The organism is Galbitalea sp. SE-J8 (genome assembly GCF_030345695.1).
In the GTDB taxonomy this organism is placed as follows: Bacteria; Actinomycetota; Actinomycetes; order Actinomycetales; family Microbacteriaceae; genus JAUASV01.
In genome coordinates this window covers 1-56,804 of sequence record NZ_JAUASV010000008.1, presented here as the reverse complement: position 1 = coordinate 56,804, position 56,804 = coordinate 1, and the positions used below count along the sequence as shown (strand labels likewise).

Here is a 56,804-nt window from a genome sequence, read left to right as displayed (position 1 = left end):
CGGACGTGAGGTCCGCGAGCACGTTGTGCACCGACTGGATCGAGGTCGTCGGCAGCTGCTCGCAGACCGACCGATAGACGTCGTTCGCGGTCACGTGGGACACGGATGCCAGGGTCTCCAGCACCGCGACCCGACCGGCCGTCGCACGCAGCCCGGCACCGCGCACCGCGCTGCTCGGGTCGACCACCATGCTCGCGACGCTAGCACTGTTTTGAGTCATTCAAAAAACCGCGGGGCCCGCCTCGGTTTGACTCGGGCACCGGATGGTCCCTAGCGTGGTTGCTCGAAAGGCGGCACCCGGTGCCGTCGATCTTCACCAATGACGATGGAGCACCGACCCGTCGGCATCCACTCTCCCGTCATTGGATCGGTGTTCTTCCTGATGCAGAGGAACATCCCGTATGCCCCATTCCGGCAGGCCACTTCCCGGCGGATCACCGACCGACCCGACGAGCGATGCGGGTGACAGGCGGCGGTTCGTGCGGGGGGTCGCGGTCGTCGCCGGGATCGGCGGGATGCTGTTCGGCTACGACACCGGCGTGATCTCCGGCGCGCTGCTGTTCATGTCGCCGGAGCTCGGACTCGACTCCGTCTCCGAGGGGATCGTGACGAGCGCCCTGCTCGCGGGGGCGGCGCTCGGCGCACTCACCGGCGGACGCGTCGCCGACCGGCTCGGCCGCCGCCGCACGCTCATCCTCGCCGGCCTCACCTTCGCGATCGCGACCGCCGGATGCGCGCTCGCGACGACCCTCCCGGTGATGATCACGGCCCGCGTGGTGCTCGGCGTCGGCGTGGGCGCCGCATCCATCACGGTGCCGCTCTACATCAGCGAGATCGCTCCCGCGGCGGCGCGCGGGCGGCTCGTGTCGCTCAACACGCTCATGATCGTGGCCGGGCAGCTCTCGGCCTACGTCGTCAACGCGCTTCTCGCTCCCGCGGAGGCGTGGCGCTGGATGGTCGGGGTCGCCGCGGTGCCCGCGGTGCTGCTCGCGATCGGCATGGCCTTCATGCCCGACACCCCGACCTGGTACGACAGCGTCGGACGCCGAGGGGACGCCGCGCGCGTGCTGCTCCGCTGCTTCCCCGCCGACGAGGCGACCGTGCAGCTCGCGGCGATCGAGGAGAGCCGGCGACGTCGCGCCGTGGAGGAGCTCCGGCCGCGGGACGCGCTGCGCATCGGCTGGATCCGCGCCTCGCTGCTCATCCTGATCGCGCTCGGGATGCTGCAGCAGCTGACCGGGGTGAACGTCGTCATCTACTTCGCACCGACCCTGCTGCAGGACGCCGGCCTGCCGGCCGGCGTCGCGATCGTCGCATCCATCGCGATCGGGGTCGTCAGCGTCGGGGCGACCTGGGTCGGTCTGCGCATCGTCGACCGGGTGCAGCGCCGCACGCTGCTCACCGTCGGCCTCGCCGGCTCGGCCGCCTTCCTCATCGCCCTCGGCCTGCTGTTCCCGTACACGCCGGGCGACGAGACGCTCACGTTCGTCGCGCTCGGCCTCATGGTCGGGTTCCTGGCCTTCGTGCAGTCCTCGGTGGCGACGACGACCTACCTGCTGATCTCCGAGCTCGCGCCCGCCCACTTCCGTGGCGTCGCGATGGGGCTCGCGGGCGTCGCGATCTGGGTGACCAACGCCGTCGTCGCGCTCGCCTTCCTGCCGGTCGTCGACGTCGTCGGTGCGGGGGCGACGTTCCTCGGGTTCGCCCTGCTCGTGCTCGCGAGCATCGTCTTCGTGCGCCTCTTCGTTCCCGAGACGAGCGGGGCGACGCTCGAGGAGATCGAGGAGGACATGCGCACGGGCGCGATCCCGATCCTCAACCGACTCGTGGAGGAATGACGACCCGTGGAGGAACGACGGCAGGCGAGCCCCGATCGGGCCGCGGCCGGGCGCGATCAGTAGAACGCGATCAGTAGAACGCGATCAGTCGAAGTCGACGCTGAGCTTGCGCAGCAGCCCGGCCAGGCGCTCCTGCTCTGCGGGGGACAGGGCGTCGAGCAGCGCCGACTCGTCGCGCAGCAGCAGGGTGATGGCGTGGTCGACGCGGTCGCGCCCGGCATCCGTCATGACGACGAGCACGCCGCGGCCGTCCCGCGGGTCGGACCGCCGCTCGACGAGCGCGCGCTCGACGAGGCGGTCGATGCGGTTCGTCATCGTGCCGCTCGAGACGAGGGTCTGCGTGAGCAGCGCCTTCGGGCTCAGCTGGTAGGGCGCGCCGGCCCGGCGCAGCGCGGAGAGCACGTCGAACTCCCACGACTCGAGGTGCGCCGTCTCGAACGCGGAGCGCCGCGCGCGGTCGAGGTGGCGGGCCAGCCGCGACACCCGGGAGAGCACCTGCAGCGGCGCCGGGTCGACGTCGGGTCGCTCGCGCGCCCACGCGGCGACGATGCGGTCGACCTCGTCGCGGGCGGGCATCCCCCCATAGTAGGCAGCGGCATCCGTGCGCAGCGGCGATCGCGATCGCTCTCGTACGCTGGCCGCATGGCCTCGTACCCGGAACTGCCCCCCGCCTACGCCCACCTGCTCCGCGATCCGAACTACGGCTTCCTCGGCACCGTGCGGCCCGACGGTGCGGCGCAGGTGAACCCGATGTGGTTCGAGCTGTTCGAGTCGACGGATGGCGCCCCGACGTTGCGCTTCACCCACACGACGAAGCGCGCCAAGTTCCGCAACCTGCAGCTCAACCCGTCGATGAGCCTCGCGGTCATCGATCGGGAGGACCCGTTCCGCTACCTCGAGGTGCGCGGTCGCCTCATCGACGTGCTGCCGGATCCGGACGGCGAGTTCTACGTTCGGCTGGGCCGCCGCTACGGCAACGCGGCCCAGACGCCGCCGGCGGACTCGCCCGATCGCGTCGTGCTCGTGATGAGTCTGGATCACTTCACCGCGCAGTGACCCGGCCGGATGCGGCATCATGACCTCATGGAGGTCATGAGCGCGACCGTCGGCGTGCTGGTCGCCGACATCGCGCGCTCGCAGCTCTGGTACGAGGCCGTGTTCGAGCTCCCGCCGCCCGACGTCGAACCCGTGGAGGGCATCATCGAGTACCGGGTCGGCGACGTCTGGCTGCAGTTGAGCGAGGAGCCCGCCCGTCGCCCGGCCGCGGGCTACGAGCTGCGGTTCGGCATCGCGGATGTCGCGGCGCAGCACGCGCGGCTGAGCGCGCTTGCCGTCGAGGTCAGCCCGCTCGTGCACGTCGACGGCGCGGTCGACTTCTTCGACGCGATGGACCCCGACGGCAACGTGCTCGGCTTCTACTCGATCGGATCGGCGTGACCAGGCGCATCCGGTTGCTCCCTGGCGGGAGCGCCACGGCGCATCACCGGGCGCTGACGGTCTCGGCGGCACGCCGGATGAGGCCGGCGACGGCGTCGGGCTGGGAGACGTAGACGGCGTGACTGGCGGCGACCGTCTCGACGGTCGCGCCGGCCCTGGCCGCCATGCCCTGCTGGGCGGCGGGCGGGATCATCCGGTCGTCGGTGGCGACGACGTACCAGCTCGGCTTCGAGCGCCAGGCCGGCTCGGTGACGGGGGTCCCGACAGCGGCACCGCCCCACGGAGCCTGCGAGTCGGCCAGGAACCGGGCCTCAGCGGCGGGGAGGTCGGCCGCGAAGCCCTCGTGGAAGCGGTCGCGATCGAGGACGAGCGATCCGTCCGTGCGTGGGACGATCGGCGGGACGGGCGCGCCCGGGTCGGGATCGGCGATCATGGTCGCGACGGACTCGCCCGCGTCGGGGGCGAAGGCGGCGACGTAGACGAGCCCGGCGACCTGCGGGTGCGTGCCCATCTCGGTGATCACGACTCCGCCGTAGGAGTGCCCGACGAGCAGCACCGGCCCGCCCCGGGACTCGATGACCTGGGTGACCTCGGTCACGTCGTCGGCGAGCGACCGGGTCGAGTGCTGCGTGACCGCGACCTCGAGACCGTCGCCGATGAGGATGTCGTGGACCGGCTGCCAGCCGGATCCGTCGACGAATGCGCCGTGGACGAGAACCACGGTGGGGCGTGTCGTGCTCATTGCTGTTCTCCTTGTCGGTTCGGTGGTGCGGGATCTCGTGGTGCGGGGTCGCGGGCCGCCGGACGCTGCCGCCCGATCGCGACGGGAGGATGCCTGACCACGGTCAGGGCGAAGAGGATGAGGCCGGCGGCGGTCAGCGCCAGCCCGGCCCAGGCGGTGGACAACGCCCCCCAACCCAGGCTCAGCGCCAGCGCGCCGCCGACGGCGCCCAGCGCGTTCGCCAGGTTGAGCGACGCCAGGTTGAGCGCCCCCATCAGCGTCGGCGCCTGCGGTCCGTAGCCGGAGAGGAGGACCTGGATGGTGGGAATGGCCATCATCATGGTCGCACCGACCCCGAACAGCGCGGGCAGGAGCACGAGGAGGTGCTCGCCCGCGAGGGCGATGAGAGCGAGGATGCCGAGCACCGCCCCGTAGCCGATCACCAGCCCGCGGTAGGGGTATCGGTCGGCCAACCGTCCGCCGACCCAGTTGCCCGTCGCCATCCCGACTCCGAAGACGGCCAGCGCGACCGGGATGAGCGACTCGTCGGCACGGGCCGCATCGGTGATGTAGGGGCCGATGAACGTGTAGACGGCGAAGATACTCGAGATTCCCAGCGCCGCGACCCCGATCGTGGCCCACACCATGGGTCGCCGCAGCGCGATCAGCTCGTGCACGATCGGCCCGCCGTCGAGGGCAGGCGAACGCGGGACCCGGGCGAGGATCGCGGCGCCGGCGGCGAGGCCGATGACGGCCACCACGAGGTAGAGCGACTGCCAGCCGACCCGCTGGCCGAGGTAGGTGCCGAGCGGTGACCCGACGATGGTGGCGGCCGTGAGGCCGGCCATGACGGTCGCGAAGGCCTTGCCCTCGCGCCCCGGTCCGTAGGCGTGCGCGGCAACGACGGCCCCGGCGCCGAAGTAGGCGCCCTGGACCGTTCCGGTCACGAACCGCGCCGCTGTCAGCATCCCGAGATCGGTGGCGGCCGCGGATGCGAGGTTGCCGACCAGGAAGAGGCCCACGAGCCCGAGCAGCAACGTGCGCCGGTTGAGGCGGGCGGCGAGGATCGTGAGGATCGGGGAGCCGATCACGACGCCCAGCGCGTACGTCGTGATCGCCCACGTGGCCTCCGGCACCGAGACCGCGAAGTCCCGCGCGAACAGCTGGACGATCCCGTTGCTCCCGAACTCGCCGCTGCCGATGGCGAAGGTGCCGAGTGCGAGCGCGAGGAGGATCGGGAGGGTGCGCCGCGCCGCGGCCGTGCCCGCGGTCAGGGGACGGGGGTCGCGGTCGAGCCGCGGGGTGCTCACGCGCTGCTCCCCGTGACGACGGACTCGCGCGGGTGTCGGCTGAACGCCCGCACCCGGCCGTACAGCGTCGTCACCACGAGCCCCAGGAGGAGCCCGAGCGCGCCGCCCACGCCCACGCTGATCCAGGCGCCGCCGAGGCCGGCGGCCGGGTTCCCGTCGAAATAGAACAGCGATCGGGTGCCATCGATGACGTGCCGGTAGGGCGAGATGTCGGAGAACCAGCGGAAGAACGGCGGCGTCGCGGCGATGGGCACCGTTCCGCCAGAGGAGACCATGGCGAGGGCGACGAAGAACAGCGTGTTCACGAGGGAGCCGATCCCGGGCCCGAAGATCGAGAACACGGCCAGGGCGCTGGTGCCGATCGCGGCGATGACGGCCGCGGAGTACAGCCAGAGCACGAGGGGCGCGCCGACGGTCACGCCGAGCAGTGCCGCGATGAGCTGGAGCGCGAGCGCCGCGAACGGTGCGGCGGTCGCGAGGATCGCGGCCTTGCCGAGGAACGTCGCCCGGCGGGAGAGCGCCGCGTACGACCGGCGTGCCACGAGAGGACCGAGCTCGCTGGGGACGAAGCCCAGTGCGGAGTCGACGAGCGGGCTGACGAGAGAGGCGCCGATGAAGCCGAGCAGGACGAGGACCAGGGAGTAGTAGAACGCGCTCATCCCCATCCCGGCGTTGTCGGGGAGCGGTGCATACGGGAGGGACACGACGTCGAACGGCTGGGACAGCAGGGTCGCGTTCGCGGCGGGGAGCGCGGGGTCGGCCGCGGTCTGGAGCAGCTGCTCGCCCAGCCCGTCGGCGATCCCTCGGAGCACCGGGGTGAGGTTGCCGACCAGCAGGCCGTTGCTGAGACCGCCATCGCCCGCGTTGGTGAGGATCGAGAGGACGGGGACGGCGCTGTGCGTCGCACCCGGGAACAGGCTCGCGATCGACGAGTCGAAGTCCTCGGGGATCACCACGGCGCCGGCGACGCGATCCGCGTGCATCGCCGTGGCGAGCTCGGAGCGACTCATGCGGGTGATGGCGAGCGTTCCTCCCGCTGCGGACTCGAGAGCCGCGGCGACGTCCTCGGCGACACCACGGTCCGTGGCGCCGGCCTGCTGTTCGACCACGAGCCCGACCGGCATCCCGGACAGATGTCCCTGCGGGTCGACCGTGCCGGCGAGGTAGACGGCCGGCAGGATCGCGCCCAGGCCGACGATGAGGACAACGGGCGTCAGCCAGGTGCGCCTCGCGGTCAGCGTGCGGAGGGCGTTCACGAGTTGCTCCGCCACGAGCCGCCTGCCGCCGCGATCGCGACGGTCGTGATCGCCGCCGCGACGATGGCCGCCGCGCTGATGGCGATCCCCGCGACCGCGAGGTTGTTCGGCACGCTCGCGCGTCGGCTCTGCAGCACGGCGATGATGCCGAACACGAGGCCGCCGACCGGGAACACGAAAGCCAGGACGAAGGCCCAGATGCCCAGGGCCTTGCCCGGGACCGCGTGGATGGCGGCGACCGCGGGGTTCGTTGCGTAGTTCATGGAGGTCTCCCCTCGTCTGGGGCCGGCCGATGCGGCCGGCTGCCTGGAGTCCATGCAAGCGGCGCGATCGGCACCGGACCAGGCAGGAGTTACGCAGAACTCGCGTTCGTCAGGTCGCCAGGTCGGCGAGCAGCTCGCGGGCCTCGGCCGCCCGACGGTCGGGGGCGGCGCCCGGCGGGATGGCCGCATCGATCAGCTCGATGCCCCGGATCAGGTCGGCGCGGGCCTCGTCGTGACGCCCGAGCTCCGCGCGGGCCCTGCCCAGAGCGATGAGCGTCCAGCCGGTCGCGACGGTGTCGCCGACTTCGGCCTGCAGGGGCAGCGCGAGCTCGGCCGCGTGCAGCGACTCCTCCCAGCGTCCGGCGCGCGCGTGCACGTCGGCCAGGCACTGCAGCGCGGTCGATCGGATGTTGAGCTCGGAACGCGGCGACAGGGCACGCGTGTCCAGCTCGGCGAGCGCTTGCTCGTAGTCGAAGACGGCCTCGTCGTGGCGCCCCAGGTATTGCAGCGCGGTCCCGCTGCCGACGAGCTGCTCCACGGAGATCTCGTGGTCACCGGCCCGTTCGGCGAGCTCACGACCGGTGCGGTGCGCCTGCAGGGCGTCCTCGAACCGTCGCAGATTCACCCAGGCCTGGCCGGCGTGCCCCAGGGCGCGGGCCTGTTCACGGAGGTCGCCGACCTCGTCGGCCAGCCGGTGGGCCGTCATCGCCGACTCCGCGCCCTCCTCGTACCGGCGCATCGTGTAGGTCGCCGCGAGCGAGTAGAGGCTGTGATGGTGCGCCTGCTGGCTGCGGTCGGGCAGGGCCGCGGCGGCCGTACGGGACAGTCCGCGCACCTCGTACCAGCCCTGCCACTCCAGGCACGTGTCGGAGTAGAAGTACGTGGCCGCCGACAGGTCGCAGACCAGCTGATCCCGTCCCTCTGCCGCGGCCATCCGCAGCGCCGCGAGCCAGCCGTCGGTCTCCGCCCGCAGCCACGCACCCGCCTCCTCCAGGCTCGCCAGCGGCACCAGGCCGTCCCAGCCGTCGGGCAGCCCGCCGTAGTCGGACTCGTACCATCGGCCCGCGACGATCGCGGTCTCGAGCAGCCAATCCGTCATCCGCCGGACGGCGGCCGCGCGAGCATCCGCCGGCTCGTCGGCACGCAACCGCTCGCGGGCGTACAGGCGGATCAGGTCGTGGAACCGATACCGATCGACGCCCTCCGGGATCAGCAGTCCGAGCTCGACCAGCTCGTCCAGCCGCTCTTCGGCCTCGGGCAGCCCCGTTCCGGCCAGCACCGCCGCCACCGGCGTGGCGAAGTCGACGCTCGGCACGAGGGCGAGCCGGCGGAACAGCAGCGCGGTCGAGTCGGACAACTGCGCGTGCGACAGGGCGAACGCCGCGACCACGCCGGTGTCGCCCGCCGTCAGCGCCGTGAGCCGCCGGTCGGCATCCGCGAGCTGATCGGCGAGGGTGCGGACGGTCCACTGCGGACGGCTGGCGAGCCGGGTTCCCGCGATCCGCAACGCCAGCGGCAGGTGTCCGCACAGCCGCGAGACCATCTCGACCTGCCCGGCCGCGGCCGGGTCGGCGGCCTGCGCGGCCAGCGAGCCGAGCAGCCCGGCGGACTCGTCCGGGGTCAGCGGGGCGAGAGCGACCCGGGACACGCCCTCCAGGCCGCCCAGCACGCGCCGACTCGTCACCACCACGAGGCTCGCGCCCTCGGCGGGCAGCAACGGGCGGACCTGTGCCTCGGATCCGGCGTTGTCGAGAACGAGCAGGCAGCGCAGCTCTCGCAGCGCGGCCCGGAGCTGAGCCGAGCGCTCGTCGTCGGTATCCGCGATGCTGCCGGCGCTGAGACCGAGGGCGCGCAGCAGGCGGTGCAGGGCCTCGCCGGGCGGCATCGGCTCGGGGTCGGTGCCGCGCAGATCGACGTACAACCGGCCGTCGGGGAACGACGCCCTCAGCTCCTCGGCCGCCCGGACTGCGAGCGTGGTCTTGCCGAGACCGGCCTGCCCGTGCACCACGAGCACCGGGGGCGGCCCGTCGGCGCTGCCCGAGATCCGGTCCGCGGTCGCCCGGGCGAGGGCGAGCTCGGCCCGTCGGCCGACGAAGGAGCTCACCCCTCGCGGCAGCTCGCCCAGCCGGGGCCGGCCGACGGCGCCCGAGGATCGGGCCGCCGTCGCGGCAGCGACCAGCTCGGCCCGGTCGTCGCCGGTCAGGCGCAGACCCTCGACGAGCGCGGCCAGGGTGCGCGACTGCGGCGCGCGGCTGTGCCCCCGCTCCATGTCGCTGATCGCACGGGCGCTGACCCCGGACGCCTCGGCGAGCTGTTCCATCGTCATGCCGGCGCCTCGCCGGAACGTGCGAAGGCGATCACCGAACGCGGACATCCTGCCCGTCACCCCCCTCATCCTAGAGAGCGATTCGCGCGCGGTGTTCGCTGGTCTGCACGTGGCTCGACACCCGGCACGGCTCCGTCACCAGGATTCGAACCTGGACCTAACAGCTCCAAAGGCTGTCGTGCTGCCGTTACACCATGACGGACCACGCCCTCGGGCGCGGGATCGAGTCTGCCAGACCGCCCGTTTTTTCCCGCGTGAGGACGTTCTGCGCGTGTGAGGTCGGCGCAAACCGTCCTCACGCGCGCAGAACGTCCTCACACGGGGAGTAGCGGGTCAGCCGGCGAGCCCCGTCGGCACCGGCGCGACACGGCGGCGCGGACGGATGCGGGCGGCCGCGACCACGATCGCCGCGACGAGGGCGAGCGCGGCGAGCGTGAGGAAGCCCTGCTCGTACCCGAGCTCGGACGGATCGCCCGCCGCATCCGCCGATCCGGTCACGATCGCGGTGAGCAGCGCCGTGCCGATCGCGCTGCCGATGGTGCGCAGGTTCGCGTTGACGCCGCTCGCGACGCCGGTCTGGGTCGACGGCACGCTCTGCACCACGATCGTCGTCATCGCGGCGAAGCCCATGCCGAGCCCGATGCCGAAGAGAGCGGCCGAGAGCGCGAGCGTGGCCACGAGGCCGTGCGCGAGCGCGATCGACGCTGTGGCGAGAGCGATCAGCAGCGCGGCGACGACGAGCTGCGCGCGCGGCGGCAGCACGCGCGACACGGGGCCCGCGACGAAGCCCATCGTGGCCATGGTCACGAGCATCGGCACCATCACGAGCCCGGATGCGCCGACCGTGAGCCCGAGCCCGTAACCCGTCTCGACCGGGGTCTGCAGGAAGCGCGGGAAGTACGCGAACACGCCGAACATCGCGGCGCCGAAGAAGAGCGCGGCGATGTCGGTCGACCACACGGCCGGGTCGCGCAGCATCCGCAGGTCGACGAGCGGCATGCGCGAGCGCACCTCGACGATCACCCACGCCGCGATGAGCACGGCGGCCGCGACGAACAGCCCGATGACGACGGGCGAGCCCCAGCCCCACTGCGGTCCCGTGGAGAGCGGCAGCAGCAGCGCCACGAGCCACGCCGACAGCAGCACGGCCGCGGGCACGTTGACCCGGCCCTCGGCGCGCTCACCGGTCGCCGGCACCCAGCGCACGGTGAGCACGGCGCCGACCGCCATGCCGACGATCGGGATGAGGAACAGCCCGCGCCAGCCGATCGCCGCGGAGAGCGGTCCGGCGAGCACGGTGCCGAGCCCGCTGCCGATCGCCGTCATCGCCGAGACGCCGCCGATGCCGGCCGGGAGGGCGGATGCGGGCAGCGCGTCGCGCAGCAGACCGAACGCGAGCGGGAACATGGCCCCGCCGAGTCCCTGCACGACACGCGCCACGATGAGGACCGACAGGGTGGGCGCGAACGCCGCGACGATGCTGCCGGCGGCGACCGCGGCGACGCTGATCAGGAACACCCGGCGCTTGCCGACGAGGTCGCCGACGCGACCGAGCAGCGGGGTCGCGACGGCGGCCGTGATGAGCCAGGACGTGACCGTCCAGGTGACGCCGGCGGCATCCGTCTTCAGGTCCGCCTGGATCGTCGGGAGCACGGGGACGAGGAGCGACTGGAGCGTCGCGAAGGTGAGCACCGTGAACGCGAGCGCGAGGAAGGTGCGGCGGGACGAGGGGGTCATCAGGCTCGATTCGATGGGGGAGCGTACGATGGGGGGCGACCTGATCGGAGGGCGCCTCCGGTTGACAGCACGACGTTACCGGAGGCAGCCTCCGCTTCGCAAGCACCGGGGGATGGACGGATGACCGCACTCGACGCGATCACGGCGAGGAAGCCGAAGCGCGCGGATGCCCTGCGCAACTACGACGCGCTCGTCGCCGCGGCACGCGCCGCGTTCGCCGAGCAGGGCAGCGGCGCATCGCTCGAGGACATCGCCCGGCGGGCCGGGGTGGGCATCGGCACGCTCTACCGCAACTTCCCGACCCGCGCGGATCTCGCCGAGGCCGTCTACGTCGAGGAGGTCCTGCAGCTCGCGCAGGCCGCCGAGCGCATCACCGGTGAGGACCCGTGGACCGCGCTCGTGCACTGGCTCGACCGGTTCGTCGAGTACATCGGCACGAAGAACGTGCTGCTCGACGGCCTCAACCGCGAGTCGGAGACGTTCCAGGCCTGCCGCGCGACGATGTACGGCGCGGGCGAGCCGGTGCTCCGCCGCGCGCAGGACGTCGGCCTCGCGCGATCGGATGTGACCATCAGCGACGTGGTGCGCTACATGGCCGCGGTCGCCGGCGCCGGGGCCGAGGACGCCGCCCAGCGCGAGCGCCTCATCTCGATGGCGATCGAGAGCTTCCGCGCCCGCTGAGGCGCGCCGGCGCCGTCTCTCTCCTGGCCGAGGGAGCGAGGGAGCGGACGCGGCCATCTGCGCCAGACTGTCCGCATGACTGAACTGGGCACGCCCGATCCTCGCCTCGCCGTCATCGTGCTCGCCGCCGGGCAGGGCACGCGCATGAGATCCGCGACGCCCAAGGTGCTGCACGACCTCGCCGGGCTGCCGCTCGTCGGGCACGTGCTCGCGACCGCCCGCGCCCTCGGCCCGGCGGTCGTCGCGGTCGTCGTGCGGCACGAGCGCGACCTGGTCGCCGAGGCCGTCGCGACCCTCGACCCGGATGCCGTCATCGTCGACCAGGACGACGTGCCCGGCACCGGCCGCGCCGCCGAGCTCGCCCTCGCCGCGCTGCCCGAGGACTTCGCCGGCGACGTCGTCGTCATCTCGGCCGACGTGCCGCTGCTCGACGCCGACACCCTGCGCGGCCTCATCGCGCGTCACCGCGCGGATGCCGCGGGCGCGACGATCCTCTCGGCCGTGCTCGACGACGCGACCGGGTACGGGCGCATCGTCCGCGACGCCGCGGGCGCCGTCGACCGCATCGTCGAGCAGAAGGACGCGACCGACGCCGAGCGCGCCATCCACGAGGTGAACTCGGGCAGCTACGTCTTCGACGCCACCGGACTCCGCCAGCTGCTGCCCGGGATCGGCACCGACAACGCGCAGCGCGAGAAGTACCTGACGGATGTCGTGGCCGCGTTCCGCGCATCCGGCAGCCCGGTCGCGGCCCTGCCCGTGCCCGCACCGTGGATCGTCGCGGGCGTCAACGACCGCGCCCAGCTGAGCGAGGTCGCGCGGCAGCTCAACGCGCTCATCGTGCGGGGCTGGCAGGTCGCGGGCGTGACCGTGCAGGACCCGGCCACGACCTGGATCGATCGCACCGTGACCCTCGCCGAGGACGTCACGATCCTGCCCGGAAGCCAGCTCCGGGGCGCGACGAGCGTCGAGCGCGGCGCGACGATCGGACCCGACACGACCCTCGTCGACACCGAGGTGGGCGAGCGCGCGACGGTGAAGCGCGTCGACGCGAACCTCGCGGTCGTCGGGGCCGGGGCATCCGTCGGTCCGTGGGCCTACCTGCGTCCCGGCACGCGCATCGGCGAGGGCGGGCACGTCGGCACCTTCGTCGAGACGAAGAACGCCGTCATCGGCGCGGGCAGCAAGGTGCCCCACCTGAGCTACATCGGCGACGCGGAGATCGGGGCCGACGTCAACATCGCCGCGGGTGCGATCACGGCCAACTACGACGATCTGGCCAAGCACCGCACGGTCATCGGCGACCACGTGCACACCGGTGCGCAGAACGTGTTCGTCGCCCCCGTGACCGTCGGCGCGGGGGCGAAGATCGGCGCCGGGGCGCTCATCCGCAAGGACGTGCCGCCCGGCGCCCTCGCGCTCTCCGCGGGTCCGCAGCGCCATATGATGGGCTGGGTCGAGGAGCACCGCCCGGGCACCGCCGCCGCGGAGGCGGCACGCGCCGCGGACCACGATTGAGCCAGCCCATCGAGCAGGAAGCGGGGCCCGTGTCCGCCATCAAGGTCACCGGTGAGAAGAAGCTCGTGATCGTGAGCGGGCGGGCCCATCCCCAGCTCGCGGCGGATGTCGCGGCCGAGCTCGGCACGGAGCTCACGCCCGCCGACATCCGCACCTTCGCGTCGACCGAGATCTACGCGCGCTACGGCGAGAGCGTGCGCGGTGCGGACGTCTTCGTCATCCAGTCGCACACCCGCCCGGTGAACGAGTGGCTCATGGAGCAGCTCATCATGATCGACGCGCTCAAGCGCGCGTCCGCCAAGCGCATCACGGTCGTCGCTCCCTACTTCCCCTACGCCCGGCAGGACAAGAAGGGCCGCGGCCGCGAGCCGATCTCCGCGCGCCTGGTCGCCGACATGTTCAAGACCGCGGGGGCGAACCGCATCATGAGCGTCGACCTGCACGCGGCGCAGATCCAGGGCTTCTTCGACGGTCCCGTCGACCACCTGTTCGCGATGCCCGTGCTGCTCGAGCACTTCCAGGCCAAGCTCGATCCGACGACGCTCACCGTCGTCTCCCCCGACATGGGCCGGGTCAAGGTCGCGGACAACTGGTCGGACAAGCTCGGAGCGCCGCTCGCGATCATCCACAAGCGCCGCGACCCCCGCGTGCACAACGAGGTGAGTGTGCACGAGATCGTCGGCGAGGTCGAGGGGCGGATGTGCCTGCTCGTCGACGACCTCATCGACACCGGCCGCACGATCGTCAAGGCCGCCGAGGCCCTCAAGGAGCAGGGCGCCCTCGGGGTCGTCGTCGCGGCGACCCACGCGGTGTTCTCCGACCCGGCGACCGAGCTGCTGCAGAGCGACTTCATCGACTCGGTCGTCGTCACCGACACCCTCCCGGTGCCGGAGGAGAAGCGCTGGGACCGGCTGACCATCCTGCCGATCGCCCCGCTGCTGGCGCGGGCGATCCACGAGGTCTTCGACGAGGGCTCCGTCACGTCGATGTTCGACGGCGCCGCGTAGCACCAGCGGCGTCACCATGGAGACCGGGTCGATCGCCTTCATCGCCTGGGCGCGGTCGCGACCGCCGAGCACGCGGATGCTGCTCATCGCGGCCCTCGTGTTGCTCGAGCTGCCCGTCAGCTCGACCGCCGTGCGACTGAGCTTTCCGGGCGCGGGTGTCGCCTCGTTCTGGCCGGCCGCCGGGCTCGCCGTCGTCGCGGCGCTGCTCGCCCGGCGGCGCGTGTGGCCGGTCGCGCTCGCCGTGTTCGCCGTGACTCTCGCGGGCAACCTCCTCGGCGGACGCGTCGTCGAGTCGGCGGTGCTGCTCAGCGTCGGGAACGCCCTCGAGGCGCTCATCGTCTCGACCGTGCTCACCCGGCGGGGGCACGAGTCGCCCGAGCTGCGCTCCGTGGGCGACGTCGCGCGGCTGCTGCTCGCGAGCACCGTCGGGGCGCTCCCGATCGGCGTGCTCGGCTCCGTCGGCCTCGGACTGACGGATGCCCCGGTGCCGCTGCTCGCCTTCGTGACGGTGGTGCCGTCGCACATCGCCGCGGTGCTCATCGTGGCGCCGATCGCGCTCATCCCGCCGGAGCCGCTCCGCGGCCGGCCGTGGGAGCGCGTCGCCCAGCCGGTCGTGCTCGCGGCCGTGCTCACGCTCGTGCTCTGGCCGAGCGTCACCGTGCCGCTCGAGTTCGTCGTGCTGCCGGCGCTCGTCTGGGCGGCGTTCCGGCTCGGCCTGCTCTGGCTGTGCTGGGAGATGCTCGTCGTGGCGATCGCGACGGTCGTCGCGACGGCGGCGGGCACGGGCCCCTTCGCCCAGCTCGACGTGTCGCCCCAGGTGGGCGCCATCCTCCTGCTCGGCTACCTGCTCACGCAGGCGGCCGTGCTCCTGCTGCTGGCCGTCGCGCAGGTCGACCGCGAGCGGCTCGCGCGTCGCGCCGTCGCGAGCGAGCGGCTGCTGCGCTCGGGACTCGAGATGGCGCGGGTCGGGCTCGTGCTCATCGAGCGCACCGGGGAGAGCGTGCGGCTGCTGGAGGCGAACCAGGCGGCACGGGCGATGCTCGTGCGCGCCTTCGGGCGCGACCCGTTCGTGGCGGCGCAGTTCGACGCCGAACCGACCGAGGAGCTGCGCGCGCTGCTCGGCGACATCCTCGACCGCAGCGCCCGCGTCTCGCCGGTGCCGGTCGCGATCGCCGGGTCGGGCCACGAGTTCGAGGCCTACGTCGCGGAGGCCGCCGTGCCGTCGGGGCCGCGCGTGGTCACCGTGCAGCTCATCGACGTCACGGAGCGGCGGCGCGAGGAGCGCGCGCTGCACGACCTCGTCGCGCTGGAGCGGCGCAGCGCCGACCGGCTGCGCGCGATCAACGCCAAGCACGAGGAGTTCATCGCCTCGGTGAGCCACGAGCTGCGCACTCCGCTCACGAGCATCCAGGGCTACGCGGAGGAGCTCGCCGACGAGCGGCTGCGCGAGCCCGCGCGGGGCTACGTGGAGGTCATCGGCCGCAACGCGCGTCGTCTGGCGATGCTCGTCGGCCAGCTGCTCGCATCCGGGCTCCGTCTCGAGGCGAGCGACACGGCACGGCCCGTCGCCGACCTCGCCGCGGAGGCCGTCGAGGACGTGCTGCACGACGCCGACACCCGGGGCGTGCGGATCTCGATCGCGGGGGGCGACGTCGAGGCCACGACCGTGCGAGGCGACTCGTACGCCGTGATCCTCGCCAACCTCGTCTCGAACGCGCTCAAGTACGCGCGCCGGGGCGACCGGGTGAGCGTCGAGCTCGAGGAGGACGACGCGTGGGTGACGGTGCGCGTCGCCGACACCGGCCCGGGCATCCCGCCGCACCTGCTCGAGACCGTGTTCGACCGGTTCTACCGGGTGGACCCGTACGCGAGCGCGAGCGGCACGGGCCTCGGCCTGTCGATCGTGCGCACGACCGCGGAGGAGGCGGGCGGCTCGATCACGCTGCAGTCCGACGGCGTCACCGGCACGACCGCGATCGTGCGGATGCCGCGCGAGCGCGTGCTGGTCTGACGACGCCGGCGGCGCGGGGCGAGCCTCAGGCGCCGACCGCGCCCACGCCGATCAGCTCCGGCGCGACCGGGATCGGCCCGAGCGACCGCACGAAGCGCTCGCCCTCGGCCGTGTAGGCGTAGCACTGCCAGCCCATGCCGCCCGGTCCCGCCCACTCCCAGCGGGCATCCGTGCGGTGCTGCTCGTCGACGATCTGCCGCGCCCACGCGACGCACGCGCGCGCGGCCGTCGACGAGGCGAGGCCGTAGGTCGTGAGCACGCCGGGCAGCACGAGGGCGAGCACCGCGACGATGACGACGACGCGGAGCAGGTAGCTGCGGCGGCGCGAGCGGCGGTGCGGCTCGAACGGCTCGTACTCCGCGAGCTCGGGGTGGTACTCGTCCTCCACGGCGACAGTCTGGCAAACCTGCCCGGGCCTATCGTGTGCGCATGGTCACGGCCCCGTCACGATCACTCGCCGACAAGCTCTGGGAGCAGCTCGCGCCCGGCGAGCGGGCGGCGCCCGTCGCGATCGAGGGCGCGGCGACGCTCGACTCGGCGCTCGCGGTGTCCGAGCTCGCCGCGGCATCCGTCGCCGTCGCGGGGCGCGCGGCGGCTCTCGTGACGGGCGGCGCGGAGGTGCGCGTCGACTCCGCGCTCGCGTCGGCGTGGTTCGGCGCGGCCGTGCGACCGCACGACCCGGCCGCGGTTCCCTCGCCGTGGGACGCCCTCGCCGGCGACTACCGCTCGGCGGACGGCTGGATCCGCCTGCACACGAACGCGCCGCACCACCGCGCGGCGGCCATCGCCGTGCTCGGCGTCGCACCCGAGGCGGATGCGGTGGTCGCCGCCGTCGCGGCGTGGCGCGGCGAGGAGCTCGAGTCCGCGGTGGTCGCGGCGGGCGGATGCGCGGCCGTGATGCGCACGGCGGGGGAGTGGGCGCGGCATCCGCAGGGCGCGGCGGTCGCCGCCGAGCCGCTCGTCGCGTGGGGCGAGGGCCGCGCGGGCGGCGGGACGACGGCGATCGCGAGTGCGCGCGTGCTCGACCTCACGCGCGTCATCGCGGGGCCGGTCGCCACGCGCCTCCTCGCCGGGCTCGGCGCGGACGTGCTGCGCGTCGACCCGCCCGGCTGGGACGAGCCCGCCCTCGAGCCCGACATGACGCTCGGCAAGCGCTGCGCCCGCCTCGACGCGCGCACGGCCGCCGGCCACGACCGGCTGCGCGCACTCGTCGCCGAGGCGGACATCGTCGTGCACGGCTACCGCGCCGACGCCCTCGCCCGGCTCGGTCTGGGCGATCTCGACGCGATCCGTCCGGGCATCGTCGACGTCGGCCTCGACGCCTACGGGTACACCGGGCCGTGGGCCACGCGGCGCGGGTTCGACAGCCTCGTGCAGATGTCGAGCGGCATTGCCGAGGAGGGGATGCGCTGGTTCGGCCGCGACCGCCCGACGCCGCTGCCCGTGCAGGCGCTCGACCACGCCACCGGGTACCTCGCGGCGGCCGCGGCCCTCGTCGGGCTCGCGCGCCGGGCGCGCACCGGCCGCGGGAGCCGGGCGCGGCTCTCGCTCGCGCGGACGGCGGTCGCGCTCACGGATGCCGGGCGCGGCGAGCCGGCCTCGCCGCCGGAGTCGGGGGCGCTCGCGCGGCTCGCGCCGGCATCCGTGCTGCACACGCCGTGGGGCCCGGCGAGCCTGCTGCCGTCGCCCGTGCTCGTCGGCGGCGAGCCGCTGCGCTTCGAGCGCGGGCCGCGCCCGCTCGGCAGCGACGCACCGGAGTGGTAGCGCCGCCGAGCAGCGCAGCGCCCTCGTCGGCCCCGCCCGGTTCGCCGCCGCCGGCAGATCGCTCACCCGTCATCTCGGTCGACGGATTCGGTCCGATCGTGGTCGGCCAGGCCGTTCCGGAGTCCGCGACCGCCGATCTGCTCGCCTACGACCCGAGCGCGTGCGCGCGCCGCATCCGCGCCGGACTTCACCGTGGTCACGCAATCCGATCACCCGAGATCGGGGGCCGTCATCGCCGTCAGCTTCTTCACGGATCGCTATCGGACCGAGAACGGGATCGGGCTCGGCTCGACACCCGAGCAGGTGCTCCAGGCGTATCCGCACGTTCCCCTCGAGACCGTGGGCCACATCCGTGTCGTCGCAAACGACACGACGGTGCCCGGCGGTCCACTGAGCGCTCAGTGCCAGCCGTAGGCCGGGCGGGCGAATCCCGTCAGTGGGCGTCGGTCGCCTCGATCTCCGTGCGGTCGCCCGACCACAGCGTGTGGAACGTGCCGGGCTTGTCGATGCGCTTGTAGGTGTGCGCCCCGAAGTAGTCGCGCTGGCCCTGGATGAGCGCGGCCGGCAGGCGGTCGGCGCGCAGCCCGTCGTAGTAGGCGAGCGACGACGAGAACGCCGGGGTCGGGATGCCGGCCTCGACGGCGTGGACGATGACGCGGCGCCAGGCGTCCTGCGCGCCCTCGATCGCCTCGCGGAAGTAGGGCGCGAGGATGAGCGCGACGAGTCCCGGGTCCTCGGCGTAGGCATCCGTGATGCGGTTCAGGAACTGGGCGCGGATGATGCAGCCGCCCCGCCAGATCTTCGCGATGTCGCCCTTCTTGATGTCCCAGCCGTACTGCTCGGCGCCCGCGACGATCGCGTCGAAGCCCTGCGAGTAGGCGATGATCTTCGAGGCGTAGAGCGCGCGGCGCACGTCCTCGACGAAGGCGTCCTGGTCGTCGACCGAGACCTGCTCCGACGGGCCGGGCAGGTCGGAGGCCCCGGCGCGCTGCGCAGGCTTCGACGACAGCGAGCGCGCGAACACCGCCTCCGCGATTCCCGACACGGGGATGCCGAGGTCGAGCGCGGTCTGCACGGTCCAGGCGCCGGTGCCCTTGGCCCCGGCCGCGTCGAGGATGACGTCGACGAGCGGACGACCGGAAGCGGAGTCGCTCTGGCGCAGCACCTCGGCGGTGATCTCGATGAGGTAGGACTCGAGCTCGCCGCGGTTCCACTCGGCGAAGATGTCCGCGATCTCGGCCGGCGTCTTGCCGGTGCCGCGCCGGATGAGGTCGTACGCCTCGCCGATCAGCTGCATGTCGACGTACTCGATGCCGTTGTGGATCATCTTGACGAAGTGGCCGGCGCCGTCGGTGCCGACGTGGGTCACGCACGGCTCGCCCTCGGCGACCGCGGCGATGCTCTTCAGGATCGGGCCGAGCGTCTCCCAGGCCTCGGCGGAGCCGCCGGGCATGATCGACGGTCCCTTGAGGGCGCCCTCCTCGCCGCCCGAGATGCCGGCGCCGACGAAGTTGATGCCCGTCTCGCGCACCGCCTTCTCGCGGCGGATGGTGTCGGTGAACAGTGCGTTGCCGCCGTCGACGATGATGTCGCCGGGCTCGAACACCCGCGTGAGCTCGTCGATCACGGCATCCGTGCCGCGGCCGGCCTGCACCATGATGATCGCGGTGCGCGGCTTCGTGAGCGACGCCGCGAACTCCTCGTAGCCGTGCGCCGGCGCGAACTCGGCCTCGGGGTGCTCGTCGAGCACGGTCTGCGTCTTCTCGTACGAGCGGTTGAAGATCGCGACGGTGTTGCCCTCGCGGCTCGCGAGGTTGCGGGCCAGGTTCGAGCCCATCACGGCCATGCCGACGACGCCGATGTTGGCGACGGCGCGAGTGTCGTCCGTGGTCTCCTGCTGGGTCATGTGTGCTTCTCCTTCGGGGGGTGGGGGTGGGGAGTGGATCGCGCGACGACCGAGCGCCGCTCGACGAACAGCCGGGCCACGGCGATGTCGTCGTCGCCGAGCCCGTCGTCGACGAGCTGCTCGACGCGCGCACGCAGCGCGGAGATCAGCGCCCCGTCGACGCCGCGCTCGCGAGCGGACGCCTCCGCGATGCGCAGGTCCTTGCGCAGGTAGACGGCGGCCCCGGACGGGCGGTAGTCGCGCTCGGCCATCCGTGCGCCGCGGGTGGCGAGCACGCGGCTGCCCGCGTAGCCGCGACCGAGCAGCGCGAACAGGGTCTCGACGTCGAGGCCGCCGCGCTCGGCGAGCACGGCCGCCTCGCCGAGGGCCATGATCGTGGCCGCGACGATGAGCTGGTTGCACGCCTTGGCGATCTGTCCGGCGCCGAGCGGGCCGAGGTGCTCGGGGTGCCCGACGGCGCGCAGCACAGGCCAGGCGCGCTCGACGTCGTCATCCGCGCCTCCGACGAACACGGCGAGGCTCGCGTCCCGCGCGCCCTCCTCGCCGCCCGACACCGGCGCGTCGATGAGACGGATGCGCCCGGCCGTGCGCTCGTCCGTCTCGCGCGCGAGGGCGCGCACCCCGTCGGGGTCGCTCGTCGAGCCGATCACGAGCAGCAGCGGATGCGCGCCGGTCGAGGCCAGGATGCCGTCGTCGCCGTCGAGCACCGCGCGCACCTGCGGCAGGTCGGGGAGCATGAGCAGCACGACGTCGCTCGCCGCCGCGAGGTCGGCGGGGCTGTCGCGCCAGTCGGCGCCGGCCTCGACGAGGTCGTCCGCGGCGCTCGGGCGGCGCGCGGTGACCGAGAGCGCGCCGAACGAGCGCAGCAGCGCGTGGGCCATGGGCCGACCCATCGCGCCGAGGCCGATGACGCCGACGCGCGGGCGCTCCACCCCGCCGTTGGGATCGATGGTCATGCCGTCACCCTACCCCGGTTTTGTTCAATGGGGTGAACGGCGTTCAGAAAGGCGTTACGATGGCACCTCGGCGCCCGTGCTGCGCCGCCGTTCGAGAGAGGTGGACCATGCCCGAGTCCCAGGAGCTCGTCGTCGCGATCGCGACGCCGTTGCCGACCGAGCTGCAGCAGCTCATCGTCGCACACGAACCCCGCGTGCGGTTCGTCGGAGACGCGTCCCTGCTGCCGCCCATGCGATTCCCGGCCGACTTCGCGGGCGACCCGGCGTTCCGGCGCGCACCCGAGCAGCAGGCGCGCTTCGAGCAGCTCCTCGACTCCGCCGACGCGCTCTACGGCATCCCGGATGTCGATCCCGCGGCCCTCGCGCGCACCGTCGCCGCCAACCCCGGCCTGCGCTGGGTGCACATCATGGCCGCGGGCGGCGGCGGGCAGGTCGCCGCCGCGAAGCTCTCCCGCGCCGACCTCGACCGCGTGGCGTTCACGACCTCGGCCGGCGTGCACGGCGGCCCGCTCGCCGAGTTCGCCGTGTTCGGCGTGCTCGCCGGAGCCAAGCAGCTGCCGCTGCTGCAGCACCAGCAGCGCGAGCACGAGTGGCCCGCGGACCGCCGGGTGCTCGGCCAGCTCGCCGAGCAGACCGTGCTCGTCGCGGGGCTCGGCGGCATCGGGGCGCGCGTCGCCGCGCTGCTGTCCGCCTTCGGCGCCCGGGTGATCGGCGTCGCGCGGAGCGAGCGCGAGGTGCCCGGCGTCGACCGCATCGTGCACCCGGACGACCTCGTCGATGCCGTGCGCGACGTCGACGCCATCGTGTCGACGCTGCCGGGCACGGCGCTCACCGAGAAGCTGTTCTCGGCCGAGGTCTGGGCCGCGGTGCGCCCGGGCGTCACGGTCGTCAACGTCGGTCGCGGCACGGTCTTCGACGAGGAGGCCCTAATCGAAGCGCTGCGCGACGGTCGGGTCGGATACGCGGCGCTCGACGTGTTCGCCGCCGAGCCGCTCGCCGCATCCAGCCCGCTCTGGGACCTGCCGAACGTGCTCGTGAGCCCGCACACCGCCGCGCTCGACGCGGCCGAGGAGCGTCGCATCGCCGAGCTGTTCGCCGACAACGCCACCCGGTTCCTCGACGGCCGCCAGCTGCGCAACCGGGTCGACACGGTGGAGTTCTATTGAGCGACCTGCCGGAGAAGGACCCCGCGCCGGCGCTGACCCGCGCGCTGCGCATCCTCGACGTGCTGCAGCAGGCCGAGGGCATGCCGCTGCCGCTCAGCGAGCTCGCGCGCGCGATCGGCGCGGCCAAGTCGTCGACGCTGAACCTGTGCGTCGTGCTCGAGAGCGGCGGGCTCATCCGTCGCGGCGACGCCGGCTACACGCTCGGCCACCGGCTCGTCGAGCTCGGCGGCGCGTACGTGCGCACCGTGGACGAGCTCGGCGAGTTCTACCGCTACTGCCGCCACGCGCCGCACCTGTCGCACGAGGTGGTGCAGCTCGCGATGCTCGACGGCGCCGAGGTGGTCTACCTGGCGCGCGCGACCGGCCGCGCACCGATGCGCCTGATGGCCGACATCGGCGACCGGTTCCCCGCCGCCCCGACGGCGCTCGGCAACGCCCTGCTCGCCGACCTCGACCCGGATGAGGTGGCCCGCCGATTCCAGGATCCGGCGACCCTGCCGCAGCGCACTCCCCGCAGCGTGCGCACCCCGGAGGCGCTGCTGGAGAAGCTCGCGGGCGTGCGGGGGCGCGGATACGCGGTCGACGACGAGGAGGTGCACCCGGGGGTCACGGGCATCGCCGTCGCCATCCCGCCGCGGTCGTCGTCGGCGCCCGCCCTCGCCGTGGGCGTCTCGATGCTCACGGCGACCGTCGACGCCGCACGCCGGTCCGCCGTGGTGCGCGAGCTGCACGAGCTCGTCGCGCTCATGACGAACCCGCTGGTGCCGAGGTGGGGTGCGCCGGACGCGGGGTGACCGACGGGCGGGGGAGTCATCCGTTTTCTTGTTCACTGGGTTGAACCCGGTTCAGAACCGTGTTAGCGTCGGGCAACGCGGCGCGGACGGTGCGTCGCCCTATCGAAGGAGATAGACCAGATGACGCACACGGCGCCCATCGACCTGCGCGGCTCGGACGACCCCGAGTACGTGCGCAACCTCCGCCGCGCCACGCTCGCATCGAGCGTCGGCAGCGCGCTGGAGTACTACGACTTCGCGCTCTACGGCCTCGCCTCGGCGCTCATCTTCGGCCCGCTGTTCTTCCCGGCGCTCGGTGCCGGAGCCGCGGTCGCGGCCGGGTTCGCGACCTACGCGGTCGGCTTCTTCGCCCGTCCGCTCGGCGGCCTGTTCTTCGGCACCATCGGCGACAAGCTCGGCCGCAAGCGCGTGCTCATCATCACGATCGGGCTGATGGGCAGCGCGAGCACCCTGATCGGCGTGCTGCCGACCGGCGAGCAGGTCGGCGTCGCCGCCCCCATCCTGCTCGTGCTGCTGCGCGTGCTGCAGGGCTTCGGCGCCGGCGCCGAGCAGGCCGGTGCGACGACCCTGATGGCCGAGTACGCGCCCGTGCGCCGCCGCGGCTTCTACGCCGCGCTGCCCTTCGTCGGCATCATGATCGGCACCGTGCTCGCCTCGTTCGTGTTCTTCCTCCTCGGCCTCGTCGACCACGACATCGTCACCGGGTGGCTCTGGCGCGTGCCGTTCCTCGGCTCGCTGCTGCTCATCGCGGTCGCCATCTTCATCCGGCTGCGCCTGCGCGAGAGCCCGACGTTCATCACGCTCGAGGCGCAGGAGCAGGTCGAGAGCAACCCGTTCCGGCGCGTGTTCCGGTCGTCGTTCCCGACCATCGTGCGCGGCATCGGACTGCGCCTCGCCGAGAACGGCGGCAGCGCGATCTACCAGACCCTCGCCGTCGGGTTCATCTCCGCGGTCGTCGGCGTGCCCGCCTGGGTCGGCCCGCTCGCGATCGCGCTCGGCGCCCTCATCGGCGTGCTCATCATCCCGCTCGCCGGCCGCGTCTCCGACCGGTTCGGCCGGATGCCCGTCTACCGGGTCGGCGCGATCGTGCAGCTCGTGCTCGCCGTGCCGTCGTGGTGGCTGCTCTCGCAGGGCAACCCCGTGCTCTCCGTCGTGGTGCTCGCCCTCGCCTACAGCCTGAGCGTCAACATCATGCTCGGCGCGCAGTGCGCCGCGCTGCCCGAGCTGTTCGGCAACACGCACCGCTACATCGGCGTCGCGGTGTCCCGGGAGTTCAGCGCGGTCGTGGCCGGCGGCATCGCGCCGTTCATCGGCTCTCTGCTGCTCGGCGCGTTCGCCAACTCCTGGGTGCCGCTCGCGTGCTACGTGATCGTGCTCGGCACGATCACGCTCATCGCCACGTTCCTGACCCCCGAGACCCGGGCCCGCGACCTCACGCTGCTGCGCGACGCCGTGCACGACAGCGACATCGACGTGCAGACCCGCCCGCACGCGATCGTCGGCCACGCCACGGGGATCGCGCGCTGATGCGCCTCGCCCGCATCGTCCGCGGCTCCCGCGCGTTCCCGGCCGTGCAGGTCGACGGGCTCTGGCGGGAGACCGCGACGATCGGCGCCACCCGGCCCGTCGACGACGGCACCGACGGCGGCGAGCCCGAGCTGCTCGCCCCCGTCGAGCCGCTCGTCGTGTTCGGGATGTCGCACAACGACGGTGCGGACAATCGCCTCGTGCCGGCGCAGGGCTTCCTGCGCCCGGCCCGGGGCGTCGTCGGGCCGGGCGCGCGGGTTGCGGCCGGCCGCGCCCACGGCCCGATCGTCGTCGAGGGCGAGCTCACGGTCGTGATCGGCGCGCCCGCTCGCGACGTGCCCGTCGACCGGGTGGCCGAGGTCGTGCTCGGCTACACCATCGCCGACGACGTCACCCGGCCCGCGCAGTTCGCGCTCGACGACCACCTCGTGCAGGCGAAGGGCTCGGCGACGCCCGTCGGCCCGTGGATCGAGACGGACCTCGACCCGGCCGCGCTCGGCATCCGCACCTACGTCGACGGGGAGCTGCGCGCGTCCGGGACCACCGCCGACCTCGCGTACGGCGTGGCGGAGACCGTCGCCTACCTGTCCCGGTACGTCGACCTCGGGCCGGGCGACCTCGTGCTCACCGGGGCGCCGGGGACCGGGGCTACCGTCGATCGCGACGCGCGCATCCGGATCGAGATCGACGGGATCGGCGCGCTCGAGCACGAGATTCGATTCACCGACACGGCAGTCACAGACACGGCAGTCGCCGACACGGCAGGAGATGACCGATGACCACCCTTCCCGTTCCGCCCCGCGAGCCGGGGCCGCTCGTGCTGGGGCCGCTCGTGCTGATGGGCGTCTCCGGCAGCGGCAAGAGCACGACCGGCGTCGCGCTCGCCGCCCGCACCGGGCTCGCCTTCGTCGACGGCGACGACCTGCACCCCGCGGCCAACCGCGAGAAGATGCGGGCCGGCGTCCCGCTCGGCGACGCGGACCGCGCGCCCTGGCTCGCGAGCGTCGGCGCCGTGCTCGCCGAGGCCGGCGGCTCCGGTGTCGTCGTCGCGTGCTCCGCGCTCCGCAGGCGCTACCGCGACGGCATCCGTGCCGCGGCGCCCGCGACCTGCTTCGTGCACCTCGACGGCGCGCCCGCCCTGATCGACACGCGCGTCGCCGCGCGCGAGCACGCCTACATGCCCGCGAGCCTGCTCGCCTCCCAGGTGGCGGCGCTCGAGCCCCTCGAGCCCGACGAGGTCGGCTTCCGCGTCGACACCACCGGCTCAACGGACCGCGTCGTCGACGAGATCCTCGACGGCGTGGCCGCGCTCGCCCTGGCGGGTGCCCGATGAGCGCGCTCGACGGGCGGGTCGCACTCGTCACCGGCTCGAGCCGCGGCATCGGCGCCGCGATCGCCCGCGGACTGCGGCAGGCGGGCGCGACCGTCGTGCTCAACGGCCTCGACCCCGATCGGCTGGAAGCCGCGCGCTCCGCGCTCGCGGACGAGTTCGGCGGCGGCGTGCTCGCGGCGGCGTTCGACGTCACCGACGAGGAGAGCGTCGACCGCGCGATCGCCGGGATCGAGGCCGAGACCGGCGGCATCGACGTGCTCGTCAACAACGCGGGCGTGCAGCACCGCGTGCTCCTCGTCGACCTCGCGCTCGCCGACTGGGATCGCGTCGTGCGCACCGACCTGACGAGCGCGTTCCTCGTCGGACGCAGCGTCGCCCGCGGGATGATCGCCCGCGGCTCCGGCAAGATCGTCAACATCTGCTCCGTGCAGACCGACCTGGCCCGGCCGACGATCGGCGCCTACACCGCCGCGAAGGGCGGCCTGCGCAACCTCACCCGCGCGATGACCGCCGAGTGGGCGGCGTCGAACGTGCAGATCAACGGCGTCGCGCCCGGCTACATCCACACCGAGATGACCCAGGCGCTCGTCGACGACCCGCGGTTCAACGACTGGATCCTCGGCCGCACGCCCACGCACCGCTGGGGGAGGGTCGAGGATATCGTCGGACCCGTGGTGTTCTTCGCGTCTCCCGCATCCGACTTCGTGAACGGCCAGGTGCTGTTCGTCGACGGTGGAATGACGGTGGTCGTGTGAGCGCGCGCGGCATCGTCGCCCACGCCGCGCACGACGTGCGGCTCGACGAACTGCTCGACCCGGCGCCCGCGCCCGACGAGGCCGTCGTGCGCATCGCCTACGGCGGCGTGTGCGGATCCGACCTGCACTACTGGCAGCACGGCGCCGCCGGCGAGTCGGTGCTCCGCGAGCCGCTGCTGCTCGGCCACGAGGTAGTCGGCACCGTCGAGGTCGCCGCGGCGGACGGCAGCGGGCCCGCGGCCGGCACGCTCGTCGCCGTGCACCCCGCGACGCCGCACGCGACCGGCGAGCGCTACCCGGCCGACCGGCCGAACCTCTCGCCCGGCGGCACGTACCTCGGCTCCGCGGCCCGGATGCCGCACACGGCCGGGGCGTTCGTCGAGCGCGCCGCGCTGCCCGCCCGGATGCTACGCCCGCTGCCCGCCGGACTGACCCTGCGCGACGCGGCGCTCGCCGAGCCGGCCGCGGTCGCGTGGCACGCCGTGGCGCGCGCGGGCGACGTGCGCGGCCGCCGCGTTCTCGTCGTCGGCGCGGGGCCGATCGGGCTGCTCGTGGTCGCCGTGCTCGTGCGGGCCGGGGCCAGCGAGGTCATCGTGAGCGACCTCGTCGAGCCGGCGCTCGAGCGGGCACGCGCGCTCGGCGCGACGGGCACGGTGCCCGCGACGGATGCCGACGCGATCGCCCGCATCGACGCGGATGTCGTGGTCGAGTCATCCGGGTCGCCGCGCGGACTGCAGTCCGCACTGCGCGCCACGACCCGCGGCGGTCGTGTCGTCATGGTCGGACTGCAGCCGACGGGGGAGCAGCCCGCGCTGCTCTCGCTCGTCGTGTCGCGCGAGCTCGACCTCGTCGGATCGTTCCGGTTCGTCGACGAGATCGACGACGTGCTCGCGGCGCTCGCCGACGGTTCGCTGCGCGTCGACGGCATCGTCACCCACGAGTTCGCCCTCGACGACGCGATCGAGGCCTTCGAGACGGCGCGCGACGCCGCCCGCAGCGGCAAGGTGCTCATCCGGTTCTCCTGACGGCGCGCTGCGCCCGGCGGGCGCAGCGCGGCGCCCCCGTCACGAGCCGGCGCGCAGCGCGGCGCCCCCGTCACGAGCCGGCGCGCGGCGCCTCCCGCCAGACCTGTTCGACCTCGGCCGCGGTGCGGCGCATGATCCGGTCCATGGCCGCGCGCGCGGCATCCGGATCGCGCCGTTCGATCGCGTCCGCGGTCTCGCGGTGCAGCCGCAGCGCCTCCTCGTGCGGCCGGCGCGGCATGAGGCCCTGCAGCGTGCGCTCGCGCAGCACCTCGGCGACGTCGTCGGCGAGCGCCGCGAACAGCTCGTTGCCGCTCGCCTCGAGCACGAGCGCGTGGAACCGGATGTCGAGCGCCATGAACGCGTGCAGGTCGCCCTCGCGTCCCTCGCGCTCCAGCTCGATCGAGAGCTCGTGCAGGCGGCGCCCCGTCTCCGGCGTCGCGAAGCGCGCGGCGAGCTCCGCGGCGGCCGGCTCGATCGCCGAGCGCAGCTCGGTGAGCGAACGGAACTGCGCGCCGCGCGTCGAAGCGGCCGCGAGCCGCCAGCCGATCACCCGGCGGTCGAGCACCGCCCAGCGCGCGCTCGCCTGCACGCGGATGCCGACCCGCCGCGTCGCCGTCACGAGCCCGAGCGACTGCAGCACCCCGAGCGCGCCGCGCACCACCGACATCGAGACGCCGTACTGGCCGGCGAGCGACTCGGCGACCACGACCGAGCCGGCAGGCAGCAGGCCCAGCACGATGCGCGACCCGAGATCGTCGAGCACGCGGTCGTGCAGGATGCCGGGCACGGGTACCACGGTACCGTCGCCGCATCCGTTCGTTCGACGCCGGAGCAGGTGCGGGAACAGGTGCGGGATCGGTCGCCGGGCGCGCGGGCTGTTTCTCGTGACGGTCGTTCTCGTGACGGTCGGCGACATCCGTTTACGCGGCATCCGTTCCGATGCGGGATCAGGTGCGGGATCGGTCGCCGCGCGCGCGGGCGCCGTGTAGACTCGACCCTCGGACTTCGGCGAGGGATGCGCATCGCATCCGTGATCGACGCGGTGACGCTCCCCAACGGATGCTCACGCGCGCGTCGCGCCGGACGATCCCGCACAGACCTGGGGCCCGAGCGCCCCGCATCGAAGGAGACACACCGTCATGGCCAAGGACGTCGACACCCACCTCGTCAGCGAGCTGCGCACGCAGTTCGGCAAGGGCGCCGCGCGCAAGATCCGCGCCGCCGACAAGATTCCGGCCGTGCTCTACGGCCACGGCACCCAGCCCCAGCACATCACCCTGCCCGGCCACGAGACCGCACTCGTGCTGCGCAAGGCGAACCAGGTGCTCGAGCTCGACATCGAGGGCAAGCGCCAGCTCGCGCTCGTCAAGGACGTGCAGAAGGACCCGGTGCGCCAGATCATCGAGCACATCGACCTGCTCATCGTGATCGCGGGCGAGAAGGTCACCGTCGAGGTGCCCGTGCACGTCGAGGGCGAGTCGGCGCCCGGCACGATCGTCGCGCTCGACACGAAGACGCTGTCGCTCGAGGTCGAGGCCACCCACATCCCCGAGAGCGTCGTCGTGAGTGTCGAGGGCCTCGAGGAGGGCGCGCACGTCATCGCCTCCGCGATCGAGCTGCCGACCGGCGCCACGCTGATCTCCGAGGCGGATGCCGTGGTCGTCGCCGTCTCGGTGCCCGCCGCCGCCGCCGGTGCGGACGACGAGTCGGCCGAGGCTCCCTCCGCGGACGCCGCAGCCGCCGCCGCCGAGTAAGCAGTCCCGATCCGCATGGCCGACGAGTCGCCCTGGCTCGTCGTCGGGCTCGGCAACCCCGGGCCCGGCTACGCCGGCAACCGTCACAACGTCGGGCAGATGGTGCTCGACGAGCTCGCCGACCGCGGGCGGATGACGTTCAAGACGCACAAGACGAACGCGCGGGTCGCCGAGGGACGCACGGCGCCCGGCGGCCCGCGCTACGTGCTCGCGAAGCCCAACAGCTACATGAACCTGTCGGGCGGCCCGACCGGTGCGCTGCTGAGGTTCTACAGAATCGCGCCCGACCACCTCGTCGTCGTGCACGACGAGCTCGACATCCCGTTCGACACCGTGAAGCTCAAGCGCGGGGGCGGGCACGGCGGCCACAACGGCATCCGCGACATCGCCTCGGCCGCGGGCACGCCCGAGTTCGTGCGGGTGCGGGTCGGCATCGGCCGCCCGCCCGGACGGATGGACGCCGCCGACTTCGTGCTGCGCGACTTCTCGGGCGAGGAGAAGCGCTCGCTGCCGAACTTGCTCGTCGACGCGGCGGATGCGGTCGAGCTCGTCGCGCGCGAGGGCCTCGAGGCGGCGCAGCTGCGCTTCCACACCGCGCGCTAGCCGCCCCGCCGCCCCGCCCCCGCCCCCGCGCGTCGCCTGGAACGGATTTCACGGAGATCCGTCGGGAAGTGCCCTCGCCAGCCAGGCGGCGTGTTGTTGAACCCGCGGTGATCCGTGAGATCCGTTGTGGCCGCTCTGCCCCGCGCGCCTCGAACGGGGGGCGGCCCAAGGCTGGCACCCTGGACGCATGCGCGTGCTCCTCGCCGGTGCGTCCGGCAGGATCGGGCGCCTCGTCATCCCTCGCCTGATCGCAGCGGGACACGGGGTGGTCGGCACGACGCGGCATCCGGGCGGCCTGGCCGGCACGGGCGCTGAGGAGTTCGTCGGCGACGTGCTGAACCGCTCGGACTTCGTGACGCGCGCGGCCGGCCTCGGCTGCGATGCGGTCGTGCACCACGTCACCGATCTGCGTCGGCCGCCGCGGCGTCCCCGCCAGATGACCGAGACCAACCGGCTTCGGAGCGAGGGCACCTCGACGCTCATCGCCGCCGCCCGGGCCATGGGGGCGAAGCGGTTCGTCGCGGCATCCGTCGTCTACGGGTACGGCTTCCGCGACCACGGTGACGCGCTCCTCACCGAGGATGCGCCGTTCGGCGACGCCGCGGAGGAGCGCGAGCGCGCGGTGCAGCGGGCGCTGCTCTCGCTCGAGCAGCAGGTCGCCGCGTTCGGCGGGGTGACCCTGCGCTTCGGGCTGTTCTATGCGGCCGACGACCCCATCCCGGTCGTCGCGCGCGACGCGGACGGCACCCTGCCGTTCGTGCACATCGAGGACGCCGCGGATGCCACGGTCGTCGCGGTGGGACGCAAGAGTCCCGGGGTGTTCAACATCGTCGACGACGAGGCGGTCTCGTGGCGCGAACTGCACGCGGCGCGCGCCGCGGCGCTCGGGGCACGCCCGCCGCGAACGCTCGCGCCGTGGCTGCTCGACCGCGCCGCGCCGTTCGCCGCCGACCTCATCGCGCACACGTCGATGCGCGTGTCGAACGTGCGCGCGCGACGGGGTCTGCGCTGGAAGCCGCGCTACTCGACCTTCCGCGACGCCCTGACCCGCGTGTGAGCGACGCCTGGCCCGCGCGCGGCGCCCTGACCCCGTGTGAGGACGATCTGCGCGTGTGAGGACGGTTTGCGCCGACCTCACACGCCCAGATCGTCCTCACACCGGGGTGGCTGGGCACGGGCGCGGGCACGGGCGCGGGCGCGGGCGGGGCGTCGGAGGGGCACCGTAGAATCGAGCGAGTGGTACTCCAGGGGTTGATCGCCGGGCTCGCGCGCGCCCCGGAGTCCGTGTCGATAGCGGGTGCGCGCGCCCCGGAGTCTGTGTCGATCGCGGGTGCGGGCGCGCCGGAGTCCGTGTCGATAGCGGGTGCGGGCGCGCCGGGGGCCGCGTCGATCGCGGATGCGCTCGCCCGCTCCGACCGCGACGCCGACTTCTCCGTCGTCGACGGCCTGCGCGTGCCGCTGCTCGCCGCGCTCGTCGAGCGCCGCGAACGACCGACCGCGCTGCTCGTCGTCGTCGCGACCGGCCGCGACTCCGAGGCGGTGCAGGCCGCGATCCCCGCGTTCCTGCCAGAGGCGCGCGTGCTCCCGTTCCCCGCGTGGGAGACGCTGCCGCACGAGCGGCTGAGCCCGAGCGCCGAGACCGTGGGCACCCGCATCCGCACCCTGCGCGAGCTCGCGCTGTGGCAGGCGAGCACGGATGCCGCGAAGGGCCACGTCGTCGTCGTCGCGAGCGTGCGCGCGGCGCTGCAGCCGATCGCCGACCATCTCGCCGACGTCGAGCCGATCGACCTGGTCGCGGGCGGACGCGGGTACAGCATCCCGCAGCTCGTCGAGCGCCTCGTCGACCTCGCCTACGCGCGCGTCGACATGGTGACGCGTCGCGGCGAGTTCGCGGTGCGCGGCGGCATCGTCGACGTGTTCGCGCCGACCGACGACCACCCGCTGCGTCTCGAGTTCTTCGGCGACGAGCTCGAGCAGGTGCGTCCGTTCTCGATCTCCGATCAGCGCTCGCTGCCCGAGCCGATCGACCGCGCCGAGCTGCTGCCGAGCCGGGAGCTGCTGCTCACGCCGGCCGTGCGCCAGCGCGCGAGCGAGATGCGCCACGAGTTCCCGAGCCTCGGCCAGATGCTCGAGAAGATCGCCGAGGGCATCCCGGTCGAGGGCATGGAGTCCCTCGCGCCCGCGCTCGTCGACCGGCTCGTGCCCGTCACGAGCTACCTGCCGCGGGATGCCGCGATCGCCGTGCTCGCCCCCGAGCGCGTCGCGACGCGGGCCGCGAGCCTCGCCGAGACGAATCGCGAGTTCCTGTCCGCGGCCTGGAACGCCGCGACCGCGGGCGCCGAGGCCCCGATCGACCTGTCGACGGGACTCACGGCGAGCCTGTCGACGGGGCTCAGGGCGAGCCTGTCCACCGGGGAGTTCGTGACCCTCCCGTCGCTGCGCGAGAGCGCCGGCGACCGCACCTGGTGGACGATGAGCCCCTTCGACGCCGGTCTGCTGCCCGAGGAGGCCGGCGAGTACGTGCGCATCGACGCGGATGCCGTGCCGAGCTTCGCCGGTCGGGCCGACGGCGCGCTCGACCACGTCGCCGAGCGGCTCGCCGCCGGCTGGTCCGTCGTCATCGCGGCGCAGGGCCACGGTCTGGTCGAGCGCACGGAGCAGGTGCTCGCCGAGCGCGGCCTCGCGGCGCGCGTCGTGCCCGACGACGAGCCGGTCGTGCCCGAGCCCGGGGTGGCGCTGATCGCCCGCGCGAGCGTCGAGGCGGGCTTCGAGCAGGCGGATGCCGCGCTCGCCCTGCTCAGCGACAGCGACCTGTACGGCCGCAGTGTCGGCTACGACGCCCGTCGCCCGCGCAAGCTCGCGAGCCGTCGCCGGAACGTCGTCGATCCGCTGCAGCTCACGGCCGGCGACTACGTCGTGCACGAGACGCACGGCATCGCGCGGTTCGTCGAGCTCGTGCAGCGGGAGGTCTCATCCGGGGGCCGGGCTTCGAGAGCCTCAGCCGGCGGAGGAAGGGCCTCAGCCGGCGGAGGCACGGTGACGCGCGAGTTCCTCGTGCTCGAGTACGCGCCGTCGAAGCGCGGCTACCCGAACGACAAGCTCTTCGTGCCCACGGATCAGCTCGACCAGCTCAGCCGCTACGTCGGCGGCGAGGCGCCGGCGCTGTCCAAGATGGGCGGCAGCGACTGGTCGGCCGCGAAGGGCCGGGCGCGCAAGGCGGTGCGCGACATCGCCGTCGAGCTCGTGAAGCTCTACAGCGCGCGCATGGCCGCGCCCGGACACGCGTTCGGCCCCGACACGCCCTGGCAGCGCGAGCTCGAGGAGGCGTTCCCGTTCGCCGAGACGCCCGACCAGCTGCAGACCATCGACGAGGTCAAGGCCGACATGGAGCGGCCCATCCCGATGGACCGCCTGCTCTCCGGCGACGTCGGCTTCGGCAAGACCGAGGTCGCGGTGCGGGCCGCGTTCAAGGCGATCCAGGGCGGCAAGCAGGTCGCGATGATCGTGCCGACGACGCTGCTCGTGCGCCAGCACCTGGAGACCTTCACCGAGCGGATGGCGGGCTTCCCCGTGCACCTGCGGGCGCTCAGCCGGTTCCAGACCGACCGGGAGGCGAAGGAGGTGCTCGACGGCCTGACCGACGGCACCGTGGACCTCGTGATCGGCACGCACCGGCTGCTGTCGTCGAACGTCGCGTTCAAGGACCTCGGACTCGTCATCATCGACGAGGAGCAGCGCTTCGGCGTCGAGCACAAGGATGCGCTGAAGAAGCTCAAGACGAACGTCGACATCCTCGCGATGACGGCCACGCCCATCCCGCGCACGCTCGAGATGGCGGTCACCGGCATCCGCGAGATGTCGACGCTCGCGACGCCGCCGGAGGACCGGCATCCGGTGCTCAGCTTCGTCGGGCCGCACAGCGATCGCCAGGTCGCGGCCGCCATCCGTCGTGAGCTGCTGCGCGAGGGCCAGGTGTTCTACGTGCACAACCGGGTGTCGAGCATCACGCGGGTCGCCGCGCAGCTCGCCGAGCTCGTGCCCGAAGCGCGGGTCGCCGTCGCGCACGGGCAGATGGGGGAGGCGGCGCTCGAGCAGATCATGGTCGACTTCTGGGAGCGCCGCTTCGACGTGCTCGTCTCGACGACGATCATCGAGACGGGCCTCGACATCGCCAACGCGAACACGATGATCATCGACCGGGCGGACAAGTACGGCCTGTCGCAGCTGCACCAGCTGCGCGGGCGGGTCGGCCGCGGCCGGGAGCGCGCCTACGCGTACTTCCTCTACGACCCCGACAAGCCGCTGTCCGAGACGGCGCACGACCGGCTCTCGACGATCGCCGCGAACAACGAGCTGGGCGCGGGCATGCAGATCGCGCTCAAGGACCTCGAGATCCGCGGCGCGGGCAACCTGCTCGGCGGCGAGCAGTCCGGCCACATCGCGGGCGTCGGGTTCGACCTCTACCTGCGCATGATCGGCGAGGCGGTCGACGTGTTCCGCGGCGACGTCGCAGAGGGGCAGACCGAGCTGCGGCTCGAGCTGCCGGTCGACGCGCGTATCCCCGAGGAGTACGTCGAGAGCGAGCGCCTGCGGCTCGAGGCCTACCAGAAGCTGTCGGCGGCATCCGCCCCGCTGTCGAAGCCGGATGCCATCGACTCCGTGCTCGAGGAGCTCACGGACCGCTACGGCGAGCCGCCGATCGACGTGCAGAACCTCATCGCCGTGTCGCGGCTGCGCCGGATGGCCGTGAAGGCGGGGCTCTCGGAGGTCGTCACGATGGGCTCGAACCTGCGCGTCGCGGGTGTGGACCTGCCCGACTCGATGCAGCTGCGCCTCACCCGCATGTATCCGGGGGCGCGCTACATCACCGCCGCGCACGCGACGACCATCCCGCTGCCGTCGGCGGGCGGCAAGTCGTACGCGGATGCCGACCTCATCGAGTGGGTCGCGGCACTGCTCGTCGCGATCTTCGGCGCCGTGCGCGTCGACGCGGAGCCCGTCGCGGAGTAGCGTGCGGTGCGCCGCCGGTCGAGAAGCGCCCGAGCGCAGCGAGGTCGCGTCTCGAGAATCCCACCCGTCGTCGTACCCGGCGACGACCTTCGCGGGGGCGTAGGCGTCGGTGTTGACGCGAGCGTCACGTCGGCGCCGTCGGCGGGGCGTTCACGAGCAATACCCATTGACATAGATCTCGCTGGGCTCTACACTGATCGCAGCGAACCGGAGGCTGTGTCCGGGCTCTCAGTTCTTGCTCTGCCGCATCAATACAACGGGGGTTTGCAATGGATGGAGCCACTTCGATTCGTCAGTACGAGCGGCGACCTGGACTAGTTCTCGGTGCGCTTCTCGGCCTGGTGTTGATGGGATTCTCCGCGGGGTACGGCGCTACTGCAGCGTTCGCGGGCACTGCCTACAGTGCATACGGCTACTTCACGACCGCCTATTCAGGGTGGAAGACCCAGGCGTACGTGGTGACTTCCACGGGGTCGGCGACGGCCGCAACCACCATCCAGCGCACCCCTTCTGCCAGTGCACCGGCTGGGTACATGGGTGCTCGGGGTCGACTGTTCATCAACGGCTCGACAACCAACATGAGTTGCGAGGGTACGACCCACTACAACGGCAGCGCCGCAACCTTGCTCACCGCCGGCTCGTGCATCCACTCCGGCGGCGGAACATGGAACAGCTACGGAGTGACATACGGCTGGACCGGCACTGCCTACTCCGCCAACTACACGTTCAGCAGTCCAAACCAGACCTCGTGAAGGAGCGCACCATGGCTGGAACCAGAACCGCGAGCACCCGCGTCGGCATCGCGATCGCCGGGGTCGGAGTCCTCGTGATCGCCGGCGCCGCCGGCGCCTTCGCCACAGTGGGCCCGACGCTGCTCGCCCCCGCGGGCGTGTCGGCCGCCCCCGGCGTCGATACCTCGCCCATGCCCAACCCGCAGTATGCCGTGAACGCGAACGGGCAGAGCTACGGTTCCGCGGCGGACGCGAACTCGCCGGACACCGAGCCCGACTTGATCGGGGTAGTCGCGGACAACGGCAAGACCGGGTACGTGCTCAAAACGGAACTCGCCGAGGCCGACGGGTCGAACATCACCTCACCCGAAGAAGCCGTCAAATGGGAGAACGGCGGCGCCAAGGTCAACCACACGGTCGATGTCTACGAATCCGATGGCACCACGGTCATCGGCACCTTCACCGTCTACGGGGGCTGACGTCACCGGCAGCGACTGCAGCGCGTCTTAACCTCCCGCAACGGTGCAGGTGCCGGAGATCGTGCAGGCTTCGTGCCGGCACTGGCGCACCCTTCTCAGCCGGCGGCTGGGTGCGAGCGAGAGCACTGGCGCACGTGGGGGTCAGCCCGCGAGGGCGAGCGCGAAGGGGAGCACCCCGGGTGCGCCCGCCTCGCGGAGCAGGCGCGCGGCGACCGTGAGGGTCCAGCGCGAGTCGGCGAGATCGTCGACGAGCAGCACGGGGCCGGGGGTCTCGGCGAGGGCGGATGCCAGCTCCGACCCCACCGCGAACGCGGTCCACACGCCGGCCAGGCGGCCAGCGCTCGGCGCTCCCGCCCCCGCGGGCGACCCCTCGCCCGTGCGGGTCAGGCTGCCGAGCACGGGCAGGCGCCCGACCCGGCCCAGCTCCGCGGCGAGGGACGCCACGAGTCGCGGGCGCCGGGCGCTCGGCATCGCGACGACGCCGACCGGACGCTCCGCCCAGCCCCACGCGGCGAGCACCTGCACGGCCGCATCGAGCAACGGTGCGGGCAGGTCGGCGTCGGGCGCCGTCGGCGCGAGCAGCGTGCGCAGCGCGCCGCCGAAGCCGAGGTCGGTGAGCCGGGCGATCGCCCGGCCCTCCTCGGCGCGCTCGCCGGGCGCGATGTTCCCCTTGACCGGCACGCCGCGCGCGGCGGCCCCGACCGGCCACTGCTTGCGGGCCTCGATCGCGACACCGGGGCGGTCGAGAGCCGCGCCCGCGGACGCGCGCCCGGCATCCGCCACCGACGTCGGGAACCACACGCCCGCGCACAGGTCGCAGCGCCCGCACGGCGTCGCGGTCTCGTCGTCGAGGGCGCGCTGCAGGAACTCCATCCGGCAGCCCGGCGCCCCGAGTGCCTCGTAGTCGAGCATGTGCTGCTGCTCGGCGCGGCGTGCCGCGGCGATGCGCTCGTAGCGCTCCTCGTCGTAGACCCACGGCTCGCCCGTCGACACCCAACCGCCGCGCACCCGCCGCACCGCACCGTCGACGTCGAGCACCTTCAGCAGCAGCTCGAGGCGGCTGCGCTTGACGTCGACGAGCGCCTCGAGCGCGGGCGTCGAGATCGGGGTGTCGGGCTCAAGCGACCGCAGCACGGCATCCGCTCGCGAGCGGGTCGGCATCGAGGCGGTCGCGAAGTACTCCCAGATCGCGGTGTCCTCCGGACCCGGCAGCAGCAGCACGTCGGCGGATGCGGTGGCGCGGCCCGCGCGTCCGACCTGCTGGTAGTAGGCGACGGGCGAGCTCGGCGCGCCGAGGTGAAGCACGAAGCCGAGGTCGGGCTTGTCGAAGCCCATGCCGAGCGCGCTCGTGGCGACGAGCGCCTTCACCTCGTTGCGCTTCAGCATGCCCTCCATCGCCTCGCGCTCGGCCGTGTCGGTCTGGCCCGTGTAGGCGAGCACGGCGTGGCCGGCCTCGCGCAGCATCCGCGCGGTGTCCTCCGCGGCCGAGACGGTGAGCGCGTAGACGATGCCGCTGCCCGCCAGCTCGGTCAGGTGCTCGATCAGCCAGCCGAGCCGCGTCGTCTGGTCGGGCAGCCGCAGCACGCCGAGCCGCAGTGACGCGCGCGCGAGGGGACCGCGGATGGTGAGCACGCCCGTACCCGGCCGGACGGCCGCGCCGTCGAGCTGCTCCACGACATCCGCGACGACGCGCTCGTTCGCGGTCGCCGTCGTCGCGAGCACGGGAACGGATGCCGGCAGCCCGGCCACGAGGTCGCGCAGCCGCCGGTAGTCGGGACGGAAGTCGTGCCCCCAGTCGCTGATGCAGTGCGCCTCGTCGATGACGACGAGCCCGGTGCGGGCGATGAGCTCGGGAAGCTGCTCATCGCGGAACGCCGGATTGTTGAGCCGCTCCGGCGAGACGAGCAGCACGTCGATCTCGTCGGCGGCGAGCCGCTCCTGCACAGAGGACCACTCGTGCTGGTTGCTCGAGTCCATCGACGCTGCGCGCACGCCCGCGCGTTCCGCGGCGGCGACCTGGTCGCGCATGAGGGCGAGCAGCGGCGAGACGAGCAGCGTCGGGCCCGCCCCGCGCGAGCGCAGCAGCAGCGTGGAGACGAAGTACACCGCCGACTTTCCCCAGCCGGTGCGCTGCACGACGAGTGCGCGCCGCCGTTCGTCGACGAGGGCGCTGATCGCCTCGAACTGCCCGTCGTGGAACACGGCGTCGTCGCGCCCGACGAGCCGGCGCAGGGCGGCGAGGGCGGCGGTGCGGGTCGGGCTGTCGGTCATCCGTCGATGGTGCCAGGCGCGGCCGACAGGCCGGGTGCCGCGGGGCGTGTGCGGGGCGTGTGCGGGGCGCGGCGGGTGCCGCCGGGTGCCGCGAGGTGTGTGCGGGGCGTGTGCGGGGCGCGGCCGGGCGGACGGGGCGCGTGCCGGGCGCGGCCGGGCGCGTCGCACGGCCGGTACCCCGGCGTTGCGCCGACGTTGCGCGAACGGATGCCGCGCCCAGCGCCCGACACCGCCCGCCTAACCGCCCGCCTACCGTCGTCGGGTTCCCCGTCGTCCCCGGAGGTCTCCATGCATTCCGCGCGCGCGCGCCTGACCGGCGTGCTCCTCGCATCCGCTCTCGTCGGCACTGCGCTCGCCGCGGCCGCGCCGCTCTCCGCGGCCGCGGCGGCCGGCGGCGGCCCGATCGTCTACGTCCACGGCAACAACGTCTGGATCGCCGACGGCGACGGCGGCAACCGGCGCCAGGTGACGTCGGGCGGCAGTGCGGCCGAGCCGTGGCCGTCGCCGACCGAGGGGGACGACGGCACGATCGCCGCCGTCAAGGGCGCGCTCGTCCATCGGATGAGTCAGTGGGGCCGCGTGCTGAACACCCTCGACGTTCCGCCGCTGCGCGACGTGCAGGGCACCCTCGTCGACCAGGCGCCGAGCACCATCGCGATTCCGCCGAGCGGCGCGCGCATCGCCTGCGCGCTCGACACGTTCACGAACGGCGCCTGCGGCGGCCGGCAGCAGCGGCAGACGACGGCGTTCTCGTCGTCGACGCAGCTGACGGACCCGAACGTGTGGGGGCTCAGCGACAACGACAACCCGTTCTGGGTCACTGACGACCGGGTGCTCGTCGAGGGCGACATCGAGCGCATCCGGTACTTCGACCTCGGGCGCGGCGAGACGTTCTGGTTCGACGGGACGACCTGCCCGGCGGCGACGACGTCACCATCGGCAACCCGGCGATCTCGCGCGACGGCACGCACATCGCTGCGGTGCGCGGTGACAACGAGGAGTCGCACGTCGCCGACGAACTCCTCGGCGCCCGTGCCGGCCAGGCCGCCGGGATGCCGCGTCGTGCCGACCACCCCGTGTCCCGCTGCGATCAGGCGAGGGATGACGAGGCGCCCGATCCTGCCGGACGCACCGGCGAGGAGCACGCGCATGCGTCCAGGGTGCCAGCCCTGGGCCGCCCCCCGTTCGAGGCGCGCGGGGCAGCGCGCCCACAACGGATCTCACGGATCACCGCGGGTTCAACAACACACCGCCTGGCTGGCGAGGCCACTTCCCGACGGATCTCCGTGAAATCCGTTCCAGGCGACGCGCGGGGGCGCGCGGGCGGCGGGGGTCGCGGGGTTGCGGATGCGGGGATGCCGGGGTGCCGCCGGCACTCCGGCATCCGTTCGTCGTCGCGGGCCGCCCCGGCGCGGCGAGCCGTCCGTCGTAGGCTCGGGCCGTGCAGACGGGGGAGGTGCTGCGGCGCGGTCTGCGCCCGGCGCTCGAGGCGACGTCGGCGATCGTCGTGACGTTCGCCGTGCTCGGGCTGGCCGGTCGCGGCGGCGGGGACTTCGTGCTCGGCGGCGTGCTCGCGCTGACGTTCTCGCGCAGCCGGCTGAACGCATCCTGGCGCGGACGCGCCGAGGCCCTCGTGCTGCTGCCTGTCGTCGCGCTCATGACCGCGGGCGTCGGGCTGCTGCTGCACGCCGTGCCGGCCGTCGGCGCGCTGGCGTTCTCGGCCGGGATGGCCGCGAGCGTGTGGCTGCGGCGGTTCGGCGAGGTCGGCTCGCGCGTCGGCTCCCTCATCGCGCTCCCGCTCGTGACGCTGCTCGTCGGGGGTGGTGCGGCATCCGCGTCCGGCCCGCTCGCGACGGTGCTCATCGCCCTGCTCGCGCTCGCCGCGGCCGTGCTCGCACGCGTCGTGGGCGACCGCGTCGTGGGCGACCGCGCCGTGGGCGACCGCGTCGCCGGGCGCCGCCCGGCCGCCGCGCGGACCGTCGACCGCCGGAGCCGGCTGCGCCCGAGGCCGAGCACGCGGATGGCGCTCCAGCTCGGTCTGGCCGTCGCGGTCGCGTTCGCGCTCGGCGCCCTGCTCGTCGGGGAGCACGTCGGATGGGTCGTGCTCACCGCCTACCTCGTGCACAGCGGAAATCGCGGGCGGGCCGACGTGCTGCTCCGCAGCGGGCTACGGCTCGTCGGGGCACTCGCGGCGACGCTGATCGTGCTGCTCGTCGTCGACCGGCTCGAGCTGTCGGGGCCGGCGCTCGTCGTCGTGTGCGTGGTCGTGCTCGCCGCGGGACTCGTGGCCCGGGCCGCGAGCTACGCCTGGTGGGCGTTCGCGGTGACCCTCGTGCTCGCACTCTCCCAGGCGGCGCTCACTGGTGTGCCGCTCGACGCCGGTGCCCGCGTCGTGGCCATCGCCCTCGGCGCGGCGATCGGCGTGCTCGCGGCGTGGTTCGTGCTGCCGGTCCGCTCCCTCGACGTGCTGCGCCGCCGCCTCGCCGACCTGCTCGCCGCGCTCGGCGCGCGCGCCGCCGGGGAGCCCGCCGACGTCGAGGACGCTCGTGGCCGCCTCGACGAGGTGGCCGAGCCGTGGCTCGTGCTGCGCCGCATCCGTCGCTCCCGCGGCGGGTCGGCGCCGGGCGACTGGGTGCTGCTCGCGCGCGCGGCGACGGATGCGGTGCTCGCGTCCGCCGCATCCGGTGCGGATGGCGCACCCGCGCCCGCGCCCGCGTCCGACCCCGACCCCGCGCCCGACCCTGACCCCGCGCCCGCGTCGCCCGCGCCCGCGTCGCCCGACCCCGCGCCGCCCGCGGTGCGCCGCGCCATCGGGGCCGCGCGCGTCGCGCTGCGGGACCGGGGCGACCTCGCCGCGGCCCTCGGCGCCATCGCGGACGCGGCATCCGGCCCGCCGACCGGTTGACGGTCAGCGTCCGGCGGCGGGTAGTGACGTCGGCGGCGAGGCTCGATCCAGCTCCGACGCGGCGCCGGGCGGGGGCCACCGGGGCGCGCGGGCATCCCTTCGCCGTCGCGCCGGGGCGCGCGGGCATCCGCTCGCCGTCGCGCCGCCGCGCTACGATCGGGCGCGAGATCTCCGCCGGTTCTCGTCCTCCCGATTCGATGGAGACCCCTCGATGGATGCCCGACAGCGCCGCACCCGCGCTCGGCTGTTCGCGGCGGCGATCGCGCTCGCCGAGGAGGGACCGATCGCGGAGGTCACCATGACGCGCGTCGCCCGGGTCGCCGAGGTTCACCGCTCGACCGTCTACGAGCACGCCGGCTCGCCCGCCGAGCTGCTGCGCGCCGCCCTGACGGCGCCGCTCGACGGGGTGCGGTCCCGGTTCGACGACGTGTCGGCCGCCGACATCGACGAGCGCGTGCGCGAGGTCACGATCGAGGTGTTCGAGCTCGTCGCCCGGCACGCGGACATCTACGCGCGCGAGCTCGACGCCGACGGCGCGAACCTGCGCTCGATGCTCGGCTCGCATTTCGCGGCGACCTCGCGCGAGCTCATGGCGCGCGGCGCGATCCGGGTGCCGTTCACGGTCGACGGCATCGACGCCGACGAGCTCGCCGCGAGCTGGTTCGCCGACGCGTTCGTGGGCGTCATCGCCGTATGGCTGCGGTCCGGCCGGCGCGACACGCGCGCCCTGCTCGTCGCGGTCGAGCAGCTCTACCCGGACTGGTGGCCGGGCGGGACCGCCTGACCCCAGCGCGCGGCTCCCGACTCGTGGTCGAATGAGACCGATGAGCAACAGCGTGGGTTTCCGTTCCGAGCGTGGGCCGGTGCTCATCGCGATCATGGTCTCGACCGGCCTCGTGGCGATCGACGCGACGGTCGTCGCGACGGCGGTGCAGTCGATCGTCGCCGACGTCGGCGGGTTCGCGCTGTTCCCGTGGCTGTTCTCGGTCTACCTGCTCGCGCAGGCCGTCACCGTGCCGGTGTACGCGAAGCTCGCCGACACGATCGGCCGCAAGCCGATCATGCTCATCGGCATCGGGCTGTTCCTGGCCGGCTCGATCCTGTGCGGCGTCGCCTGGAGCATGCCCGCGCTCATCGTGTTCCGCGCCGTGCAGGGACTCGGCGCCGGAGCCGTGCAGCCGATGAGCATCACGATCATGGGCGACATCTACTCGGTCGCGGAGCGGGCCAAGGCGCAGGGCTACGTCGCGAGCGTGTGGGCCGCGTCATCCGTCATCGGGCCGACCCTCGGCGGCCTGTTCAGCCAGTTCGTGTCGTGGCGCTGGATCTTCTTCGTCAACGTGCCGCTGTGCGTCGTCGCGGTGCTGCTCATCGCGCGGTCGTTCCACGAGCGTCTCGAGCCGCGGCGGCACCGCATCGACGTCGCCGGCGCGGTGCTGCTCACGCTCGCGCTCACGGCGCTCGTGCTCGGCGTGCTCGAGGGCGGCGTCGGCTGGGCCTGGGACTCGGCGCCGTCGATCGCGGCGTTCGCGCTCGGCGCCGCGCTGCTCGTCGGCTTCGTGCTCGCGGAGCGCCGGGCCGCGGAGCCCGTGCTGCCGCTCTGGGTGCTCTCCCGCCGTCTGCTGCTCACGACCGCGCTGCTCTCGCTCGGGGTCGGCGTCGCGCTCATCGGGCTCACGTCGTACGTGCCCGCCTACCTCGAGACGACCCTCGGCGCGCCGCCGCTCGCCGCGGGGTTCGCCCTCGCGTTCCTCACCCTCGGCTGGCCGATCGCCGCGTCGCTGTCCGGCCGGCTCGTCTACCTGCGCTGGGGGTTCCGCACCGCGGCGATCCTCGGCACCTCGATCGCGTTCGTCGGCGGCGCGGTGCTCGCGGGCATCGCCGGCACGCCGAACATCGTCGGCGTCGGGGCGGCGTGCTTCGTCGTCGGCCTCGGCATGGGGCTCGTCGCGACGCCGTCGCTCATCGCCGCGCAGTCGAGCGTGCCGTGGAACGAGCGGGGCGTCGTGACCGGCGCGAACATGTTCGCCCGCTCCGTCGGCAGCGCCGTGGGCGTCGCGATCTTCGGCGCGGTGGCGAACGGCGTGCTCGCGGCGCACGGCGCGGACGAGTCCTCGCCGGGCGGCATGGTCGCCGCGGGCGGGGCCGTGTTCCTCGGCGTCGCGATCGTCGCGCTCGGCTGCGTCGTGGCATCCGTCGTCATGCCGCGCACCGACCTGCACCGTCCCGCGGAGCCGGCCGCGGTGGACGCGGTCACGCCCGAGCGCTGACCCGAGCCGATAGCCTTTCACCGTGGCCGGCTCCCTCCTCGACGACCTCCGCAGCGCCTACGCCTCGGGGGATCGCGTGAAGGTGCTGCGCGACGGCCTGTTCGAGGACGTGGACGTGCTGCGCGGCACGGTCGTCGCCGTCGGACGCGACTGGTTCATGGTCGCGGTCTACGACGACTCGGTGTACTTCGAGGGCTGGGACGTCGCGCGCATCGCCGACGTGACCGCCGTCGAGGTCGAGCCGCCCGAGTACCAGGCGTACGTGCGCCGCGCCGCCGTGGAGTCGCTCGCCATGCCCGCCGTGCCCCTCGACCTGCTCGAGGCGCTCGCCCTGCCCCAGCTCGAGGTCGCGCGCCGCGTCATCGACGCGACGAGCCTGATCGGCGTCTACGTCGAGGACGACGAGGACCCGGACGTGCTGTTCATCGGCCGCGCCACCCGCGGCGAGGACGACGGCGACATCTGGCTGCTCGAGATCGACACCGCGGGCGTCTGGCACGACGAGCCCTCATCGTTCGACCCGGGCGAGATCACCCGGCTCACGATCGGCGGCCGCTACCAGGACGCGCTCGAGCGCTACGGCGACCCGTTCCCGGGGACAGCGTGAGCGAGCATCCGAGGCTCGACGAGCTCGTCGCGACGCTCGAGCGGCTGCGCGCGCCCGGCGGATGCGCGTGGGACGCCGAGCAGACGCACGCGAGCCTCGTGCGCTACCTCGTCGAGGAGACGTACGAGCTCGTCGACGCGATCGAGTCCGGCGGCCGCGACGACCTGCTCGAGGAGCTCGGCGACGTGCTCTACCAGGTGCTGTTCCACGCCGACATCGCGGCGCACACCGCGGAGGAGGGCTTCACGATCGAGGACGTCGCCGAACGGATGACGGCGAAGATGGTCGGACGTCACCCGCACGTCTTCGGCACCGTCGACGCCGGGACCGCGGATGCCGTCGTCGCGCTCTGGGACCGGGTCAAGGCCGTCGAGAAGCCCGAGCGCACGAGCGTGCTCGACGGCATCCCGGCGGGCATGCCCGCGCTCGCGCTCGCCGACAAGGTCGTCGGTCGCGCCGAGAAGGTCGGCGCCGAGCCGGTCGCGGCCGACGTGCCCGGCACCGAGGAGGAGCTCGGGGCGCTGCTCATGGGCCTCGTCGTGGGCGCCCGGGCCAAGGGGCTCGACCCGGAGCGAGCGATGCGCGCCGCCGTCCGCGCGCTGAGCGACGACATCCGCTCCCGCGAGGCGGCGGACGCGAGCTCCAGGAGCGAGTAGCGGACGCACGCATTACGCCCGTGTTGTCGACGCGGGGCGGGACATCGTCACGCGATGATCCGGTCGTTCGGCGACGAGGAGACCGGACGGTCGTGGCGGCGCAGCGGACACGCTCGATCGACCCGAGGATCCAGCGAGTCGCTCTGCGCGAGCTCCGTCGGGTGGGATCGGCGGGCGCTGGACGATCTGCGAGTGCCGACGACCAGTGGCGGATCTGCGGCGCAGTTCCGGGATCAGGCGATCCGGGAGCCGGCCGCGAGCCGGCGCGCCGGGGTGCGCAGCCGCGCGAACCCGCCCCACAGCGGCAGCGCTGCGAGCACGACCTGCACGATGAGGCCGACGAACCAGCTCGGCGTCGTCGAGTCGATCGTCTGCTCGGCGGTCGGCGGCTCCGGCCACGTGTAGCCCTGACGCGCCTGCTCGCACTCGTCGGAGTGGCCGTCGAGCTCGGGGGTGATCTGCGCCTGCCGCACGGTCCACTTGAGGCCGCCGAAGGCGTCATCCGGCTCGCCGTGGGCGCCGTAGTGCGTCGGGATCGCGTCCGCGAGCACGACGTACGGGTTCGTGGCGAGCAGCCCCCACACGCGGTCGGGCCGCGGCACGGACGAGTGGGTCACCTGCGGCTCGCCGCACGCGGTGGGCAGTCCGGTGACGTCGTCGTAGTCCGACGCGCTCACGTACGTGTACGTGGCCGGCGAGGAGGCCGCGAGCGAGCCGAGCCCGAACGCGATGAGCGTGCCGACGCTCAGCGCGGCGACCACGAGATAGGTCACCACGACCGAGAACAGCGGGCGCCGCACGAGCCCGGACAGGCCCACGCCCACCGCGGCGACGACGCCGAGCTCGACCGCGAGCACGGCGAGCGAGACGAGCACGACATCGACCTCGACGCCGCCGACGATCCACGAGAACAGCAGGAAGGGCACGGATGCCGCGAGGAACGCGAGCGCCGCGACCCACGCCGCGAGGAACTTGCCCACGGTCAGCTGGCCGGTCGTGATGAGCGTGACCTGCGTCGTCGCGAGCGTGCCGGCATCCCGGTCGCCGTTGATGGCCGTGCCGCTGAGCGCGGGCGTCACGAGCGAGGCGAGCAGCAGCACCACGAAGATGATCGAGGAGTAGATCGTCGAGCCGTCGAGTCCCGTGCCGGAGCCCCGGAACGCGCCGTCGATGAACGTCACGACCCCGGTGACGACGAGCAGCAGCAGCGCGTAGACGCCGAGCAGCACCCACCAGGCGACCCCCGTGAGCTTCTGCCGCAGCTCGAGACCGAGCACGACCCGCAGGCCGTCGAGCCAGCCGCTCACGACGCACCCCCGTCGATCGGACCGGCGCCGAGCTCGAGGAACGCCTGCTCGAGGTCGCCGACCGCCGGGGCGAACACGCTCACCCGCACCCCGGCCGTGACGAGCGCCGCGAGCAGGTCGGCCGCGGCACCCTCACCCGCGACGGGCACGAGCAGGTCGCCGCGATCGGTCGCGATGGTCGCCGCATCGACGCCGGCGGCGGCGAGCGCGGCCCGCGCGTCGCCGCTCGCGGCACGGATGCGCCACGGACGCGCCGTGGACCGCGCCCGCTCGAGCGCGCCCGCCGCGGCGGTCTCGCCGCGGTCGAGGTACACCGCGTCGTCGGCCATCTCGTCCAGCTCGGCGAGCACGTGGCTGGACACGAGCACGGTCTTGCCCGCGGCGGCGAGCCGCCGCACGAGCTCGCGCAGCTCGATGCGGGCGCGCGGATCGAGCCCCGATGCCGGCTCGTCGAGCAGCAGCACGTCGGGATCGTGCACGAGCGCGCGGGCGAGCGAGAGCCGCTGCTTCTGCCCCCGGCTGAGCACTTTCGTCGGCCGGTCGGCGAGCTCGGTGAGCCCGACCTCCGCGATGAGCTCGGCGGCCCGGGCGCGCGCGCGGGCGACCGGCAGGCGGTAGAGCCGGGCGGTCGTGACGAGGGTCTGGCGCACGGTGAGCGACGGCCACGAGCCGAGCACGTCGGGCATCCAGCCGATCCGCGCGCGGACGGCAGCGGCATCCGTCACGGGGTCGGCCCCCGCGACGCGGATGCGGCCCGCGTCCGGGGCGAGCAGCGACGCGAGCATGAGCATGAGCGTCGTCTTGCCCGATCCGTTCGGGCCGACGAGCGCGGTCACCTGTCCGGCGCGGGCGGTGAAGGTCGCGGATCGCACGGCGTGCACCGCCCCGAAGGAGCGGCCGACCCGCTCGACCACGATGCCGGAGGCCATTGCATCTTCGCTCATGTTCGACACGGTAGTCGAACTGGAAGAATCGAGGGATGGCGACACAGGTGAATCCGCCGCGCGGCATGCGCGACTTCCTCCCCGCGGAGAAGGCGCGGCGCGAACGCGTGCTCTCGGTGATCCGGAGCACCTACCGTGCGCACGGCTTCGACGAGATCGAGACGCCCGTCGTCGAGGACTCGGACCGCCTGCACGCCGGACTCGGCGGCGACAACGAGAAGCTCGCGTTCGGCATCCTGAAGCGCGGGCTCACGATCGACGACTTCCAGCGCGCGACGGAGCCGCTCGACCTCGCCGACCTCGGCCTGCGCTTCGACCTCACCGTGCCGCTCGCCCGGTTCTACGCCTCGCACCACGCCGACCTGCCGCGGGTGTTCCGCTCGATCCAGATCGCGCCGGTGTGGCGTGCGGAGCGACCGCAGAAGGGCCGGTACCGCCAGTTCGTCCAGTGCGACATCGACATCATCGGCGAGAAGGGGCCGCTCGCCGAGGTCGAGCTCATCCAGGCGACGACGGCCGCGATCGAGGCGCTCGGCATCCGCGGCGCGACGATCCGCATCAACGACCGCCGCATCCTGACCGCGCTGCTCACCTCGCTCGGCTTCCCGGCCGGGGAGCACGCCGCCGTGCTCATCACGATCGACAAGCTCGACAAGATCGGGCCCGCGGGCGTCGTGCAGGAGCTGCGCGACCGCTTCCTGCCCGACGGGCCGGTGGACGCGCTCGACGCGTTCCTGAACCGGCCGATCACGACGGAGTTCGTGTCGTTCGGCGAGCGCGCGATCCGCAAGCTGCTGCCCGCGGACATCGACCCGGAGGCGATCGCCGACCTCGTCGCGATCGCGGACGGCCTCGACGCGGCGACGCGGCAGCTGCTGCGCTTCGACCCGTTCCTGGTGCGCGGGATGGGCTACTACACGGGCGCGATCTTCGAGGTCGCGCACCCCGAGCTCGGCTACTCGCTCGGCGGCGGCGGGCGCTACGACGGCATGATCGGGCGCTTCCTCGGCCAGAGCGTGCCGGCGACGGGCTTCTCGCTCGGCTTCGAACGGCTCGTCGACCTCGTCGAGCTCGATGACGCGGATTCAGCGGATGCGGTCGCCCTGCTCTACGACGACGACGCGCCGGTCGCGGCGCTCGCCGCGCTCAAGGCGGAGCTCGTGGCGCGCGGCCCGGCCGGGACGCGGGTGCGTCTCGAGCGCCGCCTGAAGCGCGTGGCGCCCGTGCTCGACGCGCTCGCGGCGGCGGGGTTCACGCACTGGGCGAGCGTGACGGGGGCGACGGCATCCGTCGACGATCTGGAGCTCAAGCCGCTGGCCTGACCCGGTCGGCGATGGTTGACAGAGTGCAACGTTCTGCGTATAGTTGACGCGCATCAACTTTCAGGCCAGACCGAAGGGTTTCGCGTGTCCACAACCACCGCATCCGTCCCCACGACGGACGCCGCGCCCATGACGCACCGCCAGGTGCTCGAGGCGCTCTCCGGCCTGCTCATGGGCATGTTCGTCGCGATCCTCGCCGGCACGGTCGTCTCGACCTCGCTGCCGCGCATCATCGCCGACCTGCACGGCGACCAGGCGAGCTACACCTGGGTCGTCACGGCGACCCTGCTCGCGACCACCGTCTCGACGCCGATCTGGGGCAAGTTCTCCGACCTGTTCAACCGCAAGCTGCTCGTGCAGCTCGCGCTCGTGCTGTTCGTCATCGGCTCCGCGCTCGCGGGTCTCTCGCAGGACACCGGCGCGCTCATCGTGTTCCGCGTCGTCCAGGGCCTCGGCGCGGGCGGCCTCACGGCGCTCGTGCAGGTGATCCTGTCCGACATCATCAGCCCGCGCGAACGCGGCCGGTACATGGGATTCATGGGCGCCGTGATGGCGGTCGGCATGGCGGGCGGCCCGCTCATCGGAGGCCTCATCACCGACGGCATCGGATGGCGCTGGAACTTCTACGTCGCGATCCCGTTCGCGGTCGTCGCGCTCATCCTCATCCAGCGCACCCTGCACCTCCCGAAGCGCCCGGCCACGAAGGTGCGCATCGACTACCTCGGCCTCGTGCTCATCGCCGCGGGCGTGTCGACGCTGCTCATCTGGATCACGCTCGTGGTCTTCGGCGACAACCCCGTCACGACCGGACACTTCGCCTTCGCCTCCGCGACGTCGTTCACGATGCTCGGCGGCGCGCTCGTGCTGCTCGTCGCGGCCGTCCTCGTCGAGCTTCGCGTCGCCGAGCCGATCATCCCCGTGCGCCTGTTCGCGAACCGCACGTTCGCGCTCGTCGTCGTGGGCAGCCTCGCCGTCGGCGTGGCGATCTTCGGCACGTCGGTGTTCCTCGCGCAGTACATGCAGCTGAGCCGCGGTCTCACGCCGACCGTCGCCGGTCTCGCGACCCTGCCGATGATCCTCGGCCTGCTGCTCTCGTCGTCGGTCATCGGCAACGTCATCAGCCGCACCGGCAGGTGGAAGCGCTGGATGATCCTCGGCGCGGTCCTCCTCATCGCCGGCCTCGTCCTGCTCGCGACCATCGACTACACGACGCCCTACTGGGAGCTGTTCGTCTTCATGGCCGTCATGGGCGCGGGGCTCGGCATGCTCATGCAGAACCTCGTGCTCGTCGTGCAGAACTCGGTCGACGTGCGGCAGATCGGTGCCGCGTCGGCATCGGTCGCGTTCTTCCGCAGCCTCGGCGGCACCATCGGCGTCTCCGTGCTCGGCGCGATCCTCGGCACCCGGGTGGCCAACTACATCACCGACGGCATCACCCACGCGTCGCCGACCGACCAGGCGTCGGCGATCAAGCAGCTCGGCACGAGCGGTCAGATACCCGAGGTCGGGTCGCTCACCGGCTTCGCCCGCACGATCATCGAGGATGCGTACGGTCACGGCGTCGCCGAGGTGTTCCTCATCGCCGTGCCGCTCGCCGTCATCACGCTGCTCGCGGTGGTCTTCCTGCCGCGCGCGGAGCTGGGCACCCGCACGGGCATCGAGCAGATGGGCGAGAAGGGGCACGACGCGCCCGTCCTCACGGCGGTCGAGGCCGGCGCCGTCGACACTGTCGAGGTCGCAGCGGACGAGATCGCCGGGACGCCCGACCACGAGCGGCTCGTCGGAGCCGCGGATGCCGACCGGGCACCGCGGTCCTGACGCCTCTAGGGTGAGAGCCGTGACCGAGACCGTCGCGCCCGAGTCCGCGAGCCGCACCGCCCTCGAGCAGGAGGTCGGGCAGCAGATCGCCGCCCTCCACAACGCGGCCAAGCACGCGATCACGCGGATGTCGCACCGCGTGCATCCCGAGCTGCAGCCCGTGGGCTTCGGCCTGCTGCGCGTCGTGCTCGGTCAGGATGCGGGCACCCGCGCCGCCGACCTCTGCGCGCAGCTCGGCATCGACAAGGGCGCCATCAGCCGGCAGGTCACCCAGCTCAAGGAGCTCGGTCTCGTCGAGACCGCCCCGGACCCCGCCGACGGACGGGCGTCGCTCATCACGGCGACGCCCGCCGCGCGTGCGGCGGTCGACGCGGCCCGCGCGGACATCCGGCTGGACTACGCGCGCGTGTTCGAGGGCTGGGACGAGCGGGAGCTCGCCGACTTCGCGCGCCTGCTGGAGCGCTTCGTCGAGGCGAGCCTGAGCGTCGACCTCGCGCGCTGAGCCGGCTCGGGCCGCTCACCCGCGCGCACTACACTCGGAGCCGGTCGGTCACCACCACCACGACCGACGCCGACGACGCAAGGAGAGACACCCGTGGCAGCAATCGAGGCGGTAGGCGCTCGCGAGATCCTGGACTCCCGGGGCAACCCGACGGTCGAGGTCGAGGTACTGCTCGAGGACGGCGAGGTGTCGCGCGCGGCCGTCCCGTCGGGTGCGTCGACCGGCGCGTTCGAGGCGTACGAGCTGCGCGACGGCGACAAGAAGCGCTACCTCGGCAAGGGCGTGACGAAGGCGGTCGACGCCGTGCTCGACGTGCTCGGGCCGGCCATCGAGGGACTCGAGGCGAGCGATCAGCGTCTCATCGACGCCGCACTCATCGAGCTCGACGGCACCGACAACAAGAAGAAGCTCGGTGCGAACGCGATCCTCGGCGTCTCGCTCGCCGTCGCGAAGGCCGCCGCCCAGTCGGCCGACCTGCCGCTCTACAAGTACGTCGGCGGGCCGAACGCGCACGTGCTCCCGGTGCCGCTCATGAACATCATCAACGGGGGCGCCCACGCCGACAACGGCCTCGACGCGCAGGAGATCATGATCCTGCCGATCGGCGCCGAGACGTTCAGCGAGGCGCTGCGCTGGGGCGCGGAGACCTACCACGCGCTCAAGGCCGAGCTGCACGCCAAGGGGCTCGCGACGGGCCTCGGCGACGAGGGCGGCTTCGCCCCCGACATCGCGAGTGCCCGCGAGGCGCTCGACTTCATCATCGGCGCGGTCGAGAAGACCGGGTTCACGATCGGCACCGACATCGCGCTCGGCCTCGACGTCGCGTCCACCGAGTTCTTCGAGAACGGCGTCTACAACTACGAGGGCAAGCAGCTCTCGGCGGCCGAGTTCATCGCGTACTACGACCAGCTCGTGCGCGACTACCCGATCGTGACCATCGAGGACCCGCTCGCGGAGGACGACTGGGAGGCCTGGACGGCGCTCACCGCCGACGTCGGCTCGCGCGTGCAGCTCGTCGGCGACGACCTGTTCGTCACGAACCCGAAGCGCCTGCAGACCGGCCTGGACGCTGCGGCCGCGAACTCGATCCTCGTCAAGGTCAACCAGATCGGCACCCTCACCGAGACGCTCGACGCGGTCTCGCTCGCGCAGCGCCACGGCTACACCGCGATCCTCTCGCACCGTTCGGGCGAGACCGAGGACACCACGATCGCCGACCTCGCGGTCGCGGTCAACGCCGGCCAGATCAAGACCGGCGCGCCGGCCCGCTCGGAGCGCGTCGCGAAGTACAACCAGCTGCTGCGCATCGAGGAGGAGCTCGGCGACGCCGCGGTCTACGCCGGAAAGAGCGCGTTCCCGCGCTTCACCGCGTAATCCCGGCGCGACCCGCCTACCCTGGCACGCATGGCGACCCGGCAGAGCACCCCGACGCGGGGCTCTCGCCGGGTCGCGGCGTCCCGGCCGTCGCGTGCGCCCGGCGCCCGCGGAGCGACCCGTGCGCCCGTGGCGATGACGGACGCCGAGACCGCTCCCGAGCACTGGCTGCGCCACATCCGGGTGTCCGGCCTCGCGTTCACGGTGCTCGCGCTCATCGTGCTGTCGATCGTCGTGCTCGCGCCGGGGCTCCGCACCCTCGTGGCGCAGCGGCAGCAGATCGCCGCGCTCGAGCACGACGTCGCCGCCGGGAAGGACGCCCTGGACGAGCTGGACGACCAGATCGCGCGATGGGACGACCCCGCCTACATCGAGGCGCAGGCGCGGTCGCGCATCTACTACGCCTACCCGGGCGAGAAGGTCTACCTGCTGCTCGATCCCGGCGACGGCACCGGGTCGCCGACCACCGACGCGGGCGCCCCGATCAGCGACGAGATCCAGTCCACGCGGGTCGACTGGATGGCATCCGTGCTCTCGTCGCTCGCGACCGCGGGAACGACGGATGCCCCGCCCGGCGAGCTCGGGAAGCAGCGGTGACGCGTCCCCCGTTCGATCCGCCCACCGCGGACGACATCGCGACCGTGTCGCGCCAGCTGGGTCGCCCGGCGCGCGGCGTGCTCGGCATCGCGGCGCGCTGCGTGTGCGGCCGGCCGACGGTCGTGGCGACGAGCCCGCGCCTGCCCGACGGCTCGCCGTTCCCGACGCTGTACTACCTGTCGCATCCGGCGGCGACGGCCGCCCTGTCGACGCTCGAGGCGACCGGTGTGATGGCCGAGCTCGCGACCGAGCTCGAGGGCGGGATCGCCGCGGCCTACGTCGCGGCTCACGAGCAGTACATCGCCGATCGCGACTCGATCGAGGTCGTCGACGAGCTCGCGGGCGTCTCGGCGGGCGGCATGCCCGCGCGCGTGAAGTGCCTGCACGCGCTCGCCGCGCACAGCCTCGCCGCCGGACCCGGCGTCAACCCGATCGGCGACCGGGCGCTGGAGCGCGCCGACTGGAGCCCGGCGGTCTGCGCCTGCGTCTGATCGTCCTGCCGGACCGCGCCCGGCGCCCAGGGCCGGTGCTGGTCGGGGCGCGTCGCCGTTGGGGGTAGATTCGTACCTGGTTTTCGGACGACGGCGTGATGCGGCTGCCGCCGCATCCGCTTCCGTCCCCATACGAGGAGACAACGAACACGTGCCCAAGATCCTGATCGTCGGTGGTGGCTACGCCGGGTTCTACACCGCCTGGAAGCTCGAGAAGCAGCTGGGCAAGGGGGAGGCAGAGGTCACCGTCGTCGACCCGCGCCCCTACATGACGTACCAGCCGTTCCTGCCCGAGATCGCCGCCGGCTCCATCGACCCGCGCCACGCCCTCGTGCCGCTGCGCGAGCACCTGACGAAGACCGAGATCATCACCGCCGCGGTCACGAAGATCGACCACGCGGCGAAGGTCGCGACGGTCACCCCGGTCGTGGGCGAGCCGTGGGACATCTCCTACGACATCATCGTCGTCACCGCCGGCAGCGTCTCGCGCACGTTCCCGATCCCGGGCGTCGCGGACGAGGCGATCGGCATGAAGAACGTCGAGGAAGCGATCTACGTCCGCGACACGATGCTCACCAACTTCGACGAGGCGGCGACCCTGCCGAAGGGCGACCCGCTGCGCGAGCGTCTGCTCACGTTCGTCGTGGTCGGCGGCGGCTTCGCGGGCATCGAGATCTACGGCGAGCTGCGCTCGTTCGCGTCGCACCTCGTCTCGAAGTACTCGCAGATCGACTTCGACGAGGTGAAGTTCCACCTCATCGAGGCGATGGGCCGCATCATGCCCGAGGTGTCGCTGAAGACCGCGCAGAAGGTCGTCGCGCAGTACGCCGAGCGCGGCGCGCCGATCCACCTCGAGACGCAGCTCGTGTCGGCCGCTGACGGCAAGATCGAGCTCTCGACGGGCGAGACGTTCGAGTCCGACCTCATCATCTGGACGGCGGGCGTCATGGCCTCGCCGATGCTGCGCAACACCGACCTGCCCACCGAGGAGCGCGGGCGCCTCACCGTGCAGGCCGACCTGCGCGTCAAGGATGCCGACGGCAATGTCGTTCCCGACGCCTGGGGCGCGGGCGACGTGAGCGCCGTGCCCGACCTCTCGGGCTTCGGCGTCGGCGGCTTCTGCGTGCCGAACGCGCAGCACGCCGTCCGCCAGGGCAAGCGTCTCTCGAAGAACCTCATCGCGACGCTGCGCGGCGAGGAGCCGAAGGACTACTTCCACAAGCCCGCGGGCGCCGTCGCCGGTCTCGGCCTGTACAAGGGCGCCTTCCAGAAGGGCAAGCTCGGCTTCACGGGCTTCTTCGCCTGGCTCGCGCACCGCGGCTACCACGGTCTGGCGATGCCGACCTGGGAGCGCAAGGCCCGCGTCATCACCGGCTGGATCGTGAACTTCTTCTGGGGCCGCGACATCACCTCGATGGAGGCCGTGCTCACCCCGCGCGCGTCGTTCGAGCAGTACGCCTCACGCCCGAAGCCGAAGGCCTGACCCGGTCCGGCCGGGCGTGGTTCGGCCCGGGGGCGGTGATGTTCGTCGTCCGACGCAACTGAACGCCCGGGCGGGTCAGGCCGCGGCGATGTAGGCGTCGACCGCGGCCTTGTACTCTGCCTTCTTCTCCTCCGGGAGCCACGAGGCGTCGAACGAGTTCTTCGCGAGCCGGGCGACGTCGTCGACAGTGAGCCCGGCCTTCTCGACGAGCGCGGCGTAGTTGGCGGCGACGTAGGCGCCGAAGTAGGCCGGATCGTCGGAGTTGACGCAGACGAATGCCCCCGCGCGCAGCAGCTGCACGATCTCGTCGGCCTTCATGTCGTCGGTGACGAACGAGTTCGAGACCGGGCACGTCGTGAAGCCGATGCCGCGCGCGACCGCCTCGGCCACGAGCTCGGGGTCCTCGACGATGTTGGTGCCGTGGTCGATCCGCTCCACGTCGATGTCGTGCAGCACTGAACGGATGTTGTCGATCGACCCGACCTGGTCGATGTCGCAGTGCATGGTGAGCTTGAGCCCGTTCGCCCGTGCCGTCGCGAACACCTCGGCGAACTTCGACGGCGGGTTGCCGCGCTCGTCGGAGTCGAGGCCGACGCCGACGAAGTGCTCCCGGTACGGCAGGGCCGCGGCGAGCGTCTCGGCGGCGCTCTCCGCGCTGAAGTCGCGAAGGAAGCACAGGATGAGCTGCGCGTCCACGCCTAGAGCGGCGGCATCCGTTGCGGCCCGTGAGTAGCCCAGGATCACGTTCTCGATCGGCACGCCGCGCGACGTGTGCGCCTGCGGGTCGAAGAACGCCTCCACGTGCACGACTCCGTCGGCGGCCGCGCGGCGGAAGTACGCGGTCGCGAGGTCGTAGAAGTCCTGCTCGGACTGCAGCACGTTCATCGCCGGGTAGTACACCGCGAGGAAGGTCGCGAGCGAGTCGAACACGTACGTCGCCTGCACCTCCTCGACCGTCGACTGTCCGATGTCGATGCCGTTGCGCTGCGCGAGCGCGAGCTTGAGGTCGGGCTCGAGCGTTCCCTCGAGGTGCAGGTGCAGCTCCGCCTTGGGTAGGCCGGCAAGGAACGCGGGAGAGGCGGGGGAGGCGGGGGAGATGTCGGGCATGGCGGTGCTCTCGTTCGGTGGTCCGGTGCAGCGATTGTGCCGCGCCCGCGTTTCCGACTGTTAACGCCGACGGATGACGCGACCGCCGCCCTCGCGACGTTCTCGTCGCGAGGATGGCTGGCTGCGTCGCGCGGATGGCCCGGCTGCGCGGGGACGCGGGGAGGGGATGGCCGGCTGCGCGGGGACGCGGGGCGCGGATGGAAGACTGAGCGCCGGGCCCCCGTAGCCCAACGGCAGAGGCAGGCGACTTAAAATCGCTTCAGTCAGGGTTCGAATCCCTGCGGGGGCACCCAACCCACAAGGCTCGAACCTTGGCCCACAGAGTCAATGGCCGGGGGTTCGGGCCTTGTCGGCGTCCGCGTGGGCCTGCATGAGCCGGTCCTGCTCGTGCTCCAGCCGGTCGCGGTTGGCGGTGAGCTGGGCGAGCTCGTCGGCCTCGGCGGACATGAGCCGGTCGAACTCGTGGTGCAGCATCCCGGACAGCGCCTCGCGGCGGGCCGGCGCGATCGGCACGCGCTGGTAATTGTCCTCGATCAGGTGCTCGACATACTCGATGAGGATGGCCCGCCGGGTGCAGTCGGTGCGCGTGGAGTGCCGGCCCGAGCACACGAAGCCCGAGCACACGAAGCCGGAGCACACGAAGCCGGAGCACACGAAGCCGGAGCACACGAAGTAGGGGTAGACGTTGTGGTGGTTAGGGGGTGTGGTGTGTGATCGGGTTCTGTGATCGCAGGGTGATGGGTGGGGGTGTTGTGTGGGGGTCGCGGGCGACGAGTTCGTAGGTGCTGGTGTGTCGTCGTTGTGTCCGGTAGTGGTTGGCGTGTGTCCACTGGTGGTGGAACCGGCACAGCAGGACCCCGTCGGCGATGTCGGTTCGTCCGTTGTCGAGTTTGTGTTCGTTGGTGTGGTGTGCTTCGCACATCGCGGGCGGGGCGGTGCATCCCTCGATGATGCATCCGCCGTCGCGGGCCGCGAGAGCGCGGCGTTGGGCGGGGGTGAATGTGCGCTGCTCGGTGCCGAGGTCGATGGGTTGCCCGCTCGTGTCGAACCGTACGGCCACGGAACCGTCGGTGCACGCGATGCGTTCAGCGGTCACGGTCGACACGGACGCCGTGGTGTCCTCGATCCACGCGAAGCCGGTGCCGTCGCGTAGGTCGCGGGCTCGCACGTGCACGGTCACCGCGGCTCGGCGTGTGGGGAACAGCTCGCCGCGGTCGGCGTTGCGTGCGAGCCGCACGAGAT

At 73.0% G+C, this 56,804-nt stretch carries 52 protein-coding genes and 2 tRNA genes (1 of these 54 running past the window's edge); 35 read left to right on the top strand and 19 right to left on the bottom strand.

Annotated features, from left to right (window positions below; all coding sequences use genetic code 11):
• Positions 1–190 carry the beginning of a Fur family transcriptional regulator gene (locus QT381_RS07335; protein WP_289248191.1) on the bottom strand. The gene continues 233 nt to the left of window position 1, outside the view, so only the first 190 of its 423 coding nucleotides appear in the window; its start codon is at positions 188–190; its stop codon lies beyond the left edge, outside the window.
• Positions 191–401: 211 nt separating this feature from the next.
• Between QT381_RS07335 and QT381_RS07330 the strand changes: the two genes are divergently transcribed.
• Positions 402–1,838: a sugar porter family MFS transporter gene (locus QT381_RS07330; RefSeq protein ID WP_289248190.1), complete on the top strand. Its 1,437-nt coding sequence runs from the start codon at positions 402–404 to the stop codon at positions 1,836–1,838.
• A gap of 84 nt (positions 1,839–1,922) precedes the next feature.
• On the opposite strand, the gene QT381_RS07325 is transcribed toward QT381_RS07330, so the two are convergent.
• Positions 1,923–2,414, bottom strand: a complete 492-nt coding sequence (locus tag QT381_RS07325) for a MarR family winged helix-turn-helix transcriptional regulator (protein ID WP_289248189.1) — start codon at positions 2,412–2,414, stop codon at positions 1,923–1,925.
• A 66-nt stretch (positions 2,415–2,480) separates the two neighbouring features.
• On the opposite strand from QT381_RS07325, the gene QT381_RS07320 reads away from it, so the two are divergent.
• Together QT381_RS07320 and QT381_RS07315 are read left to right on the top strand one after the other, a co-directional pair.
• Positions 2,481–2,894 carry a PPOX class F420-dependent oxidoreductase gene (locus QT381_RS07320; RefSeq protein ID WP_289248188.1) on the top strand — a complete coding sequence of 138 codons (414 nt, stop codon included), beginning with the start codon at positions 2,481–2,483 and terminating at the stop codon, positions 2,892–2,894.
• Positions 2,895–2,921: 27 nt separating this feature from the next.
• Positions 2,922–3,275 (top strand): VOC family protein, encoded by a 354-nt coding sequence (locus QT381_RS07315; protein ID WP_289248187.1) that lies wholly within the window; start codon positions 2,922–2,924, stop codon positions 3,273–3,275.
• A gap of 43 nt (positions 3,276–3,318) precedes the next feature.
• Here QT381_RS07315 and QT381_RS07310 read toward each other — a convergent pair whose 3' ends face one another.
• The 7 genes from QT381_RS07310 to QT381_RS07280 all read right to left on the bottom strand — a co-directional run bounded on the left by QT381_RS07310 (position 3,319) and on the right by QT381_RS07280 (position 10,888).
• Positions 3,319–4,017, bottom strand: a complete 699-nt coding sequence (locus QT381_RS07310; RefSeq protein WP_289248186.1) for an alpha/beta fold hydrolase — start codon at positions 4,015–4,017, stop codon at positions 3,319–3,321.
• Positions 4,014–5,306, bottom strand: a complete 1,293-nt coding sequence (locus QT381_RS07305; protein ID WP_289248185.1) for an MFS transporter — start codon at positions 5,304–5,306, stop codon at positions 4,014–4,016. Before QT381_RS07305 ends, QT381_RS07310 begins: the two co-directional genes overlap by 4 nt.
• Entirely contained in the window at positions 5,303–6,562 is a 1,260-nt protein-coding gene (locus tag QT381_RS07300) for a YhgE/Pip domain-containing protein (RefSeq protein ID WP_289248184.1), read from the bottom strand. The genes QT381_RS07305 and QT381_RS07300 overlap by 4 nt, the downstream gene beginning before the upstream one ends.
• On the bottom strand, positions 6,559–6,825 hold the full coding sequence (locus QT381_RS07295; RefSeq protein ID WP_289248183.1) for a hypothetical protein: 267 nt from the start codon (positions 6,823–6,825) through the stop codon (positions 6,559–6,561). The genes QT381_RS07300 and QT381_RS07295 overlap by 4 nt, the downstream gene beginning before the upstream one ends.
• A gap of 109 nt (positions 6,826–6,934) precedes the next feature.
• Complete coding sequence (locus QT381_RS07290; protein ID WP_289248265.1) at positions 6,935–9,199, bottom strand: ATP-binding protein; 2,265 nt, start codon at positions 9,197–9,199, stop codon at positions 6,935–6,937.
• An 82-nt stretch (positions 9,200–9,281) separates the two neighbouring features.
• Positions 9,282–9,353, bottom strand: a tRNA-Gln gene (locus QT381_RS07285).
• Between the two features lie 131 nt (positions 9,354–9,484).
• Positions 9,485–10,888: an MFS transporter gene (locus QT381_RS07280; protein ID WP_289248182.1), complete on the bottom strand. Its 1,404-nt coding sequence runs from the start codon at positions 10,886–10,888 to the stop codon at positions 9,485–9,487.
• Positions 10,889–11,008: 120 nt separating this feature from the next.
• Between QT381_RS07280 and QT381_RS07275 the strand changes: the two genes are divergently transcribed.
• The 4 genes from QT381_RS07275 (at position 11,009) to QT381_RS07260 (ending at position 16,105) form a co-directional block, all read left to right on the top strand.
• Positions 11,009–11,569, top strand: coding sequence for a TetR/AcrR family transcriptional regulator (locus QT381_RS07275; protein WP_289248181.1), 561 nt, complete (start codon positions 11,009–11,011; stop codon positions 11,567–11,569).
• 75 nt (positions 11,570–11,644) lie between these two features.
• Positions 11,645–13,087, top strand: a complete 1,443-nt coding sequence (glmU, locus tag QT381_RS07270; protein ID WP_289248180.1) for a bifunctional UDP-N-acetylglucosamine diphosphorylase/glucosamine-1-phosphate N-acetyltransferase GlmU — start codon at positions 11,645–11,647, stop codon at positions 13,085–13,087.
• 29 nt (positions 13,088–13,116) lie between these two features.
• The gene (locus tag QT381_RS07265; protein ID WP_289248179.1) at positions 13,117–14,094 is read left to right on the top strand and encodes a ribose-phosphate diphosphokinase; all 978 of its coding nucleotides are present in this window, start codon (positions 13,117–13,119) and stop codon (positions 14,092–14,094) included.
• Between the two features lie 16 nt (positions 14,095–14,110).
• A complete protein-coding gene (locus tag QT381_RS07260; protein WP_289248177.1) occupies positions 14,111–16,105 on the top strand; it encodes an ATP-binding protein in 1,995 nt (664 codons plus the stop codon).
• A gap of 25 nt (positions 16,106–16,130) precedes the next feature.
• Here QT381_RS07260 and QT381_RS07255 read toward each other — a convergent pair whose 3' ends face one another.
• Positions 16,131–16,493, bottom strand: a complete 363-nt coding sequence (locus QT381_RS07255) for a hypothetical protein (protein WP_289248176.1) — start codon at positions 16,491–16,493, stop codon at positions 16,131–16,133.
• Between the two features lie 41 nt (positions 16,494–16,534).
• Between QT381_RS07255 and QT381_RS07250 the strand changes: the two genes are divergently transcribed.
• On the top strand, positions 16,535–17,869 hold the full coding sequence (locus QT381_RS07250) for a CoA transferase (protein ID WP_289248174.1): 1,335 nt from the start codon (positions 16,535–16,537) through the stop codon (positions 17,867–17,869).
• A 433-nt stretch (positions 17,870–18,302) separates the two neighbouring features.
• On the opposite strand, the gene gnd is transcribed toward QT381_RS07250, so the two are convergent.
• The gene (gene gnd / locus QT381_RS07245; RefSeq protein WP_289248173.1) at positions 18,303–19,775 is read right to left on the bottom strand and encodes an NADP-dependent phosphogluconate dehydrogenase; all 1,473 of its coding nucleotides are present in this window, start codon (positions 19,773–19,775) and stop codon (positions 18,303–18,305) included.
• Positions 19,772–20,731, bottom strand: coding sequence for an NAD(P)-dependent oxidoreductase (locus QT381_RS07240; RefSeq protein ID WP_289248171.1), 960 nt, complete (start codon positions 20,729–20,731; stop codon positions 19,772–19,774). Before QT381_RS07240 ends, gnd begins: the two co-directional genes overlap by 4 nt.
• Before the next feature lie 107 nt (positions 20,732–20,838).
• Here QT381_RS07240 and QT381_RS07235 point away from each other — a divergent pair, with 107 nt between their 5' ends.
• The 7 genes from QT381_RS07235 to QT381_RS07205 all read left to right on the top strand — a co-directional run bounded on the left by QT381_RS07235 (position 20,839) and on the right by QT381_RS07205 (position 27,331).
• Entirely contained in the window at positions 20,839–21,897 is a 1,059-nt protein-coding gene (locus tag QT381_RS07235) for a D-2-hydroxyacid dehydrogenase (RefSeq protein WP_289248170.1), read from the top strand.
• On the top strand, positions 21,894–22,691 hold the full coding sequence (locus QT381_RS07230; RefSeq protein WP_289248169.1) for an IclR family transcriptional regulator: 798 nt from the start codon (positions 21,894–21,896) through the stop codon (positions 22,689–22,691). Before QT381_RS07235 ends, QT381_RS07230 begins: the two co-directional genes overlap by 4 nt.
• Before the next feature lie 120 nt (positions 22,692–22,811).
• On the top strand, positions 22,812–24,218 hold the full coding sequence (locus tag QT381_RS07225) for an MFS transporter (RefSeq protein WP_289248167.1): 1,407 nt from the start codon (positions 22,812–22,814) through the stop codon (positions 24,216–24,218).
• A complete protein-coding gene (locus QT381_RS07220; RefSeq protein WP_289248166.1) occupies positions 24,218–24,997 on the top strand; it encodes a fumarylacetoacetate hydrolase family protein in 780 nt (259 codons plus the stop codon). The genes QT381_RS07225 and QT381_RS07220 overlap by 1 nt, the downstream gene beginning before the upstream one ends.
• Positions 24,994–25,551, top strand: coding sequence for a gluconokinase (locus QT381_RS07215; RefSeq protein ID WP_289248165.1), 558 nt, complete (start codon positions 24,994–24,996; stop codon positions 25,549–25,551). Before QT381_RS07220 ends, QT381_RS07215 begins: the two co-directional genes overlap by 4 nt.
• Positions 25,548–26,306 carry an SDR family oxidoreductase gene (locus QT381_RS07210; RefSeq protein WP_289248163.1) on the top strand — a complete coding sequence of 253 codons (759 nt, stop codon included), beginning with the start codon at positions 25,548–25,550 and terminating at the stop codon, positions 26,304–26,306. The genes QT381_RS07215 and QT381_RS07210 overlap by 4 nt, the downstream gene beginning before the upstream one ends.
• A complete protein-coding gene (locus QT381_RS07205; protein ID WP_289248161.1) occupies positions 26,303–27,331 on the top strand; it encodes an L-idonate 5-dehydrogenase in 1,029 nt (342 codons plus the stop codon). The genes QT381_RS07210 and QT381_RS07205 overlap by 4 nt, the downstream gene beginning before the upstream one ends.
• 70 nt (positions 27,332–27,401) lie before the next feature.
• Here the strand turns inward: QT381_RS07205 and QT381_RS07200 are convergent, their stop codons facing one another.
• Positions 27,402–28,118 (bottom strand): FadR/GntR family transcriptional regulator, encoded by a 717-nt coding sequence (locus QT381_RS07200; protein ID WP_289248159.1) that lies wholly within the window; start codon positions 28,116–28,118, stop codon positions 27,402–27,404.
• A 352-nt stretch (positions 28,119–28,470) separates the two neighbouring features.
• Between QT381_RS07200 and QT381_RS07195 the strand changes: the two genes are divergently transcribed.
• The 6 genes from QT381_RS07195 (at position 28,471) to QT381_RS07170 (ending at position 35,908) form a co-directional block, all read left to right on the top strand.
• Positions 28,471–29,085 (top strand): 50S ribosomal protein L25/general stress protein Ctc, encoded by a 615-nt coding sequence (locus tag QT381_RS07195; RefSeq protein ID WP_289248157.1) that lies wholly within the window; start codon positions 28,471–28,473, stop codon positions 29,083–29,085.
• A 15-nt stretch (positions 29,086–29,100) separates the two neighbouring features.
• Positions 29,101–29,688: an aminoacyl-tRNA hydrolase gene (pth, locus tag QT381_RS07190; protein ID WP_289248154.1), complete on the top strand. Its 588-nt coding sequence runs from the start codon at positions 29,101–29,103 to the stop codon at positions 29,686–29,688.
• A 187-nt stretch (positions 29,689–29,875) separates the two neighbouring features.
• The gene (locus QT381_RS07185; RefSeq protein WP_289248153.1) at positions 29,876–30,745 is read left to right on the top strand and encodes an NAD-dependent epimerase/dehydratase family protein; all 870 of its coding nucleotides are present in this window, start codon (positions 29,876–29,878) and stop codon (positions 30,743–30,745) included.
• Positions 30,746–31,038: 293 nt separating this feature from the next.
• Complete coding sequence (gene mfd, locus QT381_RS07180; RefSeq protein ID WP_289248264.1) at positions 31,039–34,698, top strand: transcription-repair coupling factor; 3,660 nt, start codon at positions 31,039–31,041, stop codon at positions 34,696–34,698.
• 578 nt (positions 34,699–35,276) lie between these two features.
• Positions 35,277–35,450 carry a hypothetical protein gene (locus QT381_RS07175; protein WP_289248151.1) on the top strand — a complete coding sequence of 58 codons (174 nt, stop codon included), beginning with the start codon at positions 35,277–35,279 and terminating at the stop codon, positions 35,448–35,450.
• Positions 35,447–35,908 carry a hypothetical protein gene (locus tag QT381_RS07170; RefSeq protein WP_289248150.1) on the top strand — a complete coding sequence of 154 codons (462 nt, stop codon included), beginning with the start codon at positions 35,447–35,449 and terminating at the stop codon, positions 35,906–35,908. The genes QT381_RS07175 and QT381_RS07170 overlap by 4 nt, the downstream gene beginning before the upstream one ends.
• A gap of 141 nt (positions 35,909–36,049) precedes the next feature.
• On the opposite strand, the gene QT381_RS07165 is transcribed toward QT381_RS07170, so the two are convergent.
• Complete coding sequence (locus QT381_RS07165; protein WP_289248149.1) at positions 36,050–38,179, bottom strand: RecQ family ATP-dependent DNA helicase; 2,130 nt, start codon at positions 38,177–38,179, stop codon at positions 36,050–36,052.
• Between the two features lie 288 nt (positions 38,180–38,467).
• On the opposite strand from QT381_RS07165, the gene QT381_RS07160 reads away from it, so the two are divergent.
• The 6 genes from QT381_RS07160 (at position 38,468) to QT381_RS07135 (ending at position 44,617) form a co-directional block, all read left to right on the top strand.
• Positions 38,468–39,469 carry a hypothetical protein gene (locus QT381_RS07160; RefSeq protein WP_289248147.1) on the top strand — a complete coding sequence of 334 codons (1,002 nt, stop codon included), beginning with the start codon at positions 38,468–38,470 and terminating at the stop codon, positions 39,467–39,469.
• Between the two features lie 151 nt (positions 39,470–39,620).
• Positions 39,621–41,084: an FUSC family protein gene (locus QT381_RS07155; RefSeq protein WP_289248146.1), complete on the top strand. Its 1,464-nt coding sequence runs from the start codon at positions 39,621–39,623 to the stop codon at positions 41,082–41,084.
• A gap of 211 nt (positions 41,085–41,295) precedes the next feature.
• Complete coding sequence (locus tag QT381_RS07150) at positions 41,296–41,868, top strand: TetR/AcrR family transcriptional regulator (RefSeq protein WP_289248145.1); 573 nt, start codon at positions 41,296–41,298, stop codon at positions 41,866–41,868.
• 40 nt (positions 41,869–41,908) lie between these two features.
• Complete coding sequence (locus tag QT381_RS07145; RefSeq protein WP_289248144.1) at positions 41,909–43,354, top strand: MFS transporter; 1,446 nt, start codon at positions 41,909–41,911, stop codon at positions 43,352–43,354.
• A gap of 22 nt (positions 43,355–43,376) precedes the next feature.
• The gene (locus tag QT381_RS07140; protein ID WP_289248143.1) at positions 43,377–43,961 is read left to right on the top strand and encodes a hypothetical protein; all 585 of its coding nucleotides are present in this window, start codon (positions 43,377–43,379) and stop codon (positions 43,959–43,961) included.
• Positions 43,958–44,617 (top strand): nucleoside triphosphate pyrophosphohydrolase, encoded by a 660-nt coding sequence (locus tag QT381_RS07135; RefSeq protein WP_289248141.1) that lies wholly within the window; start codon positions 43,958–43,960, stop codon positions 44,615–44,617. Before QT381_RS07140 ends, QT381_RS07135 begins: the two co-directional genes overlap by 4 nt.
• A gap of 233 nt (positions 44,618–44,850) precedes the next feature.
• On the opposite strand, the gene QT381_RS07130 is transcribed toward QT381_RS07135, so the two are convergent.
• Both QT381_RS07130 and QT381_RS07125 read right to left on the bottom strand, forming a co-directional pair.
• Complete coding sequence (locus QT381_RS07130) at positions 44,851–45,924, bottom strand: ABC transporter permease (RefSeq protein ID WP_289248140.1); 1,074 nt, start codon at positions 45,922–45,924, stop codon at positions 44,851–44,853.
• Complete coding sequence (locus tag QT381_RS07125) at positions 45,921–46,868, bottom strand: ABC transporter ATP-binding protein (RefSeq protein ID WP_289248139.1); 948 nt, start codon at positions 46,866–46,868, stop codon at positions 45,921–45,923. Before QT381_RS07125 ends, QT381_RS07130 begins: the two co-directional genes overlap by 4 nt.
• 35 nt (positions 46,869–46,903) lie before the next feature.
• Between QT381_RS07125 and hisS the strand changes: the two genes are divergently transcribed.
• The 7 genes from hisS (at position 46,904) to QT381_RS07090 (ending at position 54,455) form a co-directional block, all read left to right on the top strand.
• Positions 46,904–48,190, top strand: a complete 1,287-nt coding sequence (gene hisS, locus QT381_RS07120; RefSeq protein WP_289248138.1) for a histidine--tRNA ligase — start codon at positions 46,904–46,906, stop codon at positions 48,188–48,190.
• Positions 48,191–48,319: 129 nt separating this feature from the next.
• Positions 48,320–50,008: an MDR family MFS transporter gene (locus tag QT381_RS07115; protein ID WP_289248262.1), complete on the top strand. Its 1,689-nt coding sequence runs from the start codon at positions 48,320–48,322 to the stop codon at positions 50,006–50,008.
• Between the two features lie 19 nt (positions 50,009–50,027).
• The gene (locus QT381_RS07110; protein ID WP_289248136.1) at positions 50,028–50,510 is read left to right on the top strand and encodes a MarR family winged helix-turn-helix transcriptional regulator; all 483 of its coding nucleotides are present in this window, start codon (positions 50,028–50,030) and stop codon (positions 50,508–50,510) included.
• A 93-nt stretch (positions 50,511–50,603) separates the two neighbouring features.
• A complete protein-coding gene (eno, locus tag QT381_RS07105) occupies positions 50,604–51,884 on the top strand; it encodes a phosphopyruvate hydratase (protein WP_289248135.1) in 1,281 nt (426 codons plus the stop codon).
• A gap of 30 nt (positions 51,885–51,914) precedes the next feature.
• Positions 51,915–52,481, top strand: a complete 567-nt coding sequence (locus tag QT381_RS07100; protein WP_289248134.1) for an FtsB family cell division protein — start codon at positions 51,915–51,917, stop codon at positions 52,479–52,481.
• Positions 52,478–52,972 carry a DUF501 domain-containing protein gene (locus tag QT381_RS07095; RefSeq protein WP_289248133.1) on the top strand — a complete coding sequence of 165 codons (495 nt, stop codon included), beginning with the start codon at positions 52,478–52,480 and terminating at the stop codon, positions 52,970–52,972. Before QT381_RS07100 ends, QT381_RS07095 begins: the two co-directional genes overlap by 4 nt.
• Positions 52,973–53,123: 151 nt before the next feature.
• Positions 53,124–54,455: an NAD(P)/FAD-dependent oxidoreductase gene (locus QT381_RS07090; protein ID WP_289248132.1), complete on the top strand. Its 1,332-nt coding sequence runs from the start codon at positions 53,124–53,126 to the stop codon at positions 54,453–54,455.
• 75 nt (positions 54,456–54,530) lie between these two features.
• On the opposite strand, the gene add is transcribed toward QT381_RS07090, so the two are convergent.
• On the bottom strand, positions 54,531–55,562 hold the full coding sequence (gene add / locus QT381_RS07085; protein ID WP_289248131.1) for an adenosine deaminase: 1,032 nt from the start codon (positions 55,560–55,562) through the stop codon (positions 54,531–54,533).
• A gap of 216 nt (positions 55,563–55,778) precedes the next feature.
• Between add and QT381_RS07080 the strand changes: the two genes are divergently transcribed.
• Positions 55,779–55,851: transfer RNA gene (locus QT381_RS07080), tRNA-Leu, on the top strand.
• 35 nt (positions 55,852–55,886) lie between these two features.
• Here QT381_RS07080 and QT381_RS07075 read toward each other — a convergent pair.
• Entirely contained in the window at positions 55,887–56,231 is a 345-nt protein-coding gene (locus QT381_RS07075; protein WP_289248130.1) for a hypothetical protein, read from the bottom strand.
• Positions 56,232–56,256: 25 nt separating this feature from the next.
• Positions 56,257–56,804: HNH endonuclease signature motif containing protein (locus QT381_RS07070; protein ID WP_289248129.1), on the bottom strand; the 548-nt coding region annotated here is incomplete at its 5' end.

Coding starts and splice junctions, on each gene's coding strand:
- QT381_RS07330 (WP_289248190.1), top strand. CDS start 402: ATGCCCCATTCCGGCAGGCCACTTCCCGGCGGATCACCGACCGACCCG.
- QT381_RS07275 (WP_289248181.1), top strand. CDS start 11,009: ATGACCGCACTCGACGCGATCACGGCGAGGAAGCCGAAGCGCGCGGAT.
- QT381_RS07315 (WP_289248187.1), top strand. CDS start 2,922: ATGGAGGTCATGAGCGCGACCGTCGGCGTGCTGGTCGCCGACATCGCG.
- QT381_RS07280 (WP_289248182.1), bottom strand. CDS start 10,888: ATGACCCCCTCGTCCCGCCGCACCTTCCTCGCGCTCGCGTTCACGGTG.
- QT381_RS07295 (WP_289248183.1), bottom strand. CDS start 6,825: ATGAACTACGCAACGAACCCCGCGGTCGCCGCCATCCACGCGGTCCCG.
- QT381_RS07320 (WP_289248188.1), top strand. CDS start 2,481: ATGGCCTCGTACCCGGAACTGCCCCCCGCCTACGCCCACCTGCTCCGC.
- QT381_RS07220 (WP_289248166.1), top strand. CDS start 24,218: ATGCGCCTCGCCCGCATCGTCCGCGGCTCCCGCGCGTTCCCGGCCGTG.
- QT381_RS07175 (WP_289248151.1), top strand. CDS start 35,277: ATGAGTTGCGAGGGTACGACCCACTACAACGGCAGCGCCGCAACCTTG.
- QT381_RS07165 (WP_289248149.1), bottom strand. CDS start 38,179: ATGACCGACAGCCCGACCCGCACCGCCGCCCTCGCCGCCCTGCGCCGG.
- QT381_RS07290 (WP_289248265.1), bottom strand. CDS start 9,199: ATGTCCGCGTTCGGTGATCGCCTTCGCACGTTCCGGCGAGGCGCCGGC.
- glmU (WP_289248180.1), top strand. CDS start 11,645: ATGACTGAACTGGGCACGCCCGATCCTCGCCTCGCCGTCATCGTGCTC.
- QT381_RS07310 (WP_289248186.1), bottom strand. CDS start 4,017: ATGAGCACGACACGCCCCACCGTGGTTCTCGTCCACGGCGCATTCGTC.
- QT381_RS07225 (WP_289248167.1), top strand. CDS start 22,812: ATGACGCACACGGCGCCCATCGACCTGCGCGGCTCGGACGACCCCGAG.
- QT381_RS07260 (WP_289248177.1), top strand. CDS start 14,111: ATGGAGACCGGGTCGATCGCCTTCATCGCCTGGGCGCGGTCGCGACCG.
- add (WP_289248131.1), bottom strand. CDS start 55,562: ATGCCCGACATCTCCCCCGCCTCCCCCGCCTCTCCCGCGTTCCTTGCC.
- QT381_RS07325 (WP_289248189.1), bottom strand. CDS start 2,414: ATGCCCGCCCGCGACGAGGTCGACCGCATCGTCGCCGCGTGGGCGCGC.
- QT381_RS07100 (WP_289248134.1), top strand. CDS start 51,915: ATGGCGACCCGGCAGAGCACCCCGACGCGGGGCTCTCGCCGGGTCGCG.
- QT381_RS07210 (WP_289248163.1), top strand. CDS start 25,548: ATGAGCGCGCTCGACGGGCGGGTCGCACTCGTCACCGGCTCGAGCCGC.
- QT381_RS07145 (WP_289248144.1), top strand. CDS start 41,909: ATGAGCAACAGCGTGGGTTTCCGTTCCGAGCGTGGGCCGGTGCTCATC.
- QT381_RS07240 (WP_289248171.1), bottom strand. CDS start 20,731: ATGACCATCGATCCCAACGGCGGGGTGGAGCGCCCGCGCGTCGGCGTC.
- QT381_RS07195 (WP_289248157.1), top strand. CDS start 28,471: ATGGCCAAGGACGTCGACACCCACCTCGTCAGCGAGCTGCGCACGCAG.
- QT381_RS07160 (WP_289248147.1), top strand. CDS start 38,468: ATGCATTCCGCGCGCGCGCGCCTGACCGGCGTGCTCCTCGCATCCGCT.
- QT381_RS07150 (WP_289248145.1), top strand. CDS start 41,296: ATGGATGCCCGACAGCGCCGCACCCGCGCTCGGCTGTTCGCGGCGGCG.
- QT381_RS07185 (WP_289248153.1), top strand. CDS start 29,876: ATGCGCGTGCTCCTCGCCGGTGCGTCCGGCAGGATCGGGCGCCTCGTC.
- QT381_RS07115 (WP_289248262.1), top strand. CDS start 48,320: ATGACGCACCGCCAGGTGCTCGAGGCGCTCTCCGGCCTGCTCATGGGC.
- hisS (WP_289248138.1), top strand. CDS start 46,904: ATGGCGACACAGGTGAATCCGCCGCGCGGCATGCGCGACTTCCTCCCC.
- pth (WP_289248154.1), top strand. CDS start 29,101: ATGGCCGACGAGTCGCCCTGGCTCGTCGTCGGGCTCGGCAACCCCGGG.
- QT381_RS07235 (WP_289248170.1), top strand. CDS start 20,839: ATGCCCGAGTCCCAGGAGCTCGTCGTCGCGATCGCGACGCCGTTGCCG.
- QT381_RS07125 (WP_289248139.1), bottom strand. CDS start 46,868: ATGAGCGAAGATGCAATGGCCTCCGGCATCGTGGTCGAGCGGGTCGGC.
- QT381_RS07215 (WP_289248165.1), top strand. CDS start 24,994: ATGACCACCCTTCCCGTTCCGCCCCGCGAGCCGGGGCCGCTCGTGCTG.
- QT381_RS07250 (WP_289248174.1), top strand. CDS start 16,535: ATGGTCACGGCCCCGTCACGATCACTCGCCGACAAGCTCTGGGAGCAG.
- gnd (WP_289248173.1), bottom strand. CDS start 19,775: ATGACCCAGCAGGAGACCACGGACGACACTCGCGCCGTCGCCAACATC.